This window comes from Sphingomonas sp. ID1715, from assembly GCF_013044515.1.
In the GTDB taxonomy this organism is placed as follows: Bacteria; Pseudomonadota; Alphaproteobacteria; order Sphingomonadales; family Sphingomonadaceae; genus Sphingomonas_B.
Genome location: NZ_JABEPR010000002.1, coordinates 667,416 through 722,783, shown reverse-complemented (window position 1 = coordinate 722,783; position 55,368 = coordinate 667,416). Strand labels below are relative to the sequence as shown.

At 66.9% G+C, this 55,368-nt stretch carries 59 protein-coding genes (2 of these 59 running past the window's edge); 18 read left to right on the top strand and 41 right to left on the bottom strand.

Features of this window, described 5'->3' with window-relative positions; translation table 11 throughout:
• The 8 genes from HJG53_RS08525 to HJG53_RS08490 all read left to right on the top strand — a co-directional run.
• Positions 1-456: the 3' portion of a ferritin-like domain-containing protein gene (locus HJG53_RS08525; RefSeq protein WP_171129464.1), read on the top strand. It extends 333 nt beyond the left edge of the window; the window shows 456 of its 789 coding nt (coding positions 334-789); its start codon lies off the left edge, out of view; it ends in the stop codon at positions 454-456.
• A 117-nt stretch (positions 457-573) separates the two neighbouring features.
• Positions 574-1,260: a M23 family metallopeptidase gene (locus HJG53_RS08520; protein WP_302477357.1), complete on the top strand. Its 687-nt coding sequence runs from the start codon at positions 574-576 to the stop codon at positions 1,258-1,260.
• A 66-nt stretch (positions 1,261-1,326) separates the two neighbouring features.
• The gene (gene erpA, locus HJG53_RS08515; protein ID WP_171129462.1) at positions 1,327-1,653 is read left to right on the top strand and encodes an iron-sulfur cluster insertion protein ErpA; all 327 of its coding nucleotides are present in this window, start codon (positions 1,327-1,329) and stop codon (positions 1,651-1,653) included.
• Between the two features lie 23 nt (positions 1,654-1,676).
• On the top strand, positions 1,677-2,450 hold the full coding sequence (gene xth, locus HJG53_RS08510) for an exodeoxyribonuclease III (protein ID WP_171129460.1): 774 nt from the start codon (positions 1,677-1,679) through the stop codon (positions 2,448-2,450).
• Between the two features lie 69 nt (positions 2,451-2,519).
• Complete coding sequence (locus HJG53_RS08505; protein WP_171129458.1) at positions 2,520-3,383, top strand: N-acetylmuramoyl-L-alanine amidase; 864 nt, start codon at positions 2,520-2,522, stop codon at positions 3,381-3,383.
• 23 nt (positions 3,384-3,406) lie between these two features.
• Positions 3,407-5,926: a penicillin-binding protein 1A gene (locus HJG53_RS08500; RefSeq protein WP_171129456.1), complete on the top strand. Its 2,520-nt coding sequence runs from the start codon at positions 3,407-3,409 to the stop codon at positions 5,924-5,926.
• Between the two features lie 102 nt (positions 5,927-6,028).
• Positions 6,029-7,156: a peptide chain release factor 2 gene (prfB, locus tag HJG53_RS08495; protein WP_171129454.1), complete on the top strand. Its 1,128-nt coding sequence runs from the start codon at positions 6,029-6,031 to the stop codon at positions 7,154-7,156.
• The gene (locus HJG53_RS08490; protein ID WP_171129452.1) at positions 7,153-7,863 is read left to right on the top strand and encodes a class I SAM-dependent methyltransferase; all 711 of its coding nucleotides are present in this window, start codon (positions 7,153-7,155) and stop codon (positions 7,861-7,863) included. Before prfB ends, HJG53_RS08490 begins: the two co-directional genes overlap by 4 nt.
• Here the strand turns inward: HJG53_RS08490 and HJG53_RS08485 are convergent.
• The 19 genes from HJG53_RS08485 to HJG53_RS08395 all read right to left on the bottom strand — a co-directional run bounded on the left by HJG53_RS08485 (position 7,855) and on the right by HJG53_RS08395 (position 23,605).
• Positions 7,855-8,253, bottom strand: a complete 399-nt coding sequence (locus tag HJG53_RS08485; RefSeq protein ID WP_171129450.1) for a JAB domain-containing protein — start codon at positions 8,251-8,253, stop codon at positions 7,855-7,857. The two genes, HJG53_RS08490 and HJG53_RS08485, sit on opposite strands and share 9 nt — an antisense overlap.
• A gap of 114 nt (positions 8,254-8,367) precedes the next feature.
• Positions 8,368-8,766, bottom strand: a complete 399-nt coding sequence (gene fliS, locus HJG53_RS08480) for a flagellar export chaperone FliS (protein ID WP_171129449.1) — start codon at positions 8,764-8,766, stop codon at positions 8,368-8,370.
• Entirely contained in the window at positions 8,763-10,175 is a 1,413-nt protein-coding gene (fliD, locus tag HJG53_RS08475; protein WP_171129447.1) for a flagellar filament capping protein FliD, read from the bottom strand. Before fliD ends, fliS begins: the two co-directional genes overlap by 4 nt.
• 45 nt (positions 10,176-10,220) lie before the next feature.
• Positions 10,221-11,354: a flagellar biosynthesis protein FlhB gene (locus HJG53_RS08470; RefSeq protein ID WP_171129445.1), complete on the bottom strand. Its 1,134-nt coding sequence runs from the start codon at positions 11,352-11,354 to the stop codon at positions 10,221-10,223.
• Positions 11,354-12,130 carry a flagellar biosynthetic protein FliR gene (gene fliR, locus HJG53_RS08465; protein ID WP_171129443.1) on the bottom strand — a complete coding sequence of 259 codons (777 nt, stop codon included), beginning with the start codon at positions 12,128-12,130 and terminating at the stop codon, positions 11,354-11,356. The genes HJG53_RS08470 and fliR overlap by 1 nt, the downstream gene beginning before the upstream one ends.
• Before the next feature lie 2 nt (positions 12,131-12,132).
• On the bottom strand, positions 12,133-12,402 hold the full coding sequence (fliQ, locus tag HJG53_RS08460; protein WP_171129441.1) for a flagellar biosynthesis protein FliQ: 270 nt from the start codon (positions 12,400-12,402) through the stop codon (positions 12,133-12,135).
• A 6-nt stretch (positions 12,403-12,408) separates the two neighbouring features.
• Positions 12,409-13,191, bottom strand: a complete 783-nt coding sequence (fliP, locus tag HJG53_RS08455; protein WP_254447602.1) for a flagellar type III secretion system pore protein FliP — start codon at positions 13,189-13,191, stop codon at positions 12,409-12,411.
• 76 nt (positions 13,192-13,267) lie between these two features.
• Complete coding sequence (locus HJG53_RS08450; RefSeq protein ID WP_171129439.1) at positions 13,268-13,531, bottom strand: flagellar biosynthetic protein FliO; 264 nt, start codon at positions 13,529-13,531, stop codon at positions 13,268-13,270.
• Complete coding sequence (fliN, locus tag HJG53_RS08445) at positions 13,528-13,824, bottom strand: flagellar motor switch protein FliN (RefSeq protein ID WP_171129437.1); 297 nt, start codon at positions 13,822-13,824, stop codon at positions 13,528-13,530. The genes HJG53_RS08450 and fliN overlap by 4 nt, the downstream gene beginning before the upstream one ends.
• The gene (locus HJG53_RS08440; RefSeq protein WP_217352689.1) at positions 13,824-14,774 is read right to left on the bottom strand and encodes a flagellar motor switch protein FliM; all 951 of its coding nucleotides are present in this window, start codon (positions 14,772-14,774) and stop codon (positions 13,824-13,826) included. The genes fliN and HJG53_RS08440 overlap by 1 nt, the downstream gene beginning before the upstream one ends.
• The gene (locus HJG53_RS08435) at positions 14,775-15,368 is read right to left on the bottom strand and encodes a flagellar basal body-associated FliL family protein (RefSeq protein WP_171129433.1); all 594 of its coding nucleotides are present in this window, start codon (positions 15,366-15,368) and stop codon (positions 14,775-14,777) included.
• 26 nt (positions 15,369-15,394) lie between these two features.
• On the bottom strand, positions 15,395-16,837 hold the full coding sequence (locus HJG53_RS08430) for a flagellar hook-length control protein FliK (RefSeq protein WP_171129431.1): 1,443 nt from the start codon (positions 16,835-16,837) through the stop codon (positions 15,395-15,397).
• A complete protein-coding gene (locus HJG53_RS08425; protein WP_171129429.1) occupies positions 16,837-17,277 on the bottom strand; it encodes a hypothetical protein in 441 nt (146 codons plus the stop codon). Before HJG53_RS08425 ends, HJG53_RS08430 begins: the two co-directional genes overlap by 1 nt.
• A complete protein-coding gene (locus HJG53_RS08420) occupies positions 17,277-18,614 on the bottom strand; it encodes a FliI/YscN family ATPase (RefSeq protein ID WP_368039538.1) in 1,338 nt (445 codons plus the stop codon). Before HJG53_RS08420 ends, HJG53_RS08425 begins: the two co-directional genes overlap by 1 nt.
• Positions 18,607-19,317 carry a FliH/SctL family protein gene (locus HJG53_RS08415; RefSeq protein ID WP_171129427.1) on the bottom strand — a complete coding sequence of 237 codons (711 nt, stop codon included), beginning with the start codon at positions 19,315-19,317 and terminating at the stop codon, positions 18,607-18,609. The genes HJG53_RS08420 and HJG53_RS08415 overlap by 8 nt, the downstream gene beginning before the upstream one ends.
• The gene (gene fliG, locus HJG53_RS08410; protein ID WP_171129426.1) at positions 19,310-20,320 is read right to left on the bottom strand and encodes a flagellar motor switch protein FliG; all 1,011 of its coding nucleotides are present in this window, start codon (positions 20,318-20,320) and stop codon (positions 19,310-19,312) included. Before fliG ends, HJG53_RS08415 begins: the two co-directional genes overlap by 8 nt.
• Positions 20,317-21,984 (bottom strand): flagellar basal-body MS-ring/collar protein FliF, encoded by a 1,668-nt coding sequence (fliF, locus tag HJG53_RS08405; protein WP_171129424.1) that lies wholly within the window; start codon positions 21,982-21,984, stop codon positions 20,317-20,319. Before fliF ends, fliG begins: the two co-directional genes overlap by 4 nt.
• A gap of 5 nt (positions 21,985-21,989) precedes the next feature.
• On the bottom strand, positions 21,990-22,346 hold the full coding sequence (gene fliE, locus HJG53_RS08400) for a flagellar hook-basal body complex protein FliE (RefSeq protein ID WP_171129422.1): 357 nt from the start codon (positions 22,344-22,346) through the stop codon (positions 21,990-21,992).
• On the bottom strand, positions 22,343-23,605 hold the full coding sequence (locus tag HJG53_RS08395; RefSeq protein WP_171129420.1) for a sigma-54-dependent Fis family transcriptional regulator: 1,263 nt from the start codon (positions 23,603-23,605) through the stop codon (positions 22,343-22,345). The genes fliE and HJG53_RS08395 overlap by 4 nt, the downstream gene beginning before the upstream one ends.
• Positions 23,606-23,832: 227 nt before the next feature.
• Between HJG53_RS08395 and HJG53_RS08390 the strand changes: the two genes are divergently transcribed.
• Both HJG53_RS08390 and HJG53_RS08385 read left to right on the top strand, forming a co-directional pair.
• Positions 23,833-24,666 (top strand): flagellin, encoded by an 834-nt coding sequence (locus HJG53_RS08390; RefSeq protein WP_171129418.1) that lies wholly within the window; start codon positions 23,833-23,835, stop codon positions 24,664-24,666.
• 109 nt (positions 24,667-24,775) lie between these two features.
• Positions 24,776-25,735, top strand: coding sequence for an alpha/beta fold hydrolase (locus HJG53_RS08385; RefSeq protein WP_171129416.1), 960 nt, complete (start codon positions 24,776-24,778; stop codon positions 25,733-25,735).
• Here the strand turns inward: HJG53_RS08385 and HJG53_RS08380 are convergent.
• The 4 genes from HJG53_RS08380 to HJG53_RS08365 all read right to left on the bottom strand — a co-directional run bounded on the left by HJG53_RS08380 (position 25,723) and on the right by HJG53_RS08365 (position 31,061).
• Complete coding sequence (locus HJG53_RS08380; RefSeq protein ID WP_171129414.1) at positions 25,723-28,077, bottom strand: hydrolase; 2,355 nt, start codon at positions 28,075-28,077, stop codon at positions 25,723-25,725. The genes HJG53_RS08385 and HJG53_RS08380 overlap by 13 nt on opposite strands.
• Positions 28,078-28,220: 143 nt before the next feature.
• A complete protein-coding gene (locus HJG53_RS19115) occupies positions 28,221-28,316 on the bottom strand; it encodes a hypothetical protein (RefSeq protein ID WP_368039537.1) in 96 nt (31 codons plus the stop codon).
• Between the two features lie 19 nt (positions 28,317-28,335).
• Positions 28,336-29,256 carry a DUF2332 domain-containing protein gene (locus HJG53_RS08370; RefSeq protein ID WP_171129412.1) on the bottom strand — a complete coding sequence of 307 codons (921 nt, stop codon included), beginning with the start codon at positions 29,254-29,256 and terminating at the stop codon, positions 28,336-28,338.
• Positions 29,253-31,061, bottom strand: coding sequence for an ABC transporter ATP-binding protein/permease (locus HJG53_RS08365; RefSeq protein ID WP_217352688.1), 1,809 nt, complete (start codon positions 31,059-31,061; stop codon positions 29,253-29,255). The genes HJG53_RS08370 and HJG53_RS08365 overlap by 4 nt, the downstream gene beginning before the upstream one ends.
• Before the next feature lie 85 nt (positions 31,062-31,146).
• Between HJG53_RS08365 and HJG53_RS08360 the strand changes: the two genes are divergently transcribed.
• The 4 genes from HJG53_RS08360 (at position 31,147) to nusB (ending at position 33,893) form a co-directional block, all read left to right on the top strand.
• Positions 31,147-31,374: a hypothetical protein gene (locus HJG53_RS08360; RefSeq protein WP_171129408.1), complete on the top strand. Its 228-nt coding sequence runs from the start codon at positions 31,147-31,149 to the stop codon at positions 31,372-31,374.
• Between the two features lie 38 nt (positions 31,375-31,412).
• Positions 31,413-32,063, top strand: a complete 651-nt coding sequence (hisG, locus tag HJG53_RS08355; protein WP_171129406.1) for an ATP phosphoribosyltransferase — start codon at positions 31,413-31,415, stop codon at positions 32,061-32,063.
• Between the two features lie 106 nt (positions 32,064-32,169).
• Positions 32,170-33,444, top strand: a complete 1,275-nt coding sequence (gene hisD, locus HJG53_RS08350) for a histidinol dehydrogenase (RefSeq protein WP_368039536.1) — start codon at positions 32,170-32,172, stop codon at positions 33,442-33,444.
• On the top strand, positions 33,441-33,893 hold the full coding sequence (nusB, locus tag HJG53_RS08345; RefSeq protein ID WP_171129402.1) for a transcription antitermination factor NusB: 453 nt from the start codon (positions 33,441-33,443) through the stop codon (positions 33,891-33,893). Before hisD ends, nusB begins: the two co-directional genes overlap by 4 nt.
• Before the next feature lie 110 nt (positions 33,894-34,003).
• Here nusB and pgmG read toward each other — a convergent pair whose 3' ends face one another.
• The 3 genes from pgmG to HJG53_RS08330 form a co-directional block, all read right to left on the bottom strand.
• A complete protein-coding gene (gene pgmG, locus HJG53_RS08340) occupies positions 34,004-35,392 on the bottom strand; it encodes a phosphoglucomutase/phosphomannomutase PgmG (RefSeq protein WP_171129400.1) in 1,389 nt (462 codons plus the stop codon).
• 116 nt (positions 35,393-35,508) lie between these two features.
• Entirely contained in the window at positions 35,509-35,784 is a 276-nt protein-coding gene (locus HJG53_RS08335) for a J domain-containing protein (RefSeq protein WP_171129398.1), read from the bottom strand.
• Positions 35,784-36,569 (bottom strand): division plane positioning ATPase MipZ, encoded by a 786-nt coding sequence (locus HJG53_RS08330; RefSeq protein ID WP_171129396.1) that lies wholly within the window; start codon positions 36,567-36,569, stop codon positions 35,784-35,786. The genes HJG53_RS08335 and HJG53_RS08330 overlap by 1 nt, the downstream gene beginning before the upstream one ends.
• Before the next feature lie 84 nt (positions 36,570-36,653).
• Here HJG53_RS08330 and panC point away from each other — a divergent pair, with 84 nt between their 5' ends.
• From panC to HJG53_RS08310, 4 genes are all read left to right on the top strand, one after another.
• Positions 36,654-37,502, top strand: coding sequence for a pantoate--beta-alanine ligase (gene panC, locus HJG53_RS08325; protein ID WP_171129394.1), 849 nt, complete (start codon positions 36,654-36,656; stop codon positions 37,500-37,502).
• A gap of 4 nt (positions 37,503-37,506) precedes the next feature.
• A complete protein-coding gene (fumC, locus tag HJG53_RS08320) occupies positions 37,507-38,892 on the top strand; it encodes a class II fumarate hydratase (RefSeq protein WP_171129392.1) in 1,386 nt (461 codons plus the stop codon).
• 95 nt (positions 38,893-38,987) lie between these two features.
• Complete coding sequence (locus HJG53_RS08315; RefSeq protein WP_171129390.1) at positions 38,988-39,218, top strand: hypothetical protein; 231 nt, start codon at positions 38,988-38,990, stop codon at positions 39,216-39,218.
• Between the two features lie 86 nt (positions 39,219-39,304).
• The gene (locus HJG53_RS08310; RefSeq protein ID WP_254447601.1) at positions 39,305-39,712 is read left to right on the top strand and encodes a thermonuclease family protein; all 408 of its coding nucleotides are present in this window, start codon (positions 39,305-39,307) and stop codon (positions 39,710-39,712) included.
• Here HJG53_RS08310 and rfbA read toward each other — a convergent pair.
• From rfbA to pabB, 15 genes are all read right to left on the bottom strand, one after another.
• Positions 39,695-40,564 (bottom strand): glucose-1-phosphate thymidylyltransferase RfbA, encoded by an 870-nt coding sequence (gene rfbA / locus HJG53_RS08305; protein WP_171129386.1) that lies wholly within the window; start codon positions 40,562-40,564, stop codon positions 39,695-39,697. The two genes, HJG53_RS08310 and rfbA, sit on opposite strands and share 18 nt — an antisense overlap.
• On the bottom strand, positions 40,561-41,421 hold the full coding sequence (gene rfbD / locus HJG53_RS08300; RefSeq protein WP_171129384.1) for a dTDP-4-dehydrorhamnose reductase: 861 nt from the start codon (positions 41,419-41,421) through the stop codon (positions 40,561-40,563). The genes rfbA and rfbD overlap by 4 nt, the downstream gene beginning before the upstream one ends.
• On the bottom strand, positions 41,418-42,482 hold the full coding sequence (rfbB, locus tag HJG53_RS08295; RefSeq protein ID WP_171129382.1) for a dTDP-glucose 4,6-dehydratase: 1,065 nt from the start codon (positions 42,480-42,482) through the stop codon (positions 41,418-41,420). Before rfbB ends, rfbD begins: the two co-directional genes overlap by 4 nt.
• Entirely contained in the window at positions 42,482-43,045 is a 564-nt protein-coding gene (gene rfbC, locus HJG53_RS08290) for a dTDP-4-dehydrorhamnose 3,5-epimerase (protein WP_171129380.1), read from the bottom strand. Before rfbC ends, rfbB begins: the two co-directional genes overlap by 1 nt.
• Positions 43,046-43,204: 159 nt before the next feature.
• Positions 43,205-43,513: a phasin family protein gene (locus HJG53_RS08285; protein ID WP_171129378.1), complete on the bottom strand. Its 309-nt coding sequence runs from the start codon at positions 43,511-43,513 to the stop codon at positions 43,205-43,207.
• Positions 43,514-43,515: 2 nt separating this feature from the next.
• Positions 43,516-44,970, bottom strand: coding sequence for a wax ester/triacylglycerol synthase family O-acyltransferase (locus tag HJG53_RS08280; RefSeq protein ID WP_171129376.1), 1,455 nt, complete (start codon positions 44,968-44,970; stop codon positions 43,516-43,518).
• A gap of 54 nt (positions 44,971-45,024) precedes the next feature.
• Positions 45,025-45,768, bottom strand: coding sequence for a peptidase (locus tag HJG53_RS08275; protein ID WP_171129374.1), 744 nt, complete (start codon positions 45,766-45,768; stop codon positions 45,025-45,027).
• Between the two features lie 10 nt (positions 45,769-45,778).
• Positions 45,779-46,591, bottom strand: coding sequence for a transglutaminase family protein (locus HJG53_RS08270; RefSeq protein WP_171129372.1), 813 nt, complete (start codon positions 46,589-46,591; stop codon positions 45,779-45,781).
• Entirely contained in the window at positions 46,591-47,532 is a 942-nt protein-coding gene (locus tag HJG53_RS08265; protein ID WP_171129370.1) for an alpha-E domain-containing protein, read from the bottom strand. The genes HJG53_RS08270 and HJG53_RS08265 overlap by 1 nt, the downstream gene beginning before the upstream one ends.
• Before the next feature lie 12 nt (positions 47,533-47,544).
• The gene (locus HJG53_RS08260; RefSeq protein ID WP_171129369.1) at positions 47,545-48,972 is read right to left on the bottom strand and encodes a circularly permuted type 2 ATP-grasp protein; all 1,428 of its coding nucleotides are present in this window, start codon (positions 48,970-48,972) and stop codon (positions 47,545-47,547) included.
• A 52-nt stretch (positions 48,973-49,024) separates the two neighbouring features.
• Complete coding sequence (locus HJG53_RS08255; RefSeq protein ID WP_171129367.1) at positions 49,025-52,213, bottom strand: cytochrome P450; 3,189 nt, start codon at positions 52,211-52,213, stop codon at positions 49,025-49,027.
• A gap of 39 nt (positions 52,214-52,252) precedes the next feature.
• Positions 52,253-52,933, bottom strand: a complete 681-nt coding sequence (msrA, locus tag HJG53_RS08250; RefSeq protein ID WP_171129365.1) for a peptide-methionine (S)-S-oxide reductase MsrA — start codon at positions 52,931-52,933, stop codon at positions 52,253-52,255.
• Positions 52,934-52,938: 5 nt separating this feature from the next.
• Complete coding sequence (locus tag HJG53_RS08245; RefSeq protein WP_171129363.1) at positions 52,939-53,079, bottom strand: hypothetical protein; 141 nt, start codon at positions 53,077-53,079, stop codon at positions 52,939-52,941.
• 339 nt (positions 53,080-53,418) lie between these two features.
• Positions 53,419-54,621: a pyridoxal phosphate-dependent aminotransferase gene (locus HJG53_RS08240; protein ID WP_171129360.1), complete on the bottom strand. Its 1,203-nt coding sequence runs from the start codon at positions 54,619-54,621 to the stop codon at positions 53,419-53,421.
• Between the two features lie 28 nt (positions 54,622-54,649).
• Positions 54,650-55,368, bottom strand: the final stretch of a protein-coding gene (gene pabB, locus HJG53_RS08235; RefSeq protein ID WP_171129358.1) for an aminodeoxychorismate synthase component I. The gene runs 991 nt beyond the window's last position; the window shows 719 of its 1,710 coding nt (coding positions 992-1,710); its start codon lies beyond the right edge, outside the window; the stop codon is at positions 54,650-54,652.

Sequence of the window (55,368 nt, the reverse complement as noted above, 5' to 3'; positions counted from 1 at the left end):
AGGGTCGGCGCCGACGAAGCGATGCACTTCGCGCTGCTGGACAGGCGCTTGCGCGGCCTCGGCAGCGGCTATGGCGCGCTGCCTGCGCATGACGGGCTGTGGCAGGCGGCGGAGGAGACGGCGCACGATGCGCTCGCCCGGCTAGCGGTCGTGCCGATGGTGCTGGAGGCGCGCGGGCTCGACATCACGCCGGCAACGATCGAGCGATTCCAAGCGGTTGGCGATGTGCCGACGACACGCATCCTCACCCGCATTCTGGCGGATGAAGAAAGGCACGTCGCTGCCGGGACGAAATGGTTCCGCATCGGCTGTGAATCGGCCGGTCTCAGCCCCGCCGAGACATGGCGAGAGCTGGTTTCCCGCCATTTTCGGGGTGCTTTGAAGCCTCCATTCAACGACTCGGCGCGCGAGCGGGCCGGTCTGACCCGCGACTTCTATTCGGTAGGTTGTCATTAACCAGTGAGTTGCAGACAAGTCGGGCAAGCCAAGCGGGGGGCCCGCAAGGCATCACGAAATCTAGGCCCGGACGGACCGCAAGTGTTCGACCGGGCTGGTCGCCGGAAGGACGTGAGTTTGTTCTCAACCCAAGCTAACGCGGTGTTCGGAGCCCGGTTCCGCCGTTCCGCCGCCCGTTTCGCCTTTGCGGTTCTTGCTGGCGCCACATCGGTCGCCGCTTCTGCCGAAACCGGCGACGCAGAGTTCAAGGCGCTGTTCCAGTCCTGGAAGAAGATGGATCAGGTCGGCCAAGCCACCCCGTCGGACCAAGGCAGCATGTCGGTGCCGTCGATGAAGCCGGTCGCCAACCTGCAGTTCACCAGCCTCTATGGTGTCCGTTCCGACCCGTTCCGCGGCACCGCGGCGATGCACGCTGGAGTCGACATTCCCGGCGCGGTCGGCACGCTGATCTATGCGACGGCGGACGGCATTGTCGGCCGCTCCGGTTGGGTCGGCGGCTATGGCAATCTCGTCGAGCTGGACCATGGCCGTGGCCTGCAGACCCGCTATGGCCATCTGTCGAAGATTCTCGTGGCGCCGGGCACCCGCGTCACGCGCGGCCAGGTCATCGGCCTGATGGGCTCCACCGGCCGCTCGACCGGCAGCCACCTCCATTATGAAGTGCGGATGGACGGCCGGGCGGTCAGCCCGATCCCGTATCTCGACTCCGCGCAATATGCGTCGAACATGAAGCAGCGGGTGAACGCGATGACCGCGCCGCTAGCCCAGGGCGGCCCGGCCGCCGATCTCGCAGGCACCGAATAAGCTAGGGAGAGGACGAGCCGCGGGCCACGCTTGCCCGCGGCCGCTCCCCTTCCTATCTCGCTTGCTGTGAGCGACATCCAGCTGACCGAATCCGCCGCCAAGCGCGTCGCCGCCATCGCCGCAAGGCAGGGCAAGCCGGCGATGCTGCGCCTGTCCGTCGAAGGCGGCGGCTGCTCGGGCTTCCAATATCGGTTCGGCCTCGCCGACAGCATCGAACCCGAGGACACCACCGCCGAGACGGACGGGGTCAAGCTGGTTGTCGACAATATCAGTCTCGATCTCGTCCGCGGTGCCGCCGTCGATTATGTCGAGGATCTGGGCGGCGCCGCCTTCAAGGTGCAGAACCCGAACGCCGCGAGCGGTTGCGGCTGCGGTTCCAGCTTCTCCATCTGATCGCGCGCGGCTAGGTGCGGTGCATGCGCATCGTCACCTATAATGTGAACGGCATCAAAGCCCGGCTGCCCCGCCTGCTCGAATATCTCGACGAGCAGAAGCCCGACGTGGTGTGTCTGCAGGAACTCAAATCCTCCGACGAGACCTTCCCGGAGGCAGAGGTGCGCGCGGCCGGCTATGGCGCGGTGTGGCACGGGCAGAAGGGCTTTAACGGCGTCGCCGTGCTCGCGCGCGGTGTCGATCCGGTGGAGCGCAAGCGGGGGCTCGAAGGGGAGCCGGAGGATGCGCACAGCCGCTATATCGAGGCCGAAGTGAATGGGGTGGTGGTCGCGTCCATCTATCTTCCGAACGGCAATCCGGTGCCTGGCGAGAAGTTCGATTACAAATTGCGCTGGATGGAGCGGCTGAGCACCCATGCGCGCGATCTCCTGGCCGAGGAGCGGCCGGTGGTGCTTGCCGGCGATTACAACGTGATCCCTGCCGACGAGGACACTTTCTCGGTACGCGCGATGGCGCATGACGCGCTGATGCAACCCGAGAGCCGCCAGGCCTTTCGCCGCTTGCTCTACCAGGGCTGGACCGATGCACTGCGCGCCCGTCATCCTGTCGCGCAGCTCTGGACCTTCTGGGACTATCAGGCCGGCTGCTGGCAGCGCGACGCGGGCTTTCGCATCGACCACCTGGTGCTGAGTCCGCTGGCTGCCGACCGGCTCGTCGATGCGGGCGTCGACAAGGCCTATCGCGGCCGTGAGAAGGCGAGCGATCATGCCCCAACCTGGGCCGTGCTGCGCGATTGAGCCGACCAGTCGATTTGTTGACGGAAACAAGGTAAACAGCGCCGCAAGGACAGCGGGGCGCGGCCAGGTTTGACACAAAGGGCAAAGCTGCGGACGTGGAGCGGAGCGGCGTTTCTGCTGCTCGGCGTGGCGGCGCTTGCCGTGTGGACGCCGGGCGAAGCGGCGCGCACCAGCGGCGAACTGTCGATCCCGCTCGACCCGCCCTCGCCCGCGCCGCCCTTGCCTGGCGTGCTCGGTCCTGCCGGCGCGCCTTTGATCGTCATCGACCCCGGACATGGCGGGCATGATCCCGGCGCCAAATCGGCGGAAGGCGAACAGGAAAAGGATCTGACCCTCGCCTTTGCGAAGTCGGTCCGCGACGCTCTCGCCACGAGCGGTAAGGTGCGCGTTGCCCTCACCCGAACCGACGATCGCTTCCTCGTGCTGAGCGAACGTTCGGAAATGGCGCGGCATCTGGGCGCGTCACTGTTCCTGTCGATCCATGCCGATTCCGCCGGCGAGGACGATCAGGCTCATGGCGCGACGCTCTATACCTTGTCGGAAACCGCGTCCGACACCGAAGCCGCGCAACTCGCCGCGCGCGAGAACAAGGCCGATATCGTCCGCGGCGTGAACCTGAGCGGGCGGCCGAGCGAGGTCGCGTCGATCCTGATCGATCTTGCACGCCGGGAGTCGCTGGAGCAGGCGACGTCCTTCGTCCGCGCGCTACACGGCGAAGCCAAGGGCGCATTGCCGTTCCGCGCCGATTATCACCGCCAAGCGTCGCTGGTGGTGCTGAAGGCGCCGGACGTGCCTTCGGTGCTGTTCGAGACCGGTTATATCACCAACGCCAGCGACCGCGGCCTGTTGAGCTCGGCGGAAGGCCGCACCCGTGTTGCGATCGCCGTCGCCCGGGCTGTCGAGAAACAGCTGATCCCGGTTTCAAACCGCTGAAATCTTGCTAGAGCCGCAGGCGGATGGAACAGTCTGAACCGGCCGGCGCGCGTTTTACGCTGAAGCGGGCGAGCGATTACCGCGAGCTGCTGAAGGGCTGGTGGGCCAGACGCTGGGTGCGTTGGCTCGCCTATCTGGCCGGACTGGCGCTGCTCGGCTGGCTGCTCATCCTGCTCGTCTTCGCGCGCGGCCTGCCCTCGGTCGACAAATTGCGCACCTATGAGCCGCCGCTGCCGACCAATGTCCGTGCGATCGACGGCTCGCCGGTACACAGCTTCGCGCGCGAACGCCGCGTGCAGCTCGCCTATGGCGAATATCCGCAACAGCTCGTCCATGCCTATTTGTCGGCGGAGGACCGCACCTTCTTCAGCCATGGCGGCGTCGACTATCCCGGCATCGTCGCGGCAATCATCTCCAACCTGACCCGCAGCGGCCGGCCGATCGGCGCCTCCACGATCACCCAGCAGGTCGCGAAGAACCTGCTGCTGTCGAGTGAAGTCAGCTATTCGCGCAAGGTGCGGGAAGCGATCCTCGCTTATCGGATCGAGGATGCGCTTACCAAGGAAGAGATTCTCGAGCTCTATCTCAACCAGATCTTCCTCGGCCGGAACGCCTATGGCGTGCAGGCGGCGTCGCGCGCCTATTTCGACAAGGATGTCGCGCAGCTGACCCTGCCCGAAATGGCCTACCTCGCCATCCTGCCCAAGGCGCCTTCCAACTACGATCCCGAGCGCCATGCCGACCGTGCGCTGGGCCGGCGCAACTGGGTGCTGGGCGAGATGGAGCGCAACGGCTTCATCACCGCCGCGCAACGCGCCGAGGCCCAGGCGGCGCCGCTGGGCACCGTGCCGCGCCAGGGCACCAAGTTCGAAGCCAATGCCGGCTATTTCCTCGAGGAAGTCCGGCGGGAGCTGATCCAGCGCTTCGGCGAGGATGCGAATCAGGGCCCGCACAGCCTTTATGCCGGCGGCCTGTGGGTGCGCACGTCGCTCAATCCGCAGATGCAGCAGCTGGCCGAGACCGCGCTGCGCGACGGCTTGGTCCGATACGACCGCGGACGCGGCTGGCACGGGCCGATCAAGCAGCTCGACACCTCGGGTAACTGGGCGCAGCGCCTCGCCGCCGCAAACCTCGGCGCCGGCTATCCCGATTGGCGGATCGCGATCGTGCTGCAGAAAGCTGGCGGCCAGGCGACGATCGGTTTCCCGTCGGGCCAGACCGGGACCATGCCTTCCTATGCCGCGAGCATGCCGGTGGCGGGGCAGGGCGGCAGCGCCTTCGACGCGATGAAACCGGGTGACGTGATCGCGGTCAAGCAGGAAGGCGCGACCTGGTCGCTTCGCTCGATCCCGGTGGTGTCGGGCGCGTTCGTGGTCGAAGATCCGAACAACGGCCGCATCATGGCGATGCAGGGCGGCTTCGACAGCCGGTTGCACACCTTCAACAACGCCACCCAGGCGCTGCGCCAGCCCGGCTCGACGATCAAGCCATTCGTCTATGCCGCGGCGCTCGACAACGGCATGACGCCCGCCTCCATCATCGTCGACGGCCCCTTCTGCGTCTATCAGTCGGCGCTGCTCGGCCAGAAGTGCTTCCGGAATTTCTCGGGCGGCAATGCCGGGCCGCAGACGATGCGCTGGGGGATCGAGCAGTCCCGCAACCTGATGACGGTGCGCGCCGCCTCGCAGACGGGCATGAACAATGTCGTCCGCACGATCGCGCGAATGGGGATCGGCAATTACAGCCCCTATCTGTCGATCGCACTCGGCGCTGGCGACACGACGCCGCTCAAGATGGTCAACGCCTTTTCGCAGCTCGTCGCGTTGGGCCGCGAGTTGAAGCCGACTCTGATCGACTATGTGCAGGATCGCAACGGCAAGGTCATCTACCGCACCGACAATCGCTGCCGGCTGATGCGCAACTGCAATGCCAAGGATTGGGACGGCAAGCCGATGCCGCGGCCGCCGATCCGCGCCCGGCAGCTGATGGACCCGATGACCGCCTATCAGGTCGTTCATATTCTCGAAGGCGTGGTCCAGCGCGGCACGGCGACGGTGCTGCGCGATCTCAACCGGCCGCTGATGGGCAAGACCGGCACGACCAGCGGTCCGACCAACGTCTGGTTCATCGGCGGCTCGCCTGATCTGATCGGCGGCCTCTATATTGGCTATGACCAACCGCGCTCGCTCGGCGGCTATGCCCAGGGCGGCACGCTCGCGGCGCCGATCTTTAAGCAGTTCGCCAAGGAAGCGATGAAGGACATGCCCGTGGTGCCGTTCCGCGCGGCCCCCGGCATTCGCATGGTCCGCATCGACCGGCGATCGGGCAAGAAGGTGTTCGGCGTCTTCCCCGGCTTCGACGAGGCCAAGCCGGCGGTGATCTGGGAAGCGTTCAAGCCCGAAAGCGAACCGCGCCGCACCATCCGCCGCGCCGAGATCGCCGCGCGCCCGAAGGAAAAGGACGTGCCCGGCGGTGAACGCCCGATCCGGCAAGGCAGCGCGAAGGATGCCGACTTCCTTGAGCGCGAAGGCGGGATTTACTAAGCGCCCTCGAAACCGTTCGTTTCGAGCGCAGTCGAGAAACGTTCGTGTGCACCAGCGTGTCTCGACTTCGCTCGACACGAACGGATTAGAGTAGGATCACCGATGCGCGCCGAAGCGCAAGCCCATGTCGACCAGATCAACGATGCGTTGGCCTTGCTGCGCCGCTTTCTCGATTGGGATCGCGCGCTGCGTCGTCTCGACGAGCTGAACGCGAAGGTCGAGGATCAGTCGCTGTGGAACGATCCGAAGCAGGCGCAGGCGGTGATGCGCGAACGTCGGCGGCTGGACGAGGCGATCTCCGCCACCAAAGCGATCGAGCGTGAGCGCGACGATACGGTCGAGCTGATGGACATGGCCGAGGCCGAGGGCGACGAGGCGCTGGTCGACGAAGGCGTCGCCAGCCTTGCCGCGCTCGCGGCGCGCGCCGAGAAGGACAAGGTCGCCGCCTTGCTCGCTGGCGAGGCGGACGCGAACGACACCTATGTCGAAGTGAACGCAGGCGCCGGCGGCACCGAGAGCCAGGATTGGGCTGGCATGCTGCAGCGCATGTACACGCGCTGGGCAGAGCGGCACGGCATGAAGGTCGAGCTGATCGACTATCATGCGGGCGAGCAGGCGGGCATCAAGTCGGCCACTTTGCTGCTGAAGGGCGAAAACGCCTATGGCTATGCGAAGACCGAAAGTGGCGTGCATCGCCTGGTTCGCATCAGCCCCTATGATTCGAATGCGCGCCGCCACACCAGCTTTGCCAGCGTCTGGGTCTACCCGGTGGTCGATGACGATATCGATATCGAGATCAACGAGAGCGAGTTGCGCATCGACACCTTCCGCGCGTCGGGTGCGGGCGGGCAGCACATCAACACGACCGACTCCGCGGTGCGCATCACCCACTTGCCCACCGGCATCGTCGTCCAGTCGCAGAGCCAGCGCTCGCAGCACAAGAACAAGGCGAAAGCCTATAGCCAGCTGCGCGCGAAGCTGTTCGAGCGCGAGCTGCAGCGCAGGGAGGCGGAGGCGAATGCCACTGCCGCCAGCAAGACGGACATTGGCTGGGGGCACCAGATCCGGTCCTATGTGCTCCAGCCCTATCAGCTGGTGAAGGACCTGCGCACCGGCGTGACCTCGACCGCACCGGGCGACGTGCTCGACGGCGACCTCGACGCCTTCATGGCGGCCGCGCTAAGCCAGCGTGTCACTGGCGAGAAGGTGGAAGTCGAGGACGTGGAATGAAGATGCGTTCAGCGGCGTTTCTGTTGCTGCTCGGCGCCTGCCAGGCACCTGCGGAACAGAGCGCCGCTGCCCGCGAGCGGCCCAGCGGCTTTCCCAAAGCCGACCGCCCGGTCGCCAGGATCGTCTCCAGCCGCTGGTCGACCGAGGAATCGCGCGACCGCCTGCGCGAGGCTGACGAGGTCATGAACCGCGCCGGGATCGTGCCCGGCATGACCGTCGCGGATATCGGCGCGGGCGAAGGCTATTATACGATCCGCCTGGCCGCTCGCGTCGGCAAGGACGGGCGCGTACTGGCACAGGACATCGTGCCGGAAGTGCGCGACGCGCTGGCCGAGCGCGTCAACCGCGAGCGGCTCGACAATGTTTCGGTGAAGCTTGGCGAACCGGCCGACCCCAAGCTGCCCGAGAACAGCTTCGACCGCATCTTCATGGTCCATATGTATCACGAGATTGGCGACCCGTTCGCCTTTCTCTGGCACTTGCGGCCGGCATTGAAACCTGGCGGGCAGGTGATCGTCGTCGATGCCGACCGGCCGACGCAGAATCATGGCACGCCGCCTGCGCTGCTGCGCTGCGAACTCGCGGCGGTCGGCTACCGCCAGCTGCGGATCGAGCCGATGCCTCAGGCGGGCGGCTATTTCGCGGCGTTCGAGGCACATGGCGAACGCCCCGCGCCCGACGCGATCAAATCCTGCCGCTCACAATAGTCCGCGCTGCCGGAACGACACGAAGCTCTCCCCGGCGAACACCAGATGATCGCTCACGGCGATGCCCAGGGGTCGCGCCGCGCGGATCAGGCTGCGCGTCGCGTCGATGTCGGCGCTGCTCGGCGTGGGATCGCCGCTCGGGTGATTATGCGCCAGGATCAAAGCGGCACTGCCGAGGTTGAGCGCGTCGGTGACGATGGTGCGCAGCGGAAAATCGATCTGCCGCCCCATGGCGGCGTTGCGGACGCGCAATCGGATCAATCGCCCGTCCCTTCGCAGATGGGCGACATAGAGCCGCTCGGCCTCGGCCCGCGCCAATAACCGCCCGAGTAGAGCCCGCGCGGCATCCAGACTGTCAATCGTGGTGTCCGGACAGCCGACATCCTGCATGGCGGCTGGCTAAGGCCAGCGGGCACTCCGGCTAAGTCGTTCCAGAATCCGGAACGGAGCAAACTGCGCCCGTCTTATCCGAAACGGAGAAGACACTTGGTTGACGAGCAGATTTCAGCGCGCGCCGATGGCTTTCCAGCTGGCGGCGATTTCGCCGACATTGGCGATGACGTCGCGGACCAGGGCGGCGTTGCTGTCGATGCTGGCGCGCATCACCGCGTCGCGGCAGCCGCGATAGAAGCGGGACAGCGCGTCGGCGACCGAGCCGCCCTTGTCGAAGTTCAGGCCCGCTTCGAGCGCGTAGAGCAGCGCCACCGCCTTGGTCAGCCGCGCATTCTTGTCCGGATGATCGCCGCGTTCGGCCGCCAGTGCACCCAGACGCAGCTCGCGCAGCAGGTCTTCGTAGAGGATGGTGATTAGCTGGTGCGGATTGGCGCCGCCGGTGCGGCTCGCGACATCGACCGAACGATAGGTTTCGCGCGGGTCGCGCGTTAGCCGGGACGCATAGCTCATGCGCTGCGCGTCCAGCTCTTGATCTGCTGGTCGAGGAAGCTCTGCGTCGCCTTATAGGCCGAGACGCGCGCGTCCATGCCGGAAAATTGGCGCGTCAGCCGATCGCGCAGCGTGGTCGTGTCGGCCTCGATCTTCTCCTGCTCCTTGGCGATCGCCGTCTGCAGCCGGTTATAGCCAGTCTGGCTCGCGGTCAGCGGACCGGTCGGCGCGGTCAGCGCGATCGAGATTTGGCGCAGGGCGGAGCCAAGACCGACCGTCAGCATCCGCTCGACGGCAGCCCCGTTCTTGGAGAGCGCCGACTGCAGCTGCGCGGTGTCGAGCGTCAGTGTACCGTCGCGGTTGGTGCGAACGCCCAGCTCGCCGAGCGTGCTCGGTTCGCCGACCGCGGCACTGGAGTTGAGGTTGCGATTGGTCAGGCCGCCCAGCTGCCGCATCAGTTCGCGGGCGCCGCTGTCGTTGCGCAGCACGCCGTCGGTGGTGTTGGTCTCGGTCTTGGCGATGCCGATCAGCTGATTATAGGTCTCGACGATGTCGGCAACGGCTTGAGACAGCGCCGCCGTGGGTGCCGAGGTGCCGATCGTGATCGTCTGGCCGGGCGCGGCCTTGACGAGATCGAGCTTCACGCCGGTGAGCAAGTCGCTGATGCTGTTGCCTGGCCGGCGGACTTCGACGCCGTCGAGCGCGACCAGCGCGTCGACTGACTTGCGGGTGAGCGACATGGTCTGCGAGCCGGTGTCGAACGCCAGCGCCGACAGCCCCGGCGCCGACGCATCCTCGGTCACGCCGATCGTGAAGGCCTGTTCGGCGCCGGTCGCGCCCTTCACGACGAGGCGTGAGCCGGTGGCATCGGTCAGCACGGAAGCGGTCACGCCCGCCTTGGCGGCGTTGATCGCGTCGGCGATGCCCTGCAGGCTGTTCTGACCGTCGCCGATGACGACGGCGACCGGCGTGGCGCCCGCCTTCGGGGTGAAGCCGGTCGGCGTGTTGCCGCTATAGGTCAGCGCGCCCAGCGTGATGGTCAGCGTGCCCTTGCCAAAGGCGGCGCTTGAATCGGCCACCGGCGCGGAGTTCACGACCTGGGCGGTGGCGAGCTGACGCACTTCCACATTGGCGGACAGACCGGTGATGCTGGCGCCGGGCAGCAGCGACACGCCAAGCGTCGACGTGTCGGAACTGACCGGCTGGGTCGACAGCGAGCCGCCGGAAATGAGATTGCCGAGTGCCGCGGAAAAGCCGGTCAGCCCGCTCTTCAACTGCGCGAGCGCCGAAATTTGCGCAGTCAGCGTCTCCTTGCGCGCGGTGAGCGCCTGCGTCTTGGCAGCGAACTGCGCGTCGACCAGGGACGAGACCAGCGCCTTGGTGTCGATGCCGGAGCCGGCGCCCAGCGTCACTGCAATGGAATCGGCCACGTTTCAGTCTCCCTGCAAGCCTATTCGGCCGCTCGGCCCAAAGCTTTAGGCCGGTTTGATGCGCACGCCGTTTTCGTCGAACAGCGCGCTGTCGGGCACGATCACATTGGGCTGGCCGCCGCCGGCGCGCAGGTTCACACCGAACACGAACGCGAGCACGGTGGCGATCGCGACATAAAGGTCGTCGCGGACCTGCTGGCCCTCGCGGCTGGTGTAATAGACGGCACGCGCGAGCGCCGGATATTCGAGGATCGGCTTCTCCATCTCGCGCGCGAGCTCCCGGATCGCGAGAGCCTTGTCGCCCCGGCCCTTGGCGACGACCACCGGCACTTCGTCCTTGCCGCGTTCGTAGCGCAGCGCGACCGAGAAGTGGGTGGGGTTGGTGAGCACGACATGGGCGCCTTCCACCGCCTTGCGGGCGCTGCCCTTGAAGATCTCGCGCATGCGCGCGCGCTGCGCGCCCTTGGTCTCGGGCGAGCCTTCGGCCTGCTTGTGCTCGTCCTTGATCTCCTGCTTCGACATTTTGAGCTTGTTGAGCAGGCGGATGAACTGGATCGGCACGTCATAGCCAGCGATGAGCAGCAGCCCGCCGGCCATCACCAGCAGCAGCATGACAAGCTTCCAGCCGAGCGCGGCGACGCTCGATTCGACACTGCCGGCGACAAGGCCAAGCGCATCGTTCTTCATCGACCACAGCATCCAGGCGCCGATCGAACCCAGCAGCACGACCTTCATCAGACCCTTGCCGAGCTCCAGCCAGCCATGCAGGCCGAAGATGCGCTTCAGCCCCGCGCCCGGGTTGATGCGGGACGCCTTGAAGCCGAACAGCTTCGGCTGGACGTTGAAGCCGCCGAGCCCGGCCTGGCTCGCCACCGACACGAAGATCGTAACAGCGAAGAGAAAGGCGAGGGAAGGCAGCAAGGTGAGGCCGACGCTCAGGATGGGACGCAGCGGCTGAAAGTCCTCCACGTCGGCGCGGCCGAACTGCAGGCTTTCGACCATCACGGTCTTCAGTGCCCCGAGCAGGGCGGGGCCGGACAGGGCCAGCCAGAGTACGCCGGCGAGCACCACGGCCGCGGTCGCGAACTCCTTGGAGCGCAGGACCTGGCCCTCTTCCGCCGCCTTTTGCTTGCGCTTGGGTGTCGGCGCTTCTGTCTTTTCGGCGAACTCCTCAGCCATCAGCCGAGCACCAGATTGGCGGTCGCCTGGAGCGCCTCGCGGACGATGCCGGCCATCGCGTCACCCATGGCCGGGAAGGCGATGGCGAGAGCGACGAGGCCGGTCGCGAGGCTCGCGGGCAGACCGACGGCGAACAGGTTCAGCGCCGGCGCCGAGCGGGACAGCATGCCGACGATCAGGTTCAGGCACAGGATGATGAAGCCGACCGGCAGGGCGAGCAGCAGCCCGGACGCGAAGGCATAGCTGCCGAACAGCGCGATCGCCTTCAGCTTTTCGGCAGCGAGCCAGGCCTCGCCAGGCGGCAGCACGCGATAGCTGCGCACGACGAGATCGACGAGGATCAGGTGCCCGTCGAGCGCGAGGAACAGCAGGGTCATCAGGATCGAAAGGAACTGGCCGAGCGCGGGGGTGGAGGCGCCGCGCTGCGGGTCGATCGTGGTCGCAAAGCCGATGCCCATCGTGCTGCCGAGCGCTTCGCTGGCGATCAACGGCCCCGCAAAGGCGATCTGCAGCACGAAGCCGAGTGCAAGGCCGACCAGGGCTTCCTGCGCGACCTGCAGGAAGGTCACGAGCGAGAACAGCGCCGGGGGCGAAGCGACCGGCGCGTTGTTGACGACGAGAATGCCGATCGCGCCGGCGAGCACGATCCGCACCTGCAGCGGAATCGTGACGGCGCCGAACACCGGCGCCGCGACGAATGCCGCCCCGATCCGCACCATCACGAAGATCAGCGCGAACAGCGACGCTTCGACGTTCGGAAGGCCGAAGCCGAGCAAGGCTATTTCACCAGATCGGGGATGCGTTCGAAGATCGACAGGGTGAAGTCGCTCAGCAGCCCCAGCATCATGCTGCCGAAGATGACCAGCGAGATGCCGACCACCGCCACCTTGGGCACAAAGGTCAGCGTCGCCTCGTTGATCGAAGTCGCGGCCTGCACCATGCCGAGCACCAGGCCCGCGACGAGTGCTGGGAGCAGCACCGGCAGCGTGACCAGCGCCAGCACCCACAGCGCTTCGCGGCCGACGCCGATGAAATAGGTTGCGTCCATGATCCGCTAACTCACGAAGCTGTTGGCGAGCGAGCCCATCGTCAGCGCCCAGCCATCGACGAGCACGAACAGCAGCAGCTTGAAGGGCAGGGAGATGATCGTCGGCGACAGCATCATCATACCGAGCGCCATCAGCACGCTGGCGACGACGAGATCGATGACGAGGAAGGGCAGGAAGATCAGGAAGCCGATCTGGAACGCCGTCTTCAGCTCCGAGGTGACGAAGGCGGGCAGCGCGATCGAGAAGGGCACGTCGTTCGGGCTCGCGAACGGGCCCTTCTTGGCGATGCCGGCGAACATCTGCACATCCTTCACCCGCGTCTGCTTCATCATGAAGCCGTGCAGCACATTGCCGCTGCGCTCGATCATCTGCGTCGCCTGGATCTGGTTGGCGGCATAGGGCTTGATCGCCTCGTCATTCACCCGGTTCAGCACCGGCGCCATGATGAACAGCGTCAGGAACAGCGACAGGCCGACCAGCACCTGGTTGGGCGGCGTCTGCTGCAGGCCGAGCGCCTGGCGCAGGATCGACAGCACGATGATGATGCGGGTGAAGCTGGTCATCATCAGCAGCAGCGACGGCAGCACCGTCAGCAGCGACATGATGATGAGCACCTGCAGGCTCAGCGACAGCGGCGCGGAACCGCCGCCGAGCTGCCCCAGCGCGCGGTCCAATGCTTCGGGAGCGCCGGGCTGGGCGGGAGGCGTTACGGTCGGGGCTGCCTGGGCGAAGGCGGGTTCGGCAAAGAACAGGATCGTCAGGACGAAGGCGAGGAGCCAGAAACCCAATGTTCCCCTGCGAAGGCGGGGGCCCAGGATCTTGCGCGGCTGGACTCCGGCCTGCGCCGGGGAACGAAGAACAATGCTAGCCACGGTCGGCCTCGATCCGGTCGACCAGGTTCACGCCGCCGCGGCCGACCGAGACGAGCAGCTTGCGGCCTTCGAACTCGATCACGGCGAGGCGCAGGCCGGGCGAGACCATCATGCTTTCCTTGACGGCGATCATGCGCGTGCCCTGATTACCGGGCAGCTTCTGCTCGAGCTTGCGCCACGCCCAGAGGCAGGCGACGAGCAGGCCGCAGACGAGCGGCAGCAGCAGCGCGAGCTTGAGGAGATAGGTGCCGATCACAGCGCGGGCGGCGCCTGGTCGGCGAGTTCGGTGATGCGGATGCCGAAGCGGTCGCCCACGGTCACGACTTCGCCGCGGCCGATCAGCGTGCCGTTGACCAGCACGTCGAGCAGTTCGTTGGCATAGCGGTCGAGTTCGATCACGCTCGACTCACCGAGCGCGAGCAGCTCGCGCAGCTTCAGATTGGTGCCGCCGACCTCGACCGACAGACGGACATCGACATCCTGGAGCAGGCGGAAGTTCGCGGCGATGCCCACATCCTTGGGCAGGCCGGTATGGCTCATGTCACTCATCAGGAGTCCTCGTTCTCGATCGGTTCGATGCGGTGCACACGGATGGCGGCGCGGCCGTTGGATGCGCCGACCGCGCCGCGCGCGAAGCGGTTGCCGGAGACCAGCAGCGGGATTTCGGGCCCGAAGCTGATCGGGATGATGTCGCCGGGCTTGAGGCTCATCAGCTGGGCGAGCGGGATGACCGGCTCGGCCAGCACGGAGCGCACCGGCATCTTCACGTTCATCGCAGCGCGCATCAGCTTGTTGGTCCAGCTCGGATCCTCGGCCTGGCGACGTGCCTGAACCTTCGAAGAGAGGATGCCGGCGATCGGTTTGAGCGAGGCTGCGGGGTAGAGGAGGTCGATCGGGACGGCGCGGCCTTCGCCGATGGTCAGCAGGAAGCGGGTGAGCACCACCCGGTCCTCGCCATCGATGTGCGACAGCATATGCGGGTTGGTCTCGGTGCGGCCGACCTGGAACTCGATCTCCGCCAGTTCCGCCCAGCCGCCGGCGAGCCGCTCGGTGATCCCTGTCGCCGCCCGGCCGATCATCGCCTCCGCGGTGGGGGTGAACTCGGCGGGCAGCGGGTTCGGGACCAGGCCGGGCCCGCCGAAATACAGGTCGACCAGCCGGAAGGTGAAGGCGCCGTCCAGCACCAGCATGGCATGGCCCGACAGCGGCGCCATGCCGATCAGCGTGGCGCTGGCCAGGCCCGAGCAGTTGGCGGCGAGATAATCGTCGAAGCGGTGCACCGCGATCGGTTCGGCCGCAACCTTGACCGGCTGGCGCAGCATCGGCTCGAACAGGGCACGGAGCGCGCGCGCCACGCGCTGGCTGACCTGAGCGAGCGCCTGCAGGTCACCAAGGGGATTGGCAGACGCGCTGCCCAGCACCGGCGCATGCTGCGCCGTCGCTCGCCCGGAGGCGGCGCCCTGAACGGGTGCTGGTGAAGCGGCCTTAACCATCTCCATTCACTGAACAATGAAATTGGTAAAGTAGACGTTACTGACGCCCCCAAAGCCTTCCTTTTCTTTCAGAACACCGTTGATCGCCTTGACCAACCGGTTCTGCAGATCCTTCTTGCCCTCGGCGGTGAAGATCTGTTCCTCGTCGGTGTCGTTGATCGCCATCAGCACGGCCGAGCGGATGGCGAGTTCGTGCGCCTTGAGCGCTTCCGTCACCTTCTCGTCATAGGGCGTGGAGACGGCGAGGCCGATCTGCACGAGGTGCGAGCTTTCCTTGAGGTTGGAGGTGAACTCCTTCTCCAGCTGGAAATAGCTCGATTCATATTTCGGGCCGCCCTCGGCACTGCCGCCGCCCGAGCCGCCGCCATGTTCGCCACCACCCTCGCCCTCGGCCGCCTTGGGCTTGGAGCCCTTGGGCAGCAGCTTCGGCATGTCCTTGGCTTCGGCGTGTTCTTCCTTGGTCCCGCCGATCATGCCGGTGAAGAACAGGCCGGCGCCCACGCCGGCCCCGACAAGGACGAGCAGGGCGATGATCAGGATCAGCTTCTTGCCCTTCTTCTTGGGGGCGGGAGCGGCGGCGGCAGCTGCGGCAGTGGCCATGGTCTTGGTCTTTCTCGTGCTTCAGGTCAGGCGATCAGGTCGCCGTCGGGGTGGGTCGAGACGTCCTGCTCCGACTGGGCGGAGCGGGGACGCAGCGGCGTCTGGGATTGCTGTTCCGGCGCCTGGCGCCGGTCGTGCGGCTGGCCGCCGCCGATATCGGTCTGGGCGAAGCGGAGGCCCCGTGCCTCGGCGAGCTCCTGCAGCCGGGGCGCGGCGTCCGCGAACAGCTGCCGCACCTGCGCATTGTCGCTCGACACCGTCACGTGCATCCGCTCGTCGCGCTGCACGATCTTCACGTCGACCGCGCCGAGCGCATCCGGGAGGAGCCGGATCTGGGCCTCGCGCCGGCCATCCGCCTGGGCGATGTCGCTAATCCGATCGATCATCGCCTGCATCCATTCGCTGCGGCCAAAGTCGACCGGGGCGGCGTGATGCTGCTGCGTCGCAGCTGGCGCCTGCACCGGAGCGGCAGTTTGCGCCGGTGCGGCAGTTGGCGTGATCGGGAGTGTGGGCTCGACCGGAGCGACGATCGGCGCCGCTGCCTCTTCGGCCTTGGGCTGGATCAGCTGGGCGACCTGTCGGGCGAGTTCGGGGGGCAGAGCGGTGTCGGGGCGCGGCGGAGCCGGACGTATGGGCGTAGTTTCTGCCAACCGAGGAGCGATCGTGGCCAGCGGGTCAGGCGTGACCTGTCGGGGTTGCTCGGCAGCGATCGCTTCGGTCGACGGCTCGACAGTCGGCGCTGGCGCGGGAGGCCGATGCCATTCCGGTTTCGCCTGCACAGGGTTCGGAGCAGCTCCGACAATGACCGGAGCGGCTTCTGAGGCCACGGCCTCGGCGGCCTCTTGCCTTGGCAGCGGGCTCAAGTTCGCCGATGCGGACGGCACGACGATGACCGGCGGCAAATGCGCAGGCGGAGTTATGGCGACGAGGGGGGCGGCGATTGCCGGCTCGTCCTTGGTCTCTTCGGGGCGATCCGGCTGCATCACCGGCAGCTCGCAATCCGGCAGCGCTGCACGCGGTGCTTGGGTGCGGGGTAGGGCGCGGGTGAGCGCGATGATCGAGCTGGTGTGCAGCACCCAGGGGCGAGAGCCCGGAACCGTCGCCTGCACTTCGTCAGCCTCGGCGTCGGTCGGCACGGGCGGTAACGAAGCCGGCACATCCTTGACGCGGGACTGGAACTTGCCCGGCGCCATTTCCGGTGCCCAGCCGCACCCGACCATCACGTCCGCAACGTCGGTCGGCGGCAACGGCTCGGGCGGACCGGCAAGTTCCGGCCGCACGGGCGGCAAGTCGGTGCCGGTCGGCGGGGCGGGAGGCGCATCCAGCAGCAGTGGCGCGCCGGCGATCTCGCCAATGACCGCCGCGAAGTCGCTCGGCTCCGCGCCCGGTGCGACCGGCGCGGGAGCGATAGCGAGGAGCGCGACCGGGAGCCCGGGCGTCGCAGCGGCGGTGGCGAGTTCGTTCGGCATCAGCCGCTTTTCAGCAAGGACCGTGCCAGTGCGCGTGCGGATTGGGGTGCGTCTTCCAGCGCCTTGCGGGCGGCGGCGGCCTGCGCGTCGAGCTGGCGCTCGATCAGTTTCTCGACCGCGCCATGATCGCGCTTGGCCGCGTTGGCAGCGTCGGTCGCCCGGTCGAGCTGCTGGTGGGCGACGGCCGCGCGGCGCTGCGCCTCGACCTGGCTGCGCGCCAGCCGGTCGCGATAATGGGCGGCGGCGAACAGGCTGAGGCCCTGATCACCGCCGGTACGCGGTGCGACATCCTGGCGCAGCGCCTCGATGCGCGCGGCGAGCGCCGTCGCGCTCGATGCCCGCTCGGCAGCCGCCGCCTGTTCGGCACGGGCAAGGTCGAGCTGGAGCGAACGGACGCGCAGCATCCGGCCGAGCTTCTTCGCGTCGCGACGGGCGGCCATCAGCTATCGCCGAAGATGCCGACCAGCTCGGTCACGGCCTCGTCGATGCCGACGGCGCTGTCCGCATCCTGGCGGATATAGTCGAGAATGGCCGGGTGGTAGGCGAGCGCCTGGTCGATCTGCGGATCGGCGCCGCCACGATAGGCCCCCATCAGGATCAGGTCCCGATTTTCCTCATAAGTGGCGAGGTGCCGGCGGAGGATACGCGCGGCGGCGACATGCTCGGGCGCGGCGATGTCGGTCATCACGCGGCTGACCGACGGGCCGAGATCGATCGCCGGATAGACGGCGCGTTCCGCCAGGCTGCGCGACAGGACGATATGGCCGTCGAGGATCGAGCGGGCGGAGTCGACAACCGGATCGGAACCGTCGTCGCCATCGGCGAGCACCGTGTAGATGGCGGTGATCGAGCCGCCGCCCTTCGCATCCTTGCCCGCGCGTTCGATCAGGTTCGGAAGCATCGCGATGGCAGAGGGCGGATAGCCCCGCGCGGAGGCGGGCTCGCCCAGCGCCAGGCCAATCTCGCGCCCGGCATGGGCGACGCGGGTCAGCGAATCCATGATGAGCAGCACGCGCTTGCCTTCGGCGCGGAAGGCTTCGGCGATCGCGGTCGCGCGCATCGCGCCGCGGATGCGGAGCACGGGCGAGTGGTTGGCGGGGACCGCGACGATCACGGCCCGCTTGCGCGCCTCGCCGGCGACTTTGGTCTCGAGGAAATCGGTGACTTCGCGACTGCGCTCGCCGATCAGGCCGACGACGACCACATCCGCCTTCACCTGCCGGACGATCATGCCGAGCAGCACGGATTTGCCGACGCCGGATCCGGCCATGATGCCGACGCGCTGGCCCTGCCCGATCGTCAGCAGCCCGTTGATCGCGCGCACGCCGACATCAAGCGGCTCGGTCACGCGAGCGCGATCGAGCGGGTTTTGCGGCCTGCCGGCCAGCGGCCAGGTCTTGGCGCCGCGAATGGGTCCCAGGCCGTCGATCGGATTGCCAGCGCCATCGACGACGCGGCCGAGCAGGGCCGAACCGACCTGCGCCTCGCCCGGCTGGCCGATCGGTCGCACCGGCGCGTCGGGCAGCAGCGGGGCCGGACCGCCCAAATTCATCATGATCGTCTTGCCGGATCTGAAGCCGATCACTTCCGCTTCTACGGCGCCCGCGCCCGCACCGATCCGGCACACCGTGCCGACCGGGAGGGAGAGGCCGACCGCCTCCATCAGCAATCCGTCGAACGACGACAGGCGCCCGATTACTTCGGCCTGGGGCGAGAAGTCGAGCTGGAGGGCGGCCAGATAGTCTTGAGCGAAGGTCTTCAGCACGCTGTCACTCACCCGGCAGCGCCGTGCGGTCCAGCGCGGCGGCGAGCTGGTTCAGCCAGGCCGTCGGTCCGTCCTCGACGGCGCTGGAGCGCGTCTCGATGCGAAAGCCGCCGCGGCCGATCGTCTCGTCGCCGACGAGAGTCACAGTCTCCGGCTGATGACCCTCGACCAGCGCGAGATCGGCCGGGTTGAGGCGCAGCTGGGCGAGTTCGGCGCTGTCGGCGATCAAGGCCGCCGCAGCCTCGATCCGCTGGTTCAGCAAGTCGGCCGTCACGCCGACTTCGCCTACGAGCCGGGTGACCAGGAACATGACGGTCTGGCGCAGGCGCGCGGCCAAGGCATCGCGCTCGAACTCGCTCATCATCTGCAGCAGGCCGGCAATCTCTGCCAGCGCCCGCGCGTCCGCCTCGCCCCGTTCGGCGGCCATGCGCTCGGCCGCGGCCATGCCTTCCGCAAAGCCTTCGGCGCGTGCGGCCGCGATCGGGTCCTGCGTCTCCGTCGCCGCAGCGGGGCTTTCGCTCAGCGGATCGAACGGATCCCACCCCTCGGTCGGGTTCATGCCCGGGTTGGCGGGACGGAAATGCTTCGGCTCGGGAGACGGGGAGAAGTGGACGGGGCCGCCTTCGGAAAAACCGCCGCGCAAGCCGGACATGGCCGCGCCGAGGGCACCGAAATCGACCGCGCGCGCGTCCGCCGCGCCGGCGAACCTAGACATAGTCGTCGTCTCCGCCGCCGAGGCGGATGGTGCCGTCCTTGGCGAGCTGGCGTGCGATGCCGAGGATCGTCTTCTGCGCCTCGAGCACTTCGGCGAGCTTGACCGGCCCGCGCGCTTCCATCTCGTCGCGAATGCCGTCGGCCGCGCGGCTCGACATGCAGCCGAGGAAACGCCCGCGGGCGGCTTCGTCCACACCCTTCAGCGCCAGCACGAGCACATCGGCTTCGACGCCGCGCAGCAAAGTGCCCATGGACTTGTCGTCGAGCGCGAGCAGATGGTCGAAGACGAACATCTCCTCCTCGATCGCCTTGGCGGTTTCCTTGCTGATCTTGGCGACTTTGGGCATCACGCGCTGCTCGGTGGCCTTGCGCGCATTGTTCATGATCGCCGCCGCTTCCTTCGCACCGCCGAGCGGCACGGACGCGGGCGCCTTGGCCGAACCCGCGGCGCGGCTGAGCACGTCACGCAGCATGTCGAGCGCGTCCGGCGAAATGGGGCCGAGCGTCGCAATCCGGTGCAGCACGTCGGGCTGCATCGCGTCGGGCAGTTGCTCGATCACCTGGGCGGCGATCGCCGGATCCAAATTGACCAGCAGCACCGCCGCGATCTGCGGATGCTCGTCCTTGATCAGCGCCGCGATCTCCGACGCTTCGAGCCAGTCGAGCAGGTCGATGGCGCATGCTTCTTCGCGCGGTGTGATGCGCGACAGCACATTCTCGGCCTTGTCGGGCCCCAGCGCCTTGGTCATCATCGTCTCGATCTGCGGACGCGGATCGAAGCCGATCGTGTTCTTGTCCTTGGCCTTGACGACGAACTCGTCGAGCACCTGCGCGACCTGCGGCTCGCCCACGTCGGCGACGGCGAACATCGCCTTGCCGAGCATGCGCACTTCTTCCGGCTCCAGGTTCTGGAGGATGGCGGCGGCTTCGTCCTCGCCGACCAGCATCATCAGCACGGCGGCCTTTTCGACCCCGGTGAACGCCCGGGCAGGCTCCTGCATCATGCGGCGGCCTTTCCGTCCGACTGGATCATGTCGCGGACGGCCAGCGCGGCGCGGGCTGGATTGTCGCGGGTAAAGTCGCGGACCAGCTTGACCCGGTCCTCATAGCCTTGCGCTCCCTCGACATGCTCGATGCTGACGGGCGGGCGGCTCACCGAAGGCTCGGAATCGGATTCCTCCCGCTTCTTCGAGAGCATCTTCAGCATCGGCTTCAGCCCGACGAAGATCACGAGCAGGGCGATGATCAGCGCGGTCAGGTTGCGCGCCAGCACCGGGAACCAACCGGCTTCATACCAGGGCGCGCCCTGTTCTTCGCTGGCACCCGCGAACTTGCGCGAGATCACGGTGACCTGATCGTTGCGCGCGGCGTCGTAGCCGACGGCGGCGCGCACCAGGTCCGAAATCTGGGCGATTTCCTGCGGACTGCGCGGCTTGGCGCCTTCGGCTTCGCGCAGCACCACAGCGACCGAGATGCGCTTGAGGCCACCGGGCACGGCGCGCGTGACCGACACTTCCTTGTCGAGTTCGAACGCACGGGAGAATTGATCGGACTGTTTCATCGAGTCCGGGATCTTCGGGCTGGCGCCGCCAGCAGGCTGCGGCGCGGCCGCGGCGCCGGTCTTGATCTCGGCGGCGGGCGGCGGCGTGTTGGACAGCGTGCCGGGAATGCCTTCGGCCGGCGCCTGGCCCTGCTGATTGCCGGTCCATTGGCCCTGTTCGGCGCGCAGAGCGCCTTCCTTGCCATAGGCTTCGCGCGTCGCCTGTGTCTCGGACAGGTCGACTTCGGCCGAGACTTCCGCACTGAAATTGCCCGCGCCGACCAGCGGCGTGAGCAGCTGCATCAGCTGTTCGCGATACTTGCCCTCGACGCGGCGCTGAAAGTCGATGCGTTCGTCGCTCGCGCCCAGCCCGGCGGCACCGCCACCCGGCTTGGTCAACAGGCTGCCCGCGCCGTCGACGATTGTCACGGCGTCGGGCTTCATGCCCGGCACGGACGAGGCAACGAGATTGATGATCGAGCGGACCTGATCTTCCGGCAGCGAGCGGCCGGCGGCCAGGCGCACGATTACGGAGGCGGACGGCGCGGCGTTGTCGCGCACGAAGACGGTGTTCTCCGGCACGGCGAGATGGACGCGCGCCTCGGTCACACCTTCGATTTCCTGGATCGAGCGGGCGAGCTCGGTCTCGCGCGCCTGGCGCAGCCGCTCGCCTTCCACCGCGCGGCTGACGCCCATCGGCAGCTGGTCGAGAATCGCATAGCCGCCGGGCGTCGCCTTGGGAAGATTCTGCGCGGCCAGCGTCATCCGCGCCTTGTAGTAATCGTCCTCGGCGACGGTCAGTGTGCCGGTCTGCTGGTCGATCTGGCTGTCGATCTTGGCCTGGCTGAGCGCCTCGACGGCCGCGGCCTTGTCCGCGTCGTTCAGGCCGGAGAAGAGCATCTTCTGCGGCGGCGTTGCGACCATCGTCCAGGCGAGCGCGGCCGAGGCCATCAGCCCCAGGACGCCGATCATAGGTGCCGACTTGCGCACGGCCGGCTGGGCCCAGATGCCGCGCAGGGTGCCCATCGGATTGCGCCCGATCTCGGTCAGCGGCGGCAGCGGCGTGCCGGCCGCGGGAGCGGGAGGCAGGACCTCCCCTTGCGTCGGGGTGAGAGCGTTGGTAGCCATTCAGGTTAAACCGGCATGCTCATAATGTCCTTATAGGCGGACAGGAGTTTGTTGCGGGCTTGCAGCGTCGCCTCGAAGGCGATCGACGCCTTCTGGCGGGCGAGCATCACTTGGGCGACATCGACCGTCTCGCCGCGTTCATAGGCTTCGCTGGCCTTGGACGCGGCGTTCTGGCTGTCGTTGACGCTCTTGAGCGCCGCTTCGAGCGTCGCGCCGAAGCTGTTGCCGGCGCCCGGCTTGGCGGTGGTCGGCGCGGCGGCATTGCCGATCTGGGCGGCGCGCTGCAGCGCCTCGTTGCGCTCGAGGATCTGGGCGCGGATCGCCATCACGCGATCGGCGCTGGAAACGGACGAGATGCTCATGCCCAGGCACTCCGGCTCGGTGCGACATTGCCGCCGGCCTCACGAATGCGGGCGAGACGATAGCGCAGCGTCCGCTCGGAGATGCCGAGGCGCTTCGCGGTCTCGGTACGGTTGCCGCCGCACGCCGCCAGCGCATCCTGGATCGCCTGCACTTCGTGGAGGCGGACGATGTTGCCGAGCGTCGGTTCGGCAGCGGCCGGCGCAAGCTGCATCGGGCGCGCCGTTGCGTCGAAGACGATGTGCCCGGCTTCGATCCGGTCACCCGGCGCGAGCAGCAGCGCGCGCTGGATGACGTTCTCGAGCTCGCGGACATTGCCCGGCCAGTCATACCCCTGCAGCGCGTCGAGCGCTTCCTGGGTCGGCCACGGGATCGTCGCGCGGCTGCCGGCATGGCGCAGGATCATCGTCGCGGCGAGCGAGGCAATGTCCTGGCGGCGCTGGCAGAGCGGCAAAGTGGTGAGCGGGAAGACGCTCAGCCGGTAATAGAGGTCGGCGCGGAACCGGCCGGCTTCCACTTCGGCGGGCAGGTCGCGGTTGGCGCAGGCGATGACGCGCACGTCGATGGCTTCGGGCGTGGTGGCCCCCAGCGGCACGACTTCGCGCTCCTGCAGCACGCGGAGCAGCTTCGCCTGCAGGCCGATCGGCATTTCGGCGATTTCGTCGAGCAGCAGCGTACCGCCGTGGGCGGCGCGGAAAAAGCCCTGGGCTGCCGCGCCGGCGCCGGTGAAGGCGCCCTTGGTGTGACCGAAGAGCAGCGCCTCCAGCATCGTCTCGGGCAGCGCCGCGCAGTTGACGGCGATGAACGGGCCATTGCGGCGCGGCGAGTGATTGTGGATATGGCGCGCGAGCACTTCCTTGCCGGTGCCGGTCGGGCCGTTCACCAATACGGTGATGTCGCTTTCGGCGACCCGCTCGGCCAGCGCGAACAGCGCCAGTGTGTTCGGATCGGCGGCGGCCGGCGCGGTCCCCCGCAACAGGGCGGCGGCAAAGGCGTGGCCGAAGACCAGGTCGTCGCGGCCATAGCCGAGGCGCGCAGGGCTGCCATCGGTTGCCCGCTCCAGGCGGCGGCTGCCGTCTTCGGCGATGACCAGGGTCGCGCGGGGTGCCGGCATCGGCTCGCCTTCGGTCACGATGTACATGTCGCCGGTGCGGACCCGTTCGCCGCGAAAGGGGCGGACATCCTGACCGAGGCCCCGCAGCCATGACAGCAGCACCGCATGCGCCTGACCCGCGGCTTCGCTGTGAATGATCGACTGCATCGGCGTCCCCCGTCTTCTCTCTTGGGCACCGATATCGGCCAACAGGGTAAAGCCGTGGTTAACGACACAGTTATCGCCGCACACGCGCGCGAGAGGCTCCGCAAAAAAGATCGGTCCGGCCCCTAAAGTCCCGCGGCGCGCTGCCGTTCAGTGCTGTGGCGGCTCTGGCTTCGATCCGGCTTTTCCGGGGGCAAGGAGCGGCAGCCGGAACTGAAACGGAGATTGTTATGACTGTTATCTCGACCAACTCCGCCGCCCTGCGTGCCCAGAACGGTTCGCGCATGGCCGAGGCGAGCCTGCAGAATGCGATGGAGCGTCTGTCGACCGGCAAGCGCATCAACAGCGCCAAGGACGACGCGGCGGGCCTCGCCATTGCGTCGACCATGACTGCGACGATCCGCGGCATGGGCCAGGCGATCCGCAATGCCAACGACGGCATTTCCTGGGCGCAGACCGCGGAAGGCGCGCTGAGCGAAGTCACCAACATGCTGCAGCGCATCCGCGAGCTGGCGGTCCAGTCCGCGTCGGGCACCTATTCGTCGACCGACCGCACGAACCTGAACACCGAAGTCACCGAGCTCAAGTCGCAGATCACCAACATCCTCGCGACCACCGAGTTCAACGGCACCCGCGTGTTCAACTCGTCGGCTTCCGGCACCACCTATAGCGCCCAGGCGGGCTCGCTGTCGGTGCAGGTCGGTTCGAACAATGGTGACTCGGTCACGCTGAGCTTCAGCTCGCTGAGCGACCTGGCTTCGGGTACCTCGGTTTCGTCCGCGACTAACGCCAACTCCGCGCTCGATAACGTCGACACCATGCTCGACAACGTCAACACCACGCGTGCATCGCTGGGTGCTGGCCAGAGCCGGCTGCAATCGGTGGTCAACAACCTGACCAACAACGTCAACAACCTGTCCGATGCGCGCAGCCGCATCGAGGACACGGACTTCTCGGCCGAGACGACCAACCTCGCCAAGGCCCAGATCCTGACCCAGGCCGCGACGGCGATGCTCGCCCAGGCGAACCAGAGCCAGCAGAACGTGCTGAGCCTGCTCCGCTAAGCGCAAAGCTTCGTACCAGTAGCGTACGCTTGAACAGAAACCCCCGGCGCCTGGCGCCGGGGGTTTTCTCTTGTGCGCAACCAGAGAGGCGGCGACACGTTGGCCCGCCATGCAGGAAAAGAAGACCGGAATCCCGACCGCCGCCAAACTCGGCCTTGTCGCGGCAGCGCTCGGCGCTGCCGCCTGGTTCAACCGCCGCCAGGCGAAGGCCGCGGAGGCGGAGCATCCGCCCGCCGGCAAGTTCGTCGAAGTGGACGGCGTCAGGCTCCATTATCTTGAACGCGGCGACGGCCCGCCGCTTATCATGTTCCACGGCATGGGCGCGCTGGTGCAGGATCTGCTCGGCAGCGGACTGATCGATCGAGCGGCCGAACGCTTTCGCGTGCTTGCCTTCGATCGGCCCGGCTATGGCTATAGCGACCGGCCGCGCAACGGTCGCTGGACGCCCGAGGCGCAGATGGAGCTCGCCCGCGCTGCGGTCGCCAAGCTCGGCATCAAGAAGCCGCTGTTGCTGGGCCATAGCTGGGGGACGTTGCCGGCGCTCGCCTGGGCGCTCGACCATCCGGACGAGGTTGCGGGGCTGGTGCTGGTCGCAGGCCCCTATTTTCCGTTCAAGAATCCGAGCCCGCTGCTGATGTCGATGCCCGCTTGGCCGGCGATCGGCGCGGTGATGGCCAACACCACCTCGCCGCTGGTGGTGCGCGCGGCAGGTCCAGGCGTGCTGAAGCAGGTTTTCGCGCCGAACCCGGTACCGGCCAATTTCCGCGACGAGTTTCCGCGCGGCCTCGCGCTCAGGCCCAAGCAGATCCGCGCGACGTCAGGCGACGCCGGCCTCGTGCAGATGGCGCAGATCAGGCTGTCGAAGCGCTATGGCGAGCTGAAGCTGCCGGTCGCGATCGTCCATGGCGATGGCGACAAGGTCGTTCCGGCCGTCCATGGCGAGCGGCTGCACGCGGCGGTGCCGCACAGCAGCTTCCATGTGGCGCACGGTGTCGGCCACATGGTGCACTGGATCGAGTTGGATACCGTGCTGGCGGCGATCGCCGCCGCTGCCGGTCAGGCGGCCTGAGCGAGCGCTCCGGCTTCGCCACGGCGAACGACCGGGCGGAAGACGATGTGCAGCAGCAGGTCGACCGGCTGGCTGAGGTTTGGCGGCGGCGCCATGGTGAGGGCGGCCGGGCCTGAGCAGCGATAGAGATCGCCGGCGACGCGCTCGAGCCCGTCATGCACCAGCTGCGCCGCAACCGAGCCTTGATCATTCGTGATGCCGAAGCTCTCGACGACATGGAAGCGCGCCGAATCAATCTGCACGCACTCGAAGGCGGTGCCCCATTGCACGGCAGCGGTGAAGCGACCGGCGCCGACCGGCACCGCCATCGCGTAGAAGCCGTCGTGGGTCGGGTGCGCGTCGGCGTCGATGACGGCCTGACCCTGGGCGTCGACGAGGATCACCGGGACCTTGATCGCGGCGCCGGCCATGTCTCCGGTCGTGATTTCAAGCGCGAAGCGGCGCCAGGCGAGCATGGACAGGTTCAATGACAGGCCGTGTTCGCGGATTTCCCCCGGGATGTAGATGCGCTCCGCGTGCATCAGATAGGGGAGGCCGCGCGACCTGAGGCCGGCCTGGGCCGCCTCAGGATCGACGAGCGGCATCAGCGCTTCGGTGCCGAGGTTCACGTCATGCTCGAAGCAGCGCAGGACCTCGATTTCTTCGGCAGTCGGCATGAAGAGCAGGCGCGCGAGCGTCTGGCCGGCCGTCCGGCGCCATGCGTCGGCATCGCCGGGCAGGCTCATGTCGGCGCAACCGCGCGCGAAGGCGATCGCGCCGGCCTGCACGCGATCACGGGTCGCGCTCTGGTTCGACTTGATGCCGGCCGCCTGGCGCACCGGTGAGCCGTCCCATTTGTAGTCGACGACCGAGCCTTGGGCGATCGTGCAGAGCTGTTCAACGACGGCGATCGGATCGCACAGCGCGTCGATGGTGCGGAAATCATAGTTGCGCGCATCGATCAGGCCCTTTTTGTCGAGGCCGGTCGGCTGTTCTTCGCGCAGCAGCAAATAGCGGCCGGCGACCTTCAGCTGCATCCGCTGTTCGAGCAGCGCATGCACCTTGTCCTGCACTGAGCCGTGATAGCCGAGATCGGCCAGGATCACGGCATCGCCCTCGTTCACGCCCGCGCGCTTGAGGTGCGCGATCAGCCGGTCGGCGAAGCGCGCGGAGCGATGGACGATGGTGCCGACCGTCTCCGGCTTGAGCACCTGCTCGACGAACTTCGGATCGTTCGCGGAAGCGTCGAGCTTGCCGAGCTTGGCCATTTCGCCCTGCTTGAAATGGAACTGGCGCGCGAGCACTTCGATCGTGTTGCGCTTGCCATCATGGAGCAGGCGGGCGCGGATCGCTGCTTCGTCGATCAGGCTGGCGCGGGACGCGGTCTGGCGGCTGATCTCCACCCGCTGGGTCGGCTCGGCATTGATCGCCTCGAACACTTCGGCCGGCAGGAAGCCGTCGCGGAGCAGAAACAGCAGGTGGGTGCGGCGGCCCGTCTCAGCCGCAATCGTCGCGCGTTCGTCGCTCAGCCAAGTGGCGAAGGCGCGCAGTAGCGGACCGAGCACGTCGTGGCCCAGCGCGAACGCCGCATCCGACTCCGCCCGCAGCGACAGCAACGGGCGGTGCGGCTGGAAGGTGGGAACGTTCACGCGCGCATCCGGATGGATCATCGCGCCGGCCGCTGCTTCGAGCCGCAACCGTGTCTTCGCCGCGTCGTCGAATTGCACCAGGTGGACGGTGTTGACCCCTAGTTCGGATGGCGCGACCTGATCGGCGACATGGTTGTCGCCGACATGGACGATCTCGGCCGGGTCGCAGCCAAGGTCGTCGAGCACATGCCGGAACAGGCCATCAGCCTTGTTCACGCCATAGGCGCTGGACGGGAAGATGCGATCGACCGCTGCGGCCGTCTCTTTCCCCGCCGCCTGGCCGATCAGCGTGCGCAGCTGGTCTTCGCTCAGATAGGTGTCGGAAACGATCATGACCTTGAGGCCGCGTGCCTTGGCGTCGCGGATCAGTGTCTTGATAGGCTCGAAGCCATAGCAGTGCCGGGCTTCGGCCTGCAGCTCGGCCGCGACCGACGCCGCGGCGTCGCCGCCGGGCCGCAGCCGCTCGTGAATCTCTTCGATCGATACCTCGAAGCAGTCGCGGAACAGCTTGGCATAGTGGCGCGCGGCGCCCTCGGCGCGACGGCGTGGCTCGACCGCGCCGCCGGTGAACTCCAGGTCGGCGAACACGTCGGCCGGCGTCGCGGTGTCGCGCCAGACCAAAGTGTCGAAACAGTCGAGCGACAGCCAGCGCGTGCCGGCCGGCGCTTCTTCGAGAATGCGGTGGAGTTCGAACGCGCGCAGCTGCAATTTCATCGAGGCATCCCTTTGCTGGATGCCTGTTTCGCCGAAGATGGTTGAGAAGCTTTTAACCATCGTTCGCGTCGTTCCTGTTCCCCGGCGAAAGGCGGGGTCAAGCAGTGGCGGTCATGGGCCCCGGCCAACGCCGGGGAACAGAGTCAGCCGTGCCAAGCGATCCTGCTGCCGTGCGGATGACCGGTCGCCAAATGCCGCTCGCGCCCGCCCGGCCATTGCTGCAGGTGAAGCTCGGCCACCCCACCTTGCCCGTTCAGCTCATAGCGCAGCCAGGCGAGCGGACGCCCCCACGTCGCGTTCGCGCGCCGCCGCGAGGGCGTTGCGGATGCGCTGCTGCTTGTCGGGAGGCAGATAGGTCCAGAAGATGGTGTGGTAGATGACGCGGCAGACGCCTTCGGCCTGAGGGTCGGGCAGCGCGGCTTCGGCGAAATCCGCGGCGTCGCCTTGTGCCAGTTGCGGCGGGAATCGGTCGGCCAGTGCGAGCGCCGCCTGCAGGCGCTCCATCCGCTCGTGCTGGTCCGCCCAGCAATAGGCGATCAGCCGCTCGCGCTCGGCAGGGTCGACGATGCGCACCGGGTTCTGGTCGACGCCGTGGCTGGCGAGCACCTGCACTGTCGCCAGGGGTGGTGGCGCGCCTTCCCACAAAGGTGCGAGTTGCACGGGCGAGTTGGGGTCTCCGGCCCCTGACCCGCCAAGGACATAGCCAAAGCGGGGGAGATTGAGGTTGAGCCCAGCGCTGGCGCCGAGTTCGATCAGTTCGAACGGTAGGCTGTATTCGGCCGCGAGCAGCATCAGCCCGGCCATGATCGGGCCGGCACGTCCGGTCTCGTTGGTCTGCGGGGGCGAGTTCAGCCAGCGGACGAGCTCCGCGTCATGGCGTCGGAGGATGTCACCGACGATCGCCTCAGCGCCGTCGAGTGCGCCAGCGTAAAGGCGATTTAGGGACGGATCGACGCCACGACGGGCAAGCGCATGGAAGCCGCCGGCAAGTCTAAGCGGAACCGAATCGCCGCTGCCGCGCGCGTCGCCGGGCCAATCGAGCGTGCGCCGGCCGGTCGCGGTCGTGCGGTCGAGCGCCGCTGCGATACCGCGCACCACGGCCGCGGTGACCGGGGTGCCGGAGCGATCGCAGAACAGCGCCTGATTGCGAAAGGCTTCCCGGACATCGGCCTCGCTCATGCTTCCTCCAGCTCAGCCTCGGCGGCCTGGCGAGCCCACATCTCGGCGTAAAGGCCGCCTTGGCGGAGCAGGCTGGTATGGGTGCCGCGTTCGGCGACCCGGCCGTCGTTCAGCACAATGATCTCGTCGGCGTCGACGATCGTGGAAAGCCGGTGCGCGATGACGATGGTGGTGCGCTGGGCCGACACGTCGCGAAGCGTCCGCTGGATTTCACTTTCCGTCCGGCTGTCGAGCGCGCTGGTCGCTTCGTCCAGGATCAGGATCGGCGGGTCCTTGAGCAACGTGCGGGCGATCGCCACGCGCTGCTTCTCGCCGCCCGAGAGCTTCAGGCCGCGTTCGCCGACTTGCGCCTGGTAGCCGTCCGGCAGCCTAGCGATGAACTCGTGGATGGCGGCGCCGCGCGCCGCCGCCTCGACCTCCTCCTGGCCGGCGCCGGCACGGCCATAGGCGATGTTGTAGCCGATCGTGTCGTTGAACAGCACCGTGTCCTGCGGCACGATGCCGATATTCTCGCGCAGCGTGCGCTGCTGGACCCGGCCGATATCCTGCCCGTCGACCGAGATGCTGCCGCCGGTCACGTCGTAGAAGCGGAAGAGCAGGCGCGCGATGGTCGACTTGCCTGCGCCCGATGGGCCCACGATCGCCAGCGTCTTGCCGCCGGGAACGAGGAAGCTGACCCCCTTCAGGATCGGTCGCTCCGGGTCATAGCCGAAGCGGACATTGTCGAACTTCACCTTGCCTTCGCTGACGATCAGCGGCTGGGCGCTTGGCAGGTCGACGACCTCGGCCTTCTGGTCGACCAGCTCGAACATCGCCGCCATGTCGATCAGGCCCTGGCGGATGGTGCGATAGACCATGCCGAGCATGTCGAGGGGGCGGAAAAGCTGGGCGAGCAGCGTGTTGACCAGCACCACGTCGCCGGGCGTGAAGCGGCCCGTGCTCCAGCCATAGACGGTATAGGCCATGGCGCCGCCCATCATCAGGTTGGTGATCAGCGACTGGCCGATGTTCAGCCATGCGAGCGAGTTCTCGGACTTAACCGCGGCATTGGCATAGGCGCGCGCGGCCTTTTCGTAACGGGCGGCCTCGCGATCCTCGGCGCTGAAATACTTGACCGTCTCATAGTTGAGCAGCGAGTCGACCGCCTTGGCGACCGCGCCGGTGTCGAGGTCGTTCATCTGCTCGCGCAGCTTGTTGCGCCAGTCGGTCACCTTGCGGGTGAAGAGGATATAGGCAGCGACCATCGTGAAGGTCGCCGCGACCATGCCGAAGCCGAATTTGACCCAGAAGATCGCCGCCACCGCCGCCAGTTCGATGATCGTCGGGGCGATGTTGAACAGCAGGAAATAGAGCATGATGTCGATGCTCTTCGTGCCGCGCTCGATCACCTTGGTGACGGCACCCGTCCGCCGTTCGAGGTGAAAGCGCAGCGACAGCTCGTGCAGGTGGCGGAAGACATGGGTGGCGAGGCGCTGGGTCGCATCCTGGCCGACGCGCTCGAACACGGTGTTCCGCACATTGTCGAAGAACACGCCGCCGAAGCGCGCGCCGGCATAGGCGATGACCAAAGCGGCCGCGAGCGACACGCCTGCCTCCAGCCCCGGCGCCATCCGGTCGATCGCCGCCTTGTAGGCGAACGGCATCAGCAGGGTCGTCGCCTTCGCGATTACGACCAGCACCATCGACCAGACGACGCGGCGACGGATCGCCGGCTGATCGGCGGGCCAGAGATAGGGAAGGAAGCGGCGGAAGACGCCCCAACTCAGGGAATCTCCTGAAGTGCCCCCGGTCACAGTTTTCGACATCTTGGTCGATGTAGGGAGGCACGGCGGCGAAACCAATGCAACCTGCATCAGGTTCATGGGTTGAGTCGCTCGGAGGAGCGCGGTGATGGGTCCGTTCGTTTATGTGATGGCGATCATGGGCTGCGGCGACGGCCAATATCAGTGCGCCGAGGCGCGCCTGGTCGAGACGCGTTACGAGAGCCTCGCCTCGTGCCAGCAGGCCGCCCAGGCCGAACTCATCAAGAATGGCGACCTCGACTATCCCGAGCTGATGGCAAGCTGCCGTTCCGTCACCAACCAGATCGTGATGAACACGGCGAAACCGCGCCGCTAGTTGCCCGCTCCGGGCGGCACCGATAAAGCCGCCGCCCAATGGCCGATCCTGTCATCATCGCTGTGCCCAAGGGCCGCATCCTCGAGGAAGCGCTGCCGTTGCTGGCCCGCGCCGGGATCGAGCCGGAGCGGGCGTTTTCCGATGAAGGCAGCCGCGCGCTACGCTTCGCGACCAATCGCCCCGATATTTCGCTGATCCGCGTGCGGGCCTTCGATGTCGCGACTTTCGTGGCGCACGGGGCCGCGCAGCTGGGGATCGTCGGCTCGGACGTGCTGGAGGAGTTCGACTATTCCGAACTCTATGCGCCGGTCGACCTGGGCATCGGCCATTGCCGGATTTCGGTCGCCGAGCCGGCGGAACTCGCCGCCTCCGACGATCCCCGCGAATGGAGCCATGTTCGCGTCGCGACCAAATATCCGGCGCTGACGCGGCGCCATTTCGAGGCGCGCGGGGTGCAGGCGGAGTGCGTCAAGCTCAACGGGGCGATGGAACTGGCGCCCTTGCTGGGCCTGTCGAGCCGAATCGTCGACCTGGTGTCGTCGGGCCGCACGCTCAAGGAGAATGGCCTCGTCGAAGTCGAAGTAATCGCGCAGGTCAGCGCTCGCCTCATCGCCAATCGCGCGGCATTCAAGATGCGCTCGGCCCAGATCGCGCCGCTGATCGATGCCTTTCGGGCGGCGGTGGAATGACCAGTCCCATCAAGCTCCGTTCGCTTCGACCGCAGTCGAGAAGCGCGTTTCAGGCGCACGCATGGTTTCTCGACTGCGCTCGAAACGAACGGGTGAGGGGGGCGCTGTGCTAAGGCTGAGCACTAGCGATACTGACTTCACGACCCGCTTCGAAGCGCTGGTGAATGCGCGGCGCGAGGCGGACAGCGATGTCTCCCGCGACGTGGCGGCGATCCTCGCGCGTGTGCGGGATGAAGGTGACGCCGCGTTGCACGACTATACGCAGCGCTTCGACGGACACGATCTGCGCGACCCCGTCGATCCCGACGAATGTCGGGCCGCGCTGGAGGCGCTCGCGCCGCCGCTGCGGCAAGCGCTCGAACTCGCGGTCGAGCGCATCACTGCCTATCACGAAAAGCAGCGGCCGGCGGACCGGGACGAGGTGGATGCGCTCGGCATCCGGGTCGGCGCGCGCTGGACGCCGGTCGAGGCGGCGGGGCTCTATGTGCCCGGCGGACGGGCCGCCTATCCCAGCTCGCTGCTGATGAACGCCATCCCCGCCAAGGTCGCGGGCGTGCAGCGGCTGGCGATGGTGACACCGACCCCGAATGGAGAGGTAAACCCGCTGGTGCTCGCCGCGGCTGCGCTGGTCGGCATCGAGGAGATCTGGCGCGCCGGCGGGGCGCAGGCGATCGCCGCACTGGCCTATGGCACGGAGCGCATCCGGCCGGTGGATGTGATCGTCGGTCCGGGCAATGCCTGGGTCGCCGAGGCCAAGCGCCAGCTCTATGGCGTCGTCGGCATCGACATGGTCGCGGGGCCGTCCGAGATCCTGGTGGTCGCCGACGCGGCGAACGATCCCGAATGGATCGCAGCCGACCTGCTCAGCCAGGCCGAGCATGACCCGACCAGCCAGTCGATCCTGATCACGGACGACGGTGACTTCGCCGAGCGTGTGGTCGAAGCGGTCGAGCGGCAGCTCGCCGATCTGTCACCCGTTGCTCGCGAAAGCTGGGAGGCGAATGGCGCCGTGGTTCTGGTCCGCGACCTGCTCGACGCTGCTCCGCTGCTAGACCGGCTCGCGCCCGAGCATCTCGAGCTTGCGGTCGAGGATCCCGAGCCGTTGTTCCGGGCGGTGCGTCATGCCGGCTCGATCTTCCTCGGCCGGCATACGCCCGAGGCGATCGGCGATTATCTGGGTGGCCCGAACCATGTGCTGCCGACCGGACGTCGCGCGCGCTTCGCCTCGGGCCTGAGCGTGCTCGACTTCATGAAGCGGACGAGCTTTCTGGGTTGCAACCGCGAGGCGCTCGGCACAGTTGGGCCCGCAGCCATCGCCCTGGCCGAGGCGGAGGGGCTTCCCGCCCATGCCCGTTCGGTCGCACTCAGATTGAGATCATGAACCAGACCGCCCGCTCCCGATCCCGTTCCGCCGCGCGCCTTGCCGCGGTGCAGGCGCTATATCAGCAGGAAATGGAGCAGACCTCCGTTCCCGCGTTGCTGCACGAATTCCATCATCATCGGCTCGGTGCGACGATCGAGGACGTCGAATATGCCGATGCCGAGGTCCCGTTCTTCGACGATCTGGTGAAGGGCGTGGATTCCCGCCGCGCGGAGATCGACCGGCTGATCGGCGCCAAGCTCGCCAAGGGCTGGAGCCTGGAGCGGCTGGACCGTCCGATGCGCCAAATCCTGCGCGCAGGCACCTACGAACTGCTCGCCCGCGCCGACGTGCCGGTCGGCAGCGTGATCAGCGAATATGTCGACGTGGCGCACGCATTTTACGAGAAGCGCGAGACGAGCTTCGTGAACGGCCTGCTGGACGCGGTGGCGAAGGACGTTCGCTCCTAACGATCAAAGGATCGCCCGTCCCGAGCGAAGTCGAGGGGCGCTGCTCCGGTCGGTGGCAGCGCCCTTCGACTACGCGCTTCGCGCTTCGCTCAGGACGAGCGGCACGACGGCTAGTGCCCCGCCTGCGGTCCCCGGATGATCCCTGACGCGGCGAGTTGCTCGTCGATCTGCGCGACCAGCCGGTCGAGCCCGGCCTGATCCCGCGCCTCCGCGCGCGCGACCAGCACGTCCTGGGTGTTGGACGCGCGCAGCAGCCACCAGCCGTCGGCGGTGTTCACCCGCGCGCCGTCGGTGCGGTTGACCTCGGCGCCGCTCGCCTCGAGGCGATCGAGCACTTCGTCCACCACCGCGAACTTGCGCGTCTCGTCCACCTGGAAGCGAAGCTCGGGCGTGTTGACCATCACCGGCATCTCGGACTTGAGCTGGGTCAGCGACTTGCCCGACAGGCGCACTGCGCCGAGCAGCCGCACCGCCGCATAGAGCGCGTCGTCGAAACCATAATATTCATGCTTGAAGAAGATGTGGCCGCTCATCTCCCCGCCGAGCGGGGAGCCGATCTCCTTCATCTTGGACTTGATGTGGCTGTGCCCCGTCTTCCACATGAGCGGCGTGCCGCCGAGTTCGGCGATGCGGTCGTAGAGCGCCTGTGACGCCTTGACGTCGCCGATGATGGTGGCGCCGGGCTCTGCCTTCAGCACCGGCTCGGCCAGGATGCCGAGCAACTGGTCGCCCCAGATCACCCGGCCCTCGCTGTCGATCGCGCCGATCCGGTCGCCGTCGCCATCGAAGGCAATGCCGAAGTCGAGGCCCTTGTCGCGCACGAGGGCGCGCAGATGTTCGAGGTTCTTCTCCTCGGTCGGATCGGGATGGTGGTTGGGAAAGCGCGAGTCGACGTCGGTGAAGAGCGTGTGATGCTCGCCCGGCAGCAACTGGACGAGCTTTTCGAGCGCCGGACCCGCGGCGCCATTGCCGGCATCCCAGCCGACGCGGAAGGCGCCGCCCTGATAGCCGGCGGTCAGGCGCTGCACATATTGGTCGAGGATGTCGAACTCGGTGACCTGCCCGATCTCCTCGGCCTCTTCCCAATCGCCGTCCGCGGCGAGCTGCCCGATGGTCTGGATGTCGGCGCCGAAGAAGGGACGATGCTGAAACACCATCTTGAAGCCATTGTAGCTCGGCGGATTGTGGCTGCCGGTGATCATGATGCCGCCGTCCACTTCGAGCACCGCTTCGGCGTAATAGAGCATCGGCGTCGGGCCGAGGCCGACCCGCACCACGTCGCAGCCGCTGCGCGTCAGCCCCTCGACCAATGCGTCGGCCAGCATCGGCGAACTGTCGCGCCCGTCCCAGCCGACCGCCACGCGCGTACCGCCGGCGCGGCGCAGCAAGGTCGCGAAGCCGCGGCCGATCGCGCGGGCGTCATCGGCGCCGAGCGTCTCGCCGATCACGCCGCGAATGTCGTACTCGCGCAGGGATGTCGGGTGGAATGCGTAGGTCATTATTGCTCCAGCTGTTCCCAAAAATGGTTCGGGCTGAGCCTGTCGAAGCCCTCCCTTTCTTGCAGCGGTAAGAAGAAGGGAGGCCTTCGACAAGCTCAGGCCGAACCAGATGGGGCTTAATCGTTACGGTCGCGGGCAAGTTCCGCGAGGAGGATGTCGCGGGCGAGATTGGTGCGGCGCGCGAGTTCGGGCGTGCCGCCGCTGTCCGGATGGACGCGGGCGATGATCCGGCGATGCGCGGCGCGAATGGTCTCCGCATCGTCGGTGTCGCCGACGCCGAGCAGGGCGCGGGCTTCGCTGAGCGGCATGAAGTCGCGGCGACGCTGCTGATTGCCTTTCAGCCAGAAGAGCAGCCAGACGATGACGCCCGCAACGACCAGCAGCTTCAGCATCAGGCGGCGGCGCCGATCCGTTCGGGCAGCGACAGGCCGGAGACGAGCTCGCGCAGTTCCTGCCGCGCCGCGACATGGCCGAGGCCGATGTCCGGAATCTGGCCGATATCGAGCATGGTCAGTCCGGACGGAAAGAGCTCGCGGTAGATGACGCGCTCACCCAAGCCCGGGATGATGCGGAAGCCGACGCGCTTCGACAGCGCGATCAGTGCTTCGCCGACCCGGCGCATGTTGCGCGCCTCGATATGCTGCATGCGGTTCCTCAGCACGATCCAGTCGATCGTGGCCCCGTCCGTCTTCGCCCGTGCCTTGCGCGCGTCCCAGATCAGCTCGGAATAGAAGCTCGGCCGACTGACCTTGTAGGTTTCCGCATCGACCTGACCGATCAGGTCGAAGTCGACGAAGCTGTCGTTCATCGGCGTGACGAGCGTGTTGGCCCGCGTCGCCGCGCGGCGGGCGATCGGGTCGTCGCGGCCGGGCGTGTCGATCACGACAAACTCGGCGTCGGCCGCTGCTTCGAGCAGCTTGGCGTCGAACGCCTCCTCGCTCGAGCCGTCCACGACCGCATAGCGGGGCTGGGGAAGCTCCACGTTTCGACGCTTCATCGTCGCCGCGCGATTCTCCAGGTAACGGGCGAGCGTGCGCTGGCGGTGATCGAGGTCGAGCGCGGCAACGGAATGGCCCTGCGCCGCCAGCGCGACAGCCACGTGCACGGCCGTCGTCGACTTGCCTGTGCCTCCTTTTTCGTTCGCGAAAACAATGACATGGGCACCGTGCGCAGCCATGAAGCGGCGATCCTTCACTCTGTTACTTGATCGGGGAGCGCGCGCGCCCCTAATGGGTCAAGCCATACCCATCCAAGAGTCACCGTGCAAACCATCCGTCAGCTGAAGCCGCTTCGGAAAGCGATCGCCGCGCTCCGCGCCGCCGGGGGCAAGGTTGCCTTCGTGCCGACCATGGGCGCGCTGCATGCCGGGCATATGGCGCTGGTCGCCGAGGCGAAGAAGCGAGCGGAACATGTCGTCGCTTCCGTCTTCGTCAATCCGAAGCAATTCGCGCCCACCGAGGACCTCGCCGCCTATCCCCGCCGGGCCGCCAAGGATTCGGCGATGCTGTCCGAAGCGGGCGTGAGCCTGCTGTGGATGCCCGACGTGGACGTCATGTACCCCGCCGGGCACGCGACGACCGTGTCCGTCATTGGCGTGAGCGATGGCCTGGACGGCGCGGCGCGGCCCGGCCATTTCGACGGGGTCGCAACCGTGGTTGCCAAATTGTTCAACCAGGTGCGGCCCGACATCGCCTTGTTCGGCGAGAAGGATTTCCAACAACTCGCCGTGATCCGCCGCATGGTCGCGGACCTGGATTTCAACATCGAGATCGTCGGCGTGCCCACCGAGCGCGAGGAGGATGGCCTCGCCCTATCATCGCGCAACGTCTATCTGACCGAGGACGAGCGGCAGCAGGCGCGCGCCTTGCCGCGGGCACTGGGCGCGGCGGCGGCGGCAATCGAGAGCGGCGGCGATGTTGCCGAAGCCTTGGCCAAGGCCGAGACGGCCCTGATCGAGGGCGGGTTCCAGTCCGTCGACTATGTCGCGCTGTGCGATGCCGCGACGTTGCAGCCCGTGACGAGTCTCGAACAGCCCGCGCGCCTGCTCGCTGCAGCCCGGATCGGCGCCGCGCGTTTGATCGACAATGTGCCGGTGACCCCCAGGAGTTGAGATCATGGCCGAGACGCGGACCGAGACCGACAGCATCGGCGCGATCGAAGTTCCCGCATCGGCCTATTGGGGCGCCCAGACGCAACGCTCGATCGAGAATTTCCCCTTCGGCCCCGAAGAGCGGATGCCGATGGGCATCGTCCACGCGCTCGCGATCGTGAAGCAGGCGGCGGCGCGGGTGAACCGGCGGCACGGACTTGCCGCGGGACTGGCGGATGCGATCGAAGCGGCGGCGGCCGACGTGGCGGCGGGCAGGTTCGACGACCAGTTCCCGCTCGTGATCTGGCAGACCGGCTCCGGCACCCAGTCCAACATGAACGTCAACGAGGTGATCGCCGGCATCGCCAATGAGCGGCTGTCCGGCACGCGCGGCGGCAAGGCGCCGGTGCACCCGAACGATCATGTCAACATGAGCCAGTCGTCGAACGACAGCTTTCCGACGGCGATGCACATCGCGGTGGGCCTCGCGCTGCGCGACCGGCTGGAGCCGGCGCTCGATCGGCTGCTGGCGGCGCTGCTCGCCAAGCAGGAGGCGTGGAACGACATAGTCAAGATCGGCCGCACGCACCTGCAGGATGCGACGCCGCTGACGCTCGGCCAGGAATTCTCGGGCTATGCGACGCAGATCGCCAAGGCGAGCGGGCGCATCGCGGGCGCCGCGACCGACGTTTACGAGCTCGCGCAGGGCGGCACCGCAGTCGGGACCGGCCTCAATGCGCCGCCGGGCTTCGCGACAGACTTCGCAGCCGAGGTGCAGGCACTCACCGGCATCGCCTTCGCCAGCGCAGAGAACAAGTTCGAGGCGCTCGCCACCCATGATGCGCTCGTCGAGCTCTCCGGAGCGCTGAACGTGCTCGCCGTCTCCCTGACCAAGATCGCCAACGACCTGCGCCTGCTCGGCTCCGGTCCACGTTCAGGGCTTGGCGAACTCGACCTGCCGGCGAACGAGCCGGGCAGCTCGATCATGCCCGGCAAGGTCAACCCGACCCAGGCCGAAATGCTGACCATGGTCTGCGCTCAGGTGATGGGCAATCACACTGCCGTGACGATCGGCGGGCTTCAGGGCCATTTGGAGCTGAATGTTTTCAAGCCCCTGATCGGCGCGGCGGTGCTGCGCTCGATCCATCTGCTGAGTGTGGCCATGGAAAGCTTCGCCGCCCGGATGGTCGAGGGCACCGAACCGAACCGCGTCCGCATCGCCGAACTGGTCGAGCGCTCGCTGATGCTGGTGACCGCGCTGGCGCCCGAGATCGGCTATGACAATGCTGCGAAGATCGCGAAGCACGCCCACGCCAAGGGCCTGACGCTCAAGGAAGCCGGACTGGAGCTCGGGCTGGTCGATGCGGCGACCTTCGACCGCGTGGTCCGGCCGGAGGCGATGGTGCGATAAGCCCGGCTGATCGGTTTAATAGCAAGGCTGGATTGGCCGAATACCCATCGCCGCGAGACACTCGCCTCATTCAAGAGGAGGTGCCGATGTCTCGAATGATCCGCGATCTGGTCGAGCTGCCCGACAATCAACCGCTCGACGCTCTGATCCGGCAGCTTTGCCAGCTGCGCGATCATCTTCCGTGCGGCGTGCGCGACGTGCGCGTCCAGCTGCGCGGAGACCAGGTGTTCGGACGCAAGCTCGGCATCAGCTTCCTGCGACCGCAAACCCAAGAGGAGCACGCGCTGGAGTCCCGCTATGCCCATGCGCTGCGCTACGCCGCTTAACGCCGTCTTCATCATGGGGCTTCCGCAAGGATTAAGCCCATCCGCGCCATCTAGGCGGGATGGGAATTGCGGGTCAGCTTCGCCTTATGGTCCTCGGCGGAGGCCTTGCCGGGCTGGTCATCGCGCAGGCCATTCCGGCTCAGCCCGGCAAACGACCGATGCGCAGCGTGGGCGTTCGCGTCATCGACGGCGATACGTTCGACTATGCCGGCGAGCGCATTCGTATTCTCGACATCGACACGCCGGAAACTCATCCGTCGCGCTGCGCCTATGAGGCTCAGCTGGGCGCGCAGGCGACCGACCGGCTGCGACAGCTGCTTGCGCGGCCGTTCGAGCTGCAGGCCGTCGGCCGGGACGAGGATCGCTACGGACGCAAGCTCAGGCTCGTACTGGTGGGAGGGCACTCGGTCGGCGACCAGCTTGTGGCGGAAGGACTCGCGCGGCGATATGAGGGGCGGCGGCGACCCTGGTGCGATTCAGCGTCCGTCGGCTAGGTCCAGCAGCGCCCGGCCGTAAGCCGTCTTTTCGAACATCTGCCCGCGTTCGCGCAGCGCGTCCGTGCCGATCCAGCCATTGTGGAAGGCGATCTCCTCCAGGCTGGCGATCTGCACGCCCTGCCGCTTCTGCAGCGTGCGCACGAACTCCGATGCTTCGAGCAGGCTGTCATGGGTGCCGGTGTCGAGCCAGGCGAAGCCGCGACCCATGCGCTCGACGAACAACTCGCCCGCTTCCATGTAGATGCGATTGAGGTCGGTGATCTCGAGCTCGCCGCGGGGCGACGGCTTCACGGCCTTGGCGAACTCCGAGACGCGCTCGTCGTAGAAATAGAGGCCGGTCACTGCCCAGCTGGATTTCGGCGCCTTGGGCTTTTCCTCGATCGACAGGGCGCGGCCGTCGCCGTCCAGCTCGACCACGCCATAAGCGGTCGGATCCTCGACATGATAGGCGAAGACCGTCGCGCCGGTAGTCCGCGAGCGCGCGCTCTGCATCAAGGCGCCGAGCCCCGCGCCGAAGAAGATATTGTCGCCGAGCACCAGCGAAGCCGGGCCGCCGGCCAGGAATTCCTCGCCGATCAGGAAGGCTTGGGCGAGACCTTCGGGCTTGGGCTGCACCGCGTAATCGATGGCGAGCCCGAACTGCTCTCCGGAGCCGAACAGGCGCCTATAATTGTCCAGATACTCGGGCGATGAGATGATCAAGATGTCCCTTATGCCCGCCATCATCAGGGCGGACATCGGGTAATAGATCATCGGCTTGTCATAGACCGGCAGCAGCTGCTTGTTGATCGCGAGCGTCGCCGGATGGAGCCGCGTGCCGGAGCCGCCGGCCAGGATGATGCCCTTCACTGTTCCCCCTTTACGAGCGCGTCGACGACTTCCCCTACGGCCTCCTGCCATGGCCGCGGCGCAATGCCATAGTCGCGCTGCAGCTTGGCCGTCGATAGGCGGGAATTGGCCGGGCGCCTGGCGGGCGTTGGAAAATCAGCCGTCGTGATCGCCTCCACCGGCGTATCGATCCCGGCGCGTTCGAGTATGAAGCGAGCAAGCTCGCACCAGCTTGCCTCGCCCGCGTTGACGAAGTGGTAGGTGCCGTGCGGGCCGGTGCGGTTCGCAAGGGCGAGCAAGGTTTCGGCGATATCTCCGGCACTGGTCGGGCAACCGCGCTGGTCGTCGACGACCCGCAGCAGCGGACGCTCCCGCCCGAGGCGCAGCATCGTTTTCACGAAGTTATGGCCGTGCGGACTGATCACCCAGGCGGTGCGCAGGATGACGTGATCGGCATTGCCTTGCCGCACCGCCCGCTCGCCCGCTTCCTTCGAGACGCCATAGGCGCCGAGCGGGGCAATCGGATCGTCCTCGACATAAGGATCGGCCTTGGAGCCGTCGAACACATAATCGGTCGACACGTGTAGCAGCCGCATCGCCCGCTTGGCGGCGGCGCGGGCGATGATGTCGGGCCCGACGGCATTGACCGCCTCAGCCAAGTCCGGCTCGCTCTCCGCCTTGTCGACCGCCGTATAGGCCGCGCAGTTGATCACCGCATGCCAGGGATGATCGTCGAGAAAGCGCTCGATCGCGCAGGTCGAACCAAGATCGAGCTCGGCACGGGACGGAGCGACGACCTCGAAGCCATGGCGGCCCGCGCGCAGCCTCAGCTCGGTGCCGACCTGGCCGGTTCCGCCGGTGACGAGAAGCCGCTTCACGCCGTGGCCTTCAGCCCCAGCCGCTCGCCGGAATAATTCCGCTCCAGGATCGGTCGCCACCAGCTCTCATTGTCCAGATACCAGCGGATCGTCTTGGCAATGCCGGTCTCGAAGCTTTCCTGCGGACGCCAGCCGAGTTCGCGCTCCAGCTTCGAAGCATCGATCGCATAGCGGAAATCGTGACCGGGTCGGTCGGCGACGAAGCTGATCTGCTCTCGATAGCTCTGGCCATCGGCGCGCGGGCGAATGCGGTCGAGCGTGTCGCAGATCGTCTCGACGACGGCGAGGTTGGTCCGCTCGGATCGCCCGCCGACCATATAGCTTTCGCCGGGCACGCCGCGCTCGAACACCGCGGTCAGCGCCCGCACGTGATCGTCGACATAGAGCCAGTCGCGGACGTTCGTGCCCTTGCCATAGACCGGCAGCGCCTCGCCCGAGAGGCACTTGATGATCATCAGCGGGATCAGCTTCTCGGGGAAGTGATAAGGCCCGTAATTGTTCGAGCAGTTGGTGATCAGCACCGGCAGGCCGTAAGTATGGTGCCAGGCGGAGACGAGATGGTCGGACCCGGCCTTCGACGCCGAATAGGGTGAGCGCGGATCATATGCCGTTTCTTCGGTGAAGAAGCCGTCGTCGCCCAGGGCCCCGAACACTTCGTCCGTCGAAATATGGTGGAAGCGGAAAGCGTCCTTCTCCGCGCCCTCCAGCCCGCGCCAATAATCGAGGGCGGCGGCCAGCATCGAGAAAGTGCCGACGAGGTTGGTCTGGATAAAGTCCGCGGGGCCGTCGATCGAGCGGTCGACGTGGCTTTCAGCCGCCAGGTGGGTGATCACCTCCGGGCGGAACTCGGCGATCAGCCTGGCGACGGCATCGCGGTCGCAGATGTCGGCGCGCGCGAAGCGATAGCGGTTGCTCTGGGCGACCGGCTCCAGCGATGACAGGTTGCCGGCATAGGTCAATGCATCGACATTCAGCACTGCATGATCGGTGTCGGCGATCAGGTGCCGGACCAGTGCCGAGCCGATAAAGCCGGCGCCGCCGGTGACGAGAATACGAGCCATTATGCGTCCAGAAGCTGAAGTGGCTGGCCGTCATAGTCGAAGGGACTGACGAAATCCTTGAAAAGCGGCAGGCGCTGATCCTTGTCCGACAGCGCAGGCACGCCGCCCTGAAGCGGCCAGTCGATGCCGAGATCGGGATCGTCCCAGCGGATGCCGCCATCGACCTCAGGGGCGTAGAGAGCGTCGACCTTATAGGCGACCTCGGTGTTCGGCTCGAGCGTCAGAAAGGCGTGGCCATAGCCTGCCGGGATGAACAGCTGCTCGCCACGCTCGGCGGTCAGCTCGGCCGCTACCCACTGCCCCTGTGTCGGCGATCCGCGCCGCAGGTCCACCGCCACGTCCCAGATGCGACCCCGCAGGCAACGGACCAGCTTGGCCTGCGCATGAGGCGGCGTCTGGAAGTGGATGCCGCGCAGCGTGAACGCAGGCGCGGAATAAGAGTGATTGTCCTGCACGAACTCCGGGACGATGCCGGCCGCCCGAAACCGATCGCGCTGATAGGTCTCGCTGAACCAGCCGCGCGTGTCGGCAAAGCGCCTGGGCGTGATGCGGATGACGGGCATGGGTCTGGTAGCCTCGGCAGAATTTATCCGCTCATCCTGAGGAGGGGCTGAGCATGGCGAAGACCCGTCTCGAAGGATCCTTCGAGACGCCGTTTCGCCTTCGCTCAACGGCTCCTCAGGATGAGCGGGTAGATAGGGTCGTTCGGCCCGTCAATCCGCTTAACCGTCCTTCTTGCCGCCGAGTCCCGACATCGCCTCGCGACCGAACGAGGCGATCATCTCGCCGATCTCGCGCACTTGGTTCATGCTGCGGCTGCCCTGGTCGCGGACATAGTCCGACTGGACCTGCATCAGCTCGGTCAGGCCACCCGCCTTGGCCGCGGCACGCAGCGCGGCAAAGGCCTGACGGGTATTCTCCTCGGCGTGATCGATGACCTTCATGCTGAGCGCGGCGCTGTTTTCCGCCGCCTTGGTCGCGCCTTCGCGCACCGCGTCGCCGGCCGCCATCATCTTGTCGGGTTCGAGCATGTTCAGCCTCCCTTGGCAGACTTTTTCGGGGCGACGGCAACCGGAAGCGCCGCAGCCTTGAGCTCTTCATACGCCATTTGCAGGGCAGCGGCATAGGCGGCGGGGTCCGGCATCGCGTCGCGATCGGCCGTGAAGCTGATCGCGATGGTGTCGACATAGGAATAGATGGTGTTGATCAGGCCCATCGAGTCGAAGATGGGGCCGAGCCCGTACATGCCGACCATCCGCGCGCCGGCGAAATAAAGCGGCACGCGGCTGCCCGGCACGTTCGTCACCACGGTGTTGAACACCGGCGCATGCTGGTTGGCGGCGCCCAAGCGGGTGTAGAGACGCGCCGCGATGCCGGACAGGCCCGCGGGCATGAACTGGCTGTAATCGGTCAGCGTGCGCGCGCCGACCGCATTGGTCAGCGCCTTCGAGTTGACCGCCTCGGCATGGACATGGCGCAGCCGCTCCAGCGGATCGGCGATATGGGTGCCGAGGCCGACGACCATGGCCGAGACCAGATTGCCGAGCGCGGCCTTCTCCCCTTCCGCCCGTACCGAAATCGGTGCCATGGCGGTCATGCTCTCGGCCGGCAGTTCGCCTTTGCCGAGCAGATAATGACGCAGTCCTCCGCCGACGATGGCGAGGATCGCGTCGTTCACGGTCGCGCCCGGCACCGCGTCCTTGATCGCGCGGATGTCGGCGAGCGGGAAGGGAGCGGCGTCGAACACCCGGTGCGGCCCCACCTTGCCGTTCAGACGCGTCTTGGGCGCGGGACGCTGATTGGCGATCGAGACATCGCCTTTTGACACGCTCTGGCCCAGTCGAGCGAGGCCCGGAATGCCGCGCGCCATCGTTTCGGCGAACTGGAGCGGTTTGCGCAGCGAGTTGAAATAGCTCTTGATCAGCAGGTCGGACACGCCGGGGAGGTCGTCTGCCTTCCAGTCGTCATTGGCGATGCGGTTCGGCTTGTCGGGCGACAGGTCGTGCACCGCCGCCGACATCTCGACGCCCGACATGCCGTCGATCGCAGCGTGATGCACCTTGGCGACCAGCGCGAAACAGCCGGGCGGCAGACCCTCGATATTGTCCAGCCCCTCGACGATGATGAACTCCCAGAGCGGCTTGGACAGGTCGAGCGGCCGCGAATGCAGCCGCGCCACCTGGATGCACAGCTGCCGCCAGTCGCCGGGCTTGGGCAGGGCGATGTGCCGGACGTGATATTCCAGGTCGAAATCGGGATCCTCGATCCAATAAGGATGATCGAGATCGAAGGGCAGGCGGACCAGCCGCTGGCGGAACGATCGAGCGCCGCCCAGCCGCGAACCGATGAAATCGAGAATGTCCTTGAAGCGAACGAACCCGCCGGGCGCCGTAGACGGATCGTAGATGCCGACCGATCCGATATGCATCGGCGTATGCGGCGTCTCCAGATAGACGAAGCTCGCATCCTGGCCGCTTAGTTGCTGCATCGGCCCTCTCCCATTTTTATTGGGACAAGGTCTGCCCGCGAATGCTTTCGGCGGCTAGTCGAAATCTCCGTAAGGCGGCGCTGGGATATCGTCGGCTGCACGCGACAGCGCTTCGGACCAGCGCCGCGATAGGTCGGTGAAATAGGGATCGTCCTCGCGAATGCGGTGGACGAGCGACGGTCGCGTTTCCCCGGTCCGCGCGATCAAGACATCGAGCGGGAGATAGACGGCCAGGTTGGAGCGAAGCGTCGCGTCGAACGACAACAGGCCGATCTTCAGCGCGTCGCGGAGCCCGGTTTCGAAGGTCAGCGCCCGATCGAGCATCGGCTTGCCAAACTTCAGCTCGCCGATCTGCATATAGGGCGTGTCCTGCCCGCACTCGATGATATTGCCTTCGGGATAGACGAGGAACAGCCGCGTCTTCTCGCCGCCGATCGAGCCGCCGATCAACAGGGTCGCGTCGAAATTGACAGCGCTCTGCTGCAGCCCGTCCATGGTGTCGCGTGCTCCGCGGATTGCCCGCCCGCAGGCCAGTGCCGCGCTGAAAATGTCGGGCACCGAATCGAGGGTCTCGATCTCGCCGGTTTCGGGGTTGAGCAGGCCCTGCCGCAAACGATGGAGCGCCGCTTGCGTCGTGGAGAGACTGCCGGCCGAGGCAATCGCGATCAGCCGCTCGCCGTCGGTGCCGAAGCGCCGCAGCTTGCGATATTGCGAGAAATTGTCGACGCCGGCGTTGGTGCGCGTATCCGCGATCATCACCAGCCCGTCCTGCACCAATATTCCGAGGCAATAGGTCAAGACGTCACCCTCAGCTTTGCGTCTGCCGTTGCGCGGCGCCAGCCTGCACTTCGACCGTCATCTGCTCCATGCCGCCACCTCGCCGGGCACCGCGCACCGGCGCGGCGTCGAGATAATCGAGGCCGACCGCCACCCGCACATACGCGTCGGTCGCGCACACGCCATTGGCGGGGTCGAAGGCGATCCAGCCCAGGTCCGGGACCAGCGCCTCCGCCCAGGCATGCGCCGCATCCTGTTGGAGATGCTCGGCGCGGGCAAGATGGCCGGATACGTAGCGCGCGGGAATACCGAGGCAGCGGGCCGCGGCGATGAAGATATGCGCGAAATCCTGGCACACGCCGTGGCCGGCGGCGAGCGCCTCGGCCCCGCTGGTCGTCGCGTCGGTGGCGGCGGGATCGAAGCGCATCTCGCGATAAAGCCGGCCACAGAGCCGATGGAGCGCGTCCAAGGGTGCAGCGTCCCGATACCGATCGGCAAGCGCCAGGATCGGGGCTGCCGGCGCGGTGAGCGGCGTGGTACGAAGGAAAATGCCGGGTGGCAGCGGCTCCGCGGCGCGGATCGCGCCATTGGTGTCGCTGACCATCGCCAGGCCGAACACCGTCACCGTCACCGTCGCCGCGGGGCGATCGGCGTAGAACATGGTGACGTGGTTGCCAAAGGCGTCGCGGCTCTCCCGATAGGAACCGTCGACATCCACATCGACGCGCCACTCGGCGATATGCTGGCCGTCATGATCGGTCGGCGTCAAGCGCAGCGCCTGGATGACGCCCGCCGCGGGCGTTTCATAGGTGTAGGTGGTGCGGTGATGGACCTTGATATGCATCAGAACAGGAACTGCTCGCCGACCAAGAGGCCGAGCTTGTTGTTCTCGCGCAAAAAGTCCTGGATCTCCTCATGCAGGCCGCTCTTGAAGATGCTGTCGATGTTCGAGGTCTCCAGCCGGCGGGCCATGCGGACCGCCTGACGATGCGCCGCGCCGCGCCGGCCGCTCTCCTGGGCGAGTTGGTCGAGGTAGCGCACCGCATTCTGGGCGCAGGCGGCCAGGGAGCGCGGCATCTGCCGGTTCAGGATCAGCAGGTCGGCGACCAGCCACGGCTTCACGCTGTCGCGATAGACGTGACGATAGGCGGTCAGCGCCGAGACTGTCCGCAGGATGGTCGTCCACTGAAAATAGTCCAGGCTGCCGCCGACCCGCTCGTCGCCGGGGAGCAGCAGGTGATATTTGACGTCGAGCAGCCGCGCCGTGTTGTCCGCTCGCTCGATCGTCGCGCCGAGCCGCAGGAACCAATAGCTGTCGTGCCGGAGCATGGTCCGGTGAATGGCGCCGTCGAATGACAGCGCGGCCGCCTTCACGGCGTCCAGCAGCCGATTGAGCGTGGTCCGGCTATCGAGCCGCACGCCGTAGCGCTGCAGGTCGAGCCAGGCCGCGTTGATCGCTTCCCAAGCCTCGGCGGTGATCGCGGTCCGGACCGCGCGCGCATTGTTGCGCGCCCGCTCGATGCAGCAACGCATCGACGAGGAGTTGTTCGGGTCGAGCGACAGATATTGGCAGGCGCTCGCTTCCTCCAGCTCCGGGAAGGTCGCCGCATAGTCCTCCGCCGCCCCCGCCGCGGCAAGCGCGCCACCCCACGCGCCGACATCGCCGCCATAGCTGGACGGCAGGGCCGCCAGCCTTATCGTCGCGTCGATCAGCCGTGAGGTGAAGTCGGCACGCTCGAGATAGCGGCCGGCCCAATAGAGCGAAGCGGCGGTGCGCGACAGCATCAGCCCCGGCCCTCAGTCATCGAGCACCCAGGTGTCCTTCGTGCCGCCGCCTTGGCTGGAGTTCACCACCAGCGAGCCTTGCTTCAGCGCGACGCGGGTCAGGCCGCCGGGCACGATGCGCGTACCTTGCGCACCCGTCAGGATGAATGGCCGCAGGTCGACGTGACGGGGCACGATGCCGCTGTCGCTCAATGTCGGGCAGGTGGACAGGGCCAGTGTGGGCTGGGCGATGAACTTGTCGGGGTCGGCGCGCAGCTTGGCCGCGAAGCTCTCGAGCTCGCTCCGGGTCGCGTGCGGGCCGACGAGCATGCCGTAACCGCCCGAACCATCCACTTCCTTGACCACCAGCTCAGCCAGATTGTCGAGCACATAGGCCAGCGCGTCCGGCTCGCGGCAGCGCCAGGTGGGCACATTGTCGATCAAGGGCGCCTCGCCGGTATAGAAGCGCACGATCTCCGGCATGTAGCTGTAGATCGCCTTGTCGTCCGCGATGCCGGTGCCGATCGCATTGGCGATGGTGAGATTGCCCGCGGCATGGGCGGCGATCATGCCGGCGCTGCCGAGCACCGAGTCGGGGCGGAAGACGAGCGGGTCCAGATAGGCGTCGTCGACCCGGCGATAGAGTACGTCGACGCGTCGCGGGCCTTCGGTGGTGCGCATGTAGAGCACATCGTCGCGGACCTGCAGGTCCGACCCCTCGACCAGCTCGACCCCCAATTTATCGGCCAGGAAACTATGTTCGTAATAGGCCGAGTTGAGGAAGCCCGGCGTGAGGACGGCGACGGTCGGATCGCCCTTGCAGCGGGGCGGCGCCACCGAACGGAGCGTCGCCAGCAGCATCTCCGGATAGTCCTCGACCGGGGCGACGCGGTGGCGGTCGATCAGCTCCGGCATCAGCCGCAGCATGACCTCGCGATTCTCCAGCATGTAGGACACGCCGGAGGGAGTGCGGACATTGTCTTCGAGAACGTAGAATTGGTCCGGGCCGGTGCGCACGATGTCGATCCCGGCGATGTGGGTATACACACCGTGGGCCGGCTGCAGCCCGATCGCCGGCAGGCAGAATTGCGGGTTGCGGAGGATCAGGTCGGCCGGGATAACGCCGGCGCGAACCACCTCCTGCGCGCCATAAATGTCTCGCAGAAAGGCGTTGAGTGCGGTGACCCGCTGGATCAGCCCGGCTTCCAGCTTCGACCATTCGGCGCGGGCCAGGATGCGCGGCACGATGTCGAACGGGATCAGACGCTCATCCGCGTCGGAGTCGCCATAGACGGCGAAGGTGATGCCGATCCGCCGGAAGAAGAGTTCGGCCTGGGCACGGCGGGTCTGCAGATATTCGGGGGTCGCCTCGGTCAGCCAGTGATCGACAAGGGCGTAAGGCGCGCGCAGGTCCGCGCCGCCGCCTGTCATCTCGTCGAATATCGCCGGGCCCAACCGCATCCCCCGTTCGAGTCGGCTGTCATATTGTGCGCTGCAGCACGAACGCGCAATCCTATTTGCCGAAGCCGAACACGTCCTGATGATAGCGGCCCGTTTCCATCAGCTCCTCGAGCCAGGCGGAGCTGTGCGCATGGTCGGTGCCCTCCATGGTGCCGTGGATCGCAATTAGCGCTTCGCGAACGGCCGGCGCCATGAACCGGCCATCGCCGCATACGAAGACATGGGCGCCATTCTTGAGCGCCGTCCAGACCCGCTCCTGCTCGGCAAGCAGCGCGTCCTGCACGTAGCGCCAGGGATGTTTTCTCACGGTCGAGAAGGCCAGGAAGGGCTGGACGAGGCCGTCGGCCGCCCAGCGTTCCACTTCGTCGCGGCACAGCCAGTCATGGTCGGGATGACGGCAGCCGAAAAAGAGCAGCATGTTACCGGTCGGCGTCCCTGCAGCTTTCTGCGCGGCACGTTCCTGCAGAAAGCCGCGCAAGGGGGCGAAGCCGGTGCCGGGGCCGATCAGGATCATCGGGGTGGCGGGAACAGCCGGCGGCGCGAACGGCGGGTTGGGCGAACGCACATAGCCGAAGACTTCATCCCCAGGCTGCACGTCGCGCATATAGGAGGAGGCGAAACCCTGATGCTCGCCAAGGCCCGACCAGGCCGGCGCCTTCGTCGTGCCGACGATCAGGTCCACCCGATCCGCCGAGGTGAGCGGACTCGAGGCGATCGAATAGAAGCGCGGCGCGATCGCAGCCGAAAGCTCCACGAAGCCGTCGAGCGGCAGTTCGGCGCCCTGCACGAGATCGAGCAGGTCGAGCACGGTCAGCCGCCGGGCGGCGTAATCGTCCCACTGGCCTTCCATTTCGGTCAGCTCCGCACGGCTGTTCGGGCAGCGCGTGTGGCGGGCGATCAGCTCCAGCGCGCGGCGCGGCGCGGGCTCCTGCAGCTCGACGAAATCGGTCAGCAGCTGGCGGACGGACACGGTCTGGCCCAGCGGCAAGTGCCGGAAGCGGCTGCCCTGTCCGCCGACCTCGACCTGAGTCTCGCCTGACAGGCCCAATCGCGCCAACGCACGCTCGACCAGTTGAGGCCGGTTGCGCGCATAGATCGCGATGTGATCGCCGGTGCGGTAGCGGATGCCGTCCGGCAGCTGCAGCCGGATGAAGCGCGTCGATTCGCGCGGCGGCTCCAAGGCGAAGTCCCAGAGGCCGTTGGCTGGGCGGATCAGCTCGCGATTTTCGACGATGGTGAGGCGGGTGGCATGCTCGGGAAGCGCCTGCGCACGGATCGCGCCGGCTTCGACGATCCGCAGGTCGAGGCTCGGCTGAGGAGTGGAGGGCTCCGCCTCCCCGCCGAGCGCCTTCCACAAGTCGCGAAGGAAGCCGGACACGGCTCCGTCGAAGTCGCCATCGGCGTCGGCTTCGGCGCGCGGCACCATGCGGCGAGAGCCGGTCTGCTCGAGCGTTTCGTCGACGAGGCGGGGAAAGGCCTGGAAGTTCGGCCATTGCGAGTTGCCGAGGCCGAGCACGGCAAAGCGCGCGTCCGGCCATTGCTTGCCGGCGAAGAAGCCGCTCTCGATCGCCCTTTCGACATTGACGGCGCTGTCCGGCGCGCGACCATTATAGGTGGCGGTGACGACGACCAGCACCCGGTCTTCGGCTTCGAGGCCGAGCGCAAAGCTCTCGTCCATCGCGCGGACGACGGTGTCGAAGCCGTCCAGCGAGGCGCGCTCGGCGATTTCTTCGGCGACATCGCGTGCGGTGCCGAGACTTGTGCCGTAGAGCACCGCCAGCCGTTGGCCGCCTCCGCTCACCGAGGCGACCGCCTCCTCTTGTCTTGCCGGCTGCTCGACAGTGGCGACCGACAGCCGCTCATGCGGGCTGCGCTCGCGCACCCGCATGTGGAACTCGTCGGGCTTGATCGACAGCGTCTCCTTGATGCTGAGGCGATAGCCATGCGGGTCGCTGACCGCGAATCGCTGCAGGATCATGGCAATGGCGAGCTTTGCCTCGACCAGCGCGAACTGCCGGCCGATGCAGGCCCGCGCGCCATTGCCGAACGGCTTGTAGGCATGCGGGTGTCGCTTCGCCTCAACCTCGGGCAGCCAGCGGTCGATGTCGAACTCGTCGGGCCGCTCCCACACATTCGGATCCCGGTGCAGGCCGGGGGAGAAGACGTTGACCGGCCGGTCCTTGCGCATCAGCCAGCGCCCGCCGATCAGCTGGTCTTCGTAAGGCGCCAGGCTGAACGCGGGCGCGGTCGGCCAAAGCCTCTGCGATTCCTTGATGATCCGCTCGATCACGTCGAGCCGGGCGAGGTGGTGGAACTCGGGCCCGGTGTCGCCGGGCAGCACGCGGTCGACCTCGGCATAGGCCTGGGCCAGCACATGCGGGTGACGCAGCAGCAGCGCGAAGGTGAAGGCGAGCAGGCCCGATGTCGTTTCATGGCCGGCGATCAGGAAGGTCAGCACCTGATAGCGGATGTTGAGGTCGTCGAGGCGTTCGCCCGTCTCCGGATCGACCGCGGTCAGCATCAGGTTGAGGAGGTCGTTCGACTCGGCCGGGTGCTGGCGCCGCTCGGCGATGATGCCGTCGACCAGCGCGTTCATCTCGGCGATGTCGGCGTCGAACTGCCGCTGCGCCTTCTTGGCGAAGCGGTTCTGGATCGGCAGCCGCGTGATCATGTTGAGCGAGGTGCCGAGGGCGCGGGCGAGCGCTTCCAGGAAGCTGTCGAGCTGCTCCTTTTCAAAACTGTTGAACCGGTGGCCGAAGCCGGCGATGGCGATCGAATCGAGCGTCAGCCGCGTCATGTCGTCGGCGACGAGAATGTCCTGCCCCACCATCCCCGACCATTTGGCGATCAGTTGGTCGCAGACCTCGAGGATCAGGTCGAAATAACCCTTCATCGCGCGGTGACTGAAGGCGGGGAGGAGAATGCGGTGCGCCTTCCCCCAATTCGGCTCCTCGCTGAAGGCGGTGAACAGGCCGTCGCCGGCAAAGCGGCGCACGACGCGCAAGCCCGGGCCTGGCATTTTGCGGAAGCGGGTCTCGTCGCACAGCTCCGCGACGAGATCGGCCGAAGTGACGAACAGGCCGACCCGGCTGCCGAACTTCAGCTTGAAAATGCCTTCCGGCATGTCGCGGCTGACGTCGAGCAGATGCCCGACCAGGCCTGACTTGGCGATCTGGTGGAGGTGGCCGACGATCGGCAGGCCGGGTGGAGAAGGAATGCTCGCTTGCGGGGTGCTCGCCATGGCCGAAGCTTGGCGGAACGCCTGATCACACTCAAGCGGTCATCCGCTCCAGCCGTCCTGCCACAGGGCCGGGAAGGCCGCCTTCAGCGCCGCCATCTTCGGCTCGTCCCAAGTACGGATATAGCCGTGCTGCGGGTTCCGCCGGGCGAAGTTCTGGTGATAGGCCTCGGCCGGGAAAAACGGCCCGCGTTCAATGCGGGTCACGATCGGTCGCGGATAGACTTTCGCGGCGGCAAGTTGGGCCAGGTAGGCGCGGGCCACCCGCTCCTGCTCCGCACCGATCGGGAAGATCGCCGAACGGTAGCTGGGGCCGGTGTCGGGACCCTGGCGATTGAGTTGCGTCGGGTCGTGCGCGACGCCAAAATAGACGCGCAGCAAGGTGCCGTAGCTGATCTGGCGCGGATCGAAGACGATACGCACCGCCTCCGCATGCCGCGTGCGCTCGGTCGAGACCGCGTCATAGTTGGCGCTGCCCTGGTCGCCGCCGGCATAGCCGGACGTGACGCTCTTCACGCCCTTCAGATGCTCGAAAACCGCTTCCATGCCCCAGAAGCAGCCGCCGGCCAGCACGGCCGTCTGCAGCGCCGCCGGGCGGGCCGCGTCGATTTTCGGGGCGGGCACCGGGATCGCGCGGGCGCTCTCGGCAATCGACGCGCCGCCCACCGCCCATGCGGCAAGCGTCAGCCCCGCGATGATACCGAAGGAAGCGCGTGCCCGCATCGTCATTACGCCTTGTAGATTGCCTCGATCTTGGCCTTGAGCGTGTCCGTGCCCTCGGCCGGCGTCATCGCCACCAGAGCGGCGAAGCCCATGACAAAGCCCCCCGTCAGGCTACGAAACAGATCGGACCGAAACAACGCACGCATCTTCGCATTCCCTTTGTTCTGCGGGGCCGTTGCCGACCCTTCGCTCCAGTTACGGAGTCGTTTGCCAGATGGATGCTGCCCCTGCTGTGAACAGCATCACAAGGCGAGGTTCAGACGATCAATCCGGCGGATTGGACGATGAACATGTAGGTCATCTGAGCCACTCGTTTCAGATGCCGAACTGGAAACAGTGTGTTTCGGAAATCCTCCCCGGAACGGGGAGGGGGACCATGCGCAGCATGGTGGAGGGGGCCCTGGCATTAAGCGCTGAAACTGGGGCCCCTCCACCACGCCGCTGCGCGTCGTGGTCCCCCTCCCCGTTCCGGGGAGGATATTTTGCTACCGCAACGCCGCGCAGGCCTCCTGGATGCGGGTGCAGGCGGTCTTCAGCACTTCCTCCGAAGTCGCATAGCTGACGCGGAAGGCGGGGGAGAGGCCGAAGGCGGTGCCGCACACCGCCGCTACTTTCGCATGATCGAGGAAATAGCCGATCAGATCGTCGTCGCAGCCGATGACCTTGCCGTCGGGTGTCGTTTTGCCGATGCAGCCGCTCGCGTCCGGGTAGACGTAGAAGGCGCCTTCGGGGGTCGGGCAGTTGAGGCCCGGTGCTTCATTCAGCATCGCGACCACCATGTCGCGGCGCTTGCGGAACGCGGCCTGGCGTTCGGCCAGGAAATCCTGCGGACCGTTCAGCGCCGCCGCCGCCGCCGCCTGGGCGATCGAACACGGGTTCGACGTGGATTGCGACTGCAGCTTCGCCATCGCCTTGATCAGCCAGGCCGGCCCGCCGGCATAGCCGATCCGCCAACCGGTCATCGCATAGGCCTTGGAACAGCCATTCTCGGTGAGGATCCGGTCCTTCAGATCCGGACAGAGCTGCGCCATGGTGGTGAACGGGAAGTCGGCGTAGAAGATGTGCTCGTACATGTCGTCGGACAGCAGCATCACATGCTCGTGCCGGCGGAGCACTTCGCCCAGGCCCTTCAGTTCCTCGGCGGAATAGGCGGCGCCCGACGGATTGGACGGCGAGTTGAGGATGATCCAGCGGGTGCGCGGTGTGATCGCGGCATCCAGCTGTTCCGGCGTGATCTTGTAACCCTGGTCGGCGCCGCCCGCGACGATGATCGGCTTGGCGCCGGCATAGGCGACGATGTCGGGATAGCTGACCCAATAAGGCGCCGGGATCACCACTTCGTCGCCGGCTTCGCAGGTGGCCACGATCGCGTTGAAGATCACATGCTTGCCGCCGACGCCCGCGATGATCTCGTTGGCCGCATAGTCGAGCCCGTTTTCTCGGCTGAACTTGCCCGCGATCGCCGCCTTCAGCTCGGGCGTGCCGTCGACATTGGTGTATTTGGTCTGACCTCTGCGGATCGCCTCGATCGCCGCTTCCTTGACGAAATCGGGCGTGTCGAAATCGGGCTCGCCGGCGGAGAGGCCGATCACGTCCACGCCCTGGCGCTTCAGCTCGGCGACGCGGGCGGTCATCGCCAGCGTCTGCGACGGGTGGATGCGGTCGAGCGCAGCGGACAGGCGAGGCATGGCGTTCCCCCAGAAACGGACGGGGGCGCTATAGCGAAGCGAGGCGCGCCCGCAACAGTCCGCGCGCGGAGTTGCCGACGAAGAAGCCCTCGGCAAGGTCGGCGGGGCGGAGATCGGCCTCGACCGCACGGCCCGTCTCGATCAGTTCGGCGCGCAAGACACCAGGCAATAGTCCTCGCGTCAGGGGCGGCGTCAGCAGCATGCCATCGCGTTCGACGAAAATGTTCGTGAAGCTGCCTTCGGTCAGGCATCCATCGTCATCGGTAAAGGCCACTTCGAACCAGCCGGAGGCGCGCCGCGCCTCGTCGTAGAAGCCGCGATCGGTGGTCTTATGGCGCAGGCGAAAATCCCCGGAAGAGACCGGCAATGGCGTGAGTGCCACTTGGACCGGCTCCACTGGTGCCTTGAGCCGGCGCACTTCGATCGCATAGCTGCCGGAAGGCGAGGCGAGCAGGCGAATGCGCGAGGTCTCGCGCAGCCGGAAGGTCGCGGCTTGCAGTTCGTTGCGCGCGGCGTGCCGATCGAAGGTAAAGCCGAACATGTCGGCGCTCGCCTTCATGCGGGCCATGTGGCGGTCGAGGCGGATCAAGCCGTCATGCGGATCGAAGCCCATGGTCTCGATCAGGTCGAACCGACGGTCGGACTCCACGAACGCTCCCTTCGCCAGGCATTCGCGCCATTCTGCGCGCGGCTCGGAGTCGGCGACGATGCCCGAGCCGAGGCCGAGAGTGGCCGTGCCGGCGCCCG

Bases quoted from the DNA above. Each gene is read 5' to 3' on its own strand.
- HJG53_RS08260 (WP_171129369.1), bottom strand. From the start codon at position 48,972: ATGCGGTTGGGCCCGGCGATATTCGACGAGATGACAGGCGGCGGCGCG.
- fliE (WP_171129422.1), bottom strand. From the start codon at position 22,346: ATGAGCATCTCGTCCGTTTCCAGCGCCGATCGCGTGATGGCGATCCGC.
- rfbC (WP_171129380.1), bottom strand. From the start codon at position 43,045: ATGCCCGTCATCCGCATCACGCCCAGGCGCTTTGCCGACACGCGCGGC.
- HJG53_RS08365 (WP_217352688.1), bottom strand. From the start codon at position 31,061: ATGTCGAAAACTGTGACCGGGGGCACTTCAGGAGATTCCCTGAGTTGG.
- fliS (WP_171129449.1), bottom strand. From the start codon at position 8,766: ATGAGCTATGCGTCCCGGCTAACGCGCGACCCGCGCGAAACCTATCGT.
- HJG53_RS08315 (WP_171129390.1), top strand. From the start codon at position 38,988: ATGATCCGCGATCTGGTCGAGCTGCCCGACAATCAACCGCTCGACGCT.
- HJG53_RS08270 (WP_171129372.1), bottom strand. From the start codon at position 46,591: ATGCATATCAAGGTCCATCACCGCACCACCTACACCTATGAAACGCCC.
- HJG53_RS08380 (WP_171129414.1), bottom strand. From the start codon at position 28,077: ATGAAATTGCAGCTGCGCGCGTTCGAACTCCACCGCATTCTCGAAGAA.
- HJG53_RS08470 (WP_171129445.1), bottom strand. From the start codon at position 11,354: ATGGCTGAGGAGTTCGCCGAAAAGACAGAAGCGCCGACACCCAAGCGC.
- nusB (WP_171129402.1), top strand. From the start codon at position 33,441: ATGAACCAGACCGCCCGCTCCCGATCCCGTTCCGCCGCGCGCCTTGCC.
- HJG53_RS08500 (WP_171129456.1), top strand. From the start codon at position 3,407: ATGGAACAGTCTGAACCGGCCGGCGCGCGTTTTACGCTGAAGCGGGCG.
- HJG53_RS08240 (WP_171129360.1), bottom strand. From the start codon at position 54,621: ATGCCTCGCCTGTCCGCTGCGCTCGACCGCATCCACCCGTCGCAGACG.
- HJG53_RS08435 (WP_171129433.1), bottom strand. From the start codon at position 15,368: ATGGCCACTGCCGCAGCTGCCGCCGCCGCTCCCGCCCCCAAGAAGAAG.
- HJG53_RS08490 (WP_171129452.1), top strand. From the start codon at position 7,153: ATGAAGATGCGTTCAGCGGCGTTTCTGTTGCTGCTCGGCGCCTGCCAG.
- pgmG (WP_171129400.1), bottom strand. From the start codon at position 35,392: ATGACCTACGCATTCCACCCGACATCCCTGCGCGAGTACGACATTCGC.
- HJG53_RS08335 (WP_171129398.1), bottom strand. From the start codon at position 35,784: ATGCTGAAGCTGCTGGTCGTTGCGGGCGTCATCGTCTGGCTGCTCTTC.
- HJG53_RS08440 (WP_217352689.1), bottom strand. From the start codon at position 14,774: ATGGAGATGGTTAAGGCCGCTTCACCAGCACCCGTTCAGGGCGCCGCC.
- HJG53_RS08285 (WP_171129378.1), bottom strand. From the start codon at position 43,513: ATGCTCGAACCCGACAAGATGATGGCGGCCGGCGACGCGGTGCGCGAA.
- HJG53_RS08430 (WP_171129431.1), bottom strand. From the start codon at position 16,837: ATGCCGAACGAACTCGCCACCGCCGCTGCGACGCCCGGGCTCCCGGTC.
- hisG (WP_171129406.1), top strand. From the start codon at position 31,413: ATGGCCGATCCTGTCATCATCGCTGTGCCCAAGGGCCGCATCCTCGAG.
- HJG53_RS08370 (WP_171129412.1), bottom strand. From the start codon at position 29,256: ATGAGCGAGGCCGATGTCCGGGAAGCCTTTCGCAATCAGGCGCTGTTC.
- fliF (WP_171129424.1), bottom strand. From the start codon at position 21,984: ATGGCTACCAACGCTCTCACCCCGACGCAAGGGGAGGTCCTGCCTCCC.
- HJG53_RS08425 (WP_171129429.1), bottom strand. From the start codon at position 17,277: ATGGCCGCCCGTCGCGACGCGAAGAAGCTCGGCCGGATGCTGCGCGTC.
- prfB (WP_171129454.1), top strand. From the start codon at position 6,029: ATGCGCGCCGAAGCGCAAGCCCATGTCGACCAGATCAACGATGCGTTG.
- HJG53_RS08255 (WP_171129367.1), bottom strand. From the start codon at position 52,213: ATGGCGAGCACCCCGCAAGCGAGCATTCCTTCTCCACCCGGCCTGCCG.
- HJG53_RS08415 (WP_171129427.1), bottom strand. From the start codon at position 19,317: ATGTCTAGGTTCGCCGGCGCGGCGGACGCGCGCGCGGTCGATTTCGGT.
- HJG53_RS08485 (WP_171129450.1), bottom strand. From the start codon at position 8,253: ATGCAGGATGTCGGCTGTCCGGACACCACGATTGACAGTCTGGATGCC.
- HJG53_RS08390 (WP_171129418.1), top strand. From the start codon at position 23,833: ATGACTGTTATCTCGACCAACTCCGCCGCCCTGCGTGCCCAGAACGGT.
- HJG53_RS08280 (WP_171129376.1), bottom strand. From the start codon at position 44,970: ATGCAGCAACTAAGCGGCCAGGATGCGAGCTTCGTCTATCTGGAGACG.
- HJG53_RS08360 (WP_171129408.1), top strand. From the start codon at position 31,147: ATGGGTCCGTTCGTTTATGTGATGGCGATCATGGGCTGCGGCGACGGC.
- HJG53_RS08265 (WP_171129370.1), bottom strand. From the start codon at position 47,532: ATGCTGTCGCGCACCGCCGCTTCGCTCTATTGGGCCGGCCGCTATCTC.
- HJG53_RS08310 (WP_254447601.1), top strand. From the start codon at position 39,305: ATGGTCCTCGGCGGAGGCCTTGCCGGGCTGGTCATCGCGCAGGCCATT.
- rfbB (WP_171129382.1), bottom strand. From the start codon at position 42,482: ATGGCTCGTATTCTCGTCACCGGCGGCGCCGGCTTTATCGGCTCGGCA.
- fliN (WP_171129437.1), bottom strand. From the start codon at position 13,824: ATGAGTGACATGAGCCATACCGGCCTGCCCAAGGATGTGGGCATCGCC.
- HJG53_RS08395 (WP_171129420.1), bottom strand. From the start codon at position 23,605: ATGCAGTCGATCATTCACAGCGAAGCCGCGGGTCAGGCGCATGCGGTG.
- msrA (WP_171129365.1), bottom strand. From the start codon at position 52,933: ATGCGGGCACGCGCTTCCTTCGGTATCATCGCGGGGCTGACGCTTGCC.
- xth (WP_171129460.1), top strand. From the start codon at position 1,677: ATGCGCATCGTCACCTATAATGTGAACGGCATCAAAGCCCGGCTGCCC.
- fumC (WP_171129392.1), top strand. From the start codon at position 37,507: ATGGCCGAGACGCGGACCGAGACCGACAGCATCGGCGCGATCGAAGTT.
- HJG53_RS08385 (WP_171129416.1), top strand. From the start codon at position 24,776: ATGCAGGAAAAGAAGACCGGAATCCCGACCGCCGCCAAACTCGGCCTT.
- fliQ (WP_171129441.1), bottom strand. From the start codon at position 12,402: ATGGACGCAACCTATTTCATCGGCGTCGGCCGCGAAGCGCTGTGGGTG.
- HJG53_RS08330 (WP_171129396.1), bottom strand. From the start codon at position 36,569: ATGGCTGCGCACGGTGCCCATGTCATTGTTTTCGCGAACGAAAAAGGA.
- fliG (WP_171129426.1), bottom strand. From the start codon at position 20,320: ATGATGCAGGAGCCTGCCCGGGCGTTCACCGGGGTCGAAAAGGCCGCC.
- HJG53_RS08245 (WP_171129363.1), bottom strand. From the start codon at position 53,079: ATGCGTGCGTTGTTTCGGTCCGATCTGTTTCGTAGCCTGACGGGGGGC.